This is a genomic window from Vibrio cyclitrophicus, from assembly GCF_024347435.1.
Classification (GTDB): Bacteria; Pseudomonadota; Gammaproteobacteria; order Enterobacterales; family Vibrionaceae; genus Vibrio; species Vibrio cyclitrophicus.
Genome location: NZ_AP025480.1, coordinates 2,186,681 through 2,244,351, shown reverse-complemented (window position 1 = coordinate 2,244,351; position 57,671 = coordinate 2,186,681). Strand labels below are relative to the sequence as shown.

The window sequence follows — 57,671 nt, the reverse complement described above, 5'->3', positions numbered from 1 at the left end:
TGACTGGCTAGTAGGAGCGAACTTCCCATCGTTCTATTACAACCTGCAAGCAAGGCAAAATAACGCGCCGTACTTCTCACAAGCGATGGTGAAAACAGAAAATTTTGATCAAGCCAATGCGCTAATTCCAGAACTTCAAAAGGTGCTAGATAAAGAAGTACCACAGGCGCAGATCTTGGTGAGAAAGCTCAACCAAGGGCCTCCATTTACCGCGCCCGTTGAACTGCGTGTGTATGGTGAAAACCTTGATACGTTGAAAGCGATTGGTGAGGATGTGCGCTTGATTCTGGCAGGTGTTCCTCATGTGACTCACACAAGGGAAACACTGCAACCGGGGACACCTAAGGTATGGTTGAAGGTTGATGAAGACACCGCAAAACTTAACGGGATTTCACTCAATCAGTTTGCGGGCATGTTGCAAACGACGCTGACTGGTCGTGAAAGCGGCTCTGTTATTGAGGGTAGTGAATCGGTGCCAATTCGTGTTCGTGTCGCGGATGACGCGCGTGAGGATCTTTCGCACCTGAGTAATATTCGTTTGCCGATCAGTTCAGATGTCTATTCCACGGGGATTAATGTTTCGACTCTGGCGGAGCTGGAATTGACGACCAGTCGTGGTGCGATTACTCGTCGTAACGGGCAGCGTGTGAATACCATCGAGGGTTACATTGAAGCGGGTGTCTTACCTCAAACCGTACTTAATGAATTCCAAAAACGCCTAGCAAGCTATGAGATGCCATCGGGTTACACGATTGGTTTTGGTGGCGAATCCGCTGAACGAGACAATTCAGTCAATAGCCTGATCTCGAATGTCGCCGTTGTGGTGGTATTGATGGTGTTGGTGGTGGTGATGTCGTTCAACTCGTTCCGAATGAGTAGCATTATCTTCATGGTAGCAGGACTGGCTGGTGGGTTAGGGCTGTTGTCGGTGTGGATCTTCGGTTATCCGTTTGGCTTTACCGTGATCATCGCCATGCTTGGGATTGCGGGCTTAGCGATTAACGCCGCCATCGTGATTTTGACGGAATTGAAACTCGATAAGCAAGCCTCATCAGGCAATGTGGATGCGGTCGTTGAGGCAGTGATGTCGTGTACTCGCCATATCAGCTCGACCACGATCACAACCGTTGGTGGCTTTATGCCATTGATTATTGCTGGTGGCGGTTTCTGGCCTCCTTTTGCGGTCGCGATTGTCGGCGGTACAGTATTAACCACCCTTATCTCGTTCTACTTTGTGCCTGTGGTTTATCATTTGATGACTAAAAATCAGCGCAAGAAAGTCGTCACAGCAACAGCATAATCCTCTCTTAATGACTCTTACTCCTCTCTTTTTGGGGGGAGTAATACCCACTTAAAACAGATCAAAATACTCATCAAATCGGCTTTTTAGGTCGATCTTTGCCATTAATTCTCGACACATAACTGGCATTATTATCAATGAAAAGCAGTGTGTTATTCGATTGGGTAATGAGTTGTTGGTCAGAGTAATATCTTTTCTAAATACCATTAAAATTCTATGTGAATTGATAAATTTGATAATCGTCACACTTTGTTTAATTCACTATTTCTAATGTACTCAAACATCACTTCGCTTCGTCATTGTTGGTCGCTAGTTTCTAAAATTCTTACTCATCCCTTATCAGCGTTGGTTTTACACGTGTAGCACGCCTATGTCGTGCGGCTAATTTCCTATCTGTTTTCCACATCTCACTTTCATAACTGGAAGGTTAGTTTCCAAGTTTGTTTGGTGAGCTTTCAATTTCAACTCCTCATAATGCGCCAAATGTAACAATGTATTTCAAAGTGTAACAATTAAGTCATATTTTTTGTGTGGTTTTAACCGTGCGGCAATGTTTCGGCTATGCAGCACTGTCGTTTTAACTTGGCAGTTCAACTGTCGACTGTTCAAGATAGTGGCTAATTCCGTTTCGCTTTGAGATGCGTCGTTTCACATGCTCAACAAATAAATATTCTAATGACCATGACAACCAGTACTCGGGCGTTCGTTCTGAGGCTGGATAACCATCGAGAAAGTTAATGGAAGCTTCAAGATATAAACGCATTTTATCGAGAGCAAATCTGTCGAGGATTGGTTTGGTGGGAACCGTCCTGATGCTCGAAGGATGTAACTCCGCATTGCTCGACCCAAAAGGTAGCGTTGGCGTTCAGGAAAAGGAGCTGATTATTACTGCTCTGTTGCTGATGCTGATTGTCGTCATCCCCGTGATCCTGATGACCATCTACTTTGCTTATAGATACCGTGAAAGCAACACCACAGAAGAGTACGCACCTGACTGGGCGCACTCAACCAAGATTGAAATAGTGGTATGGACGATTCCAATCATCATTATTGCGATTCTGGCCACCATCACTTGGCGAACAACACACGAACTAGAGCCTTCCAAGCCTCTGGTGAGTGACGTTAAGCCGATGGTGATCGAAGTGGTCTCTCTGGACTGGAAGTGGCTGTTCATCTATCCGGAGCAAAACATTGCGACGGTTAACTATGTTGCGTTCCCGAAAGATGTACCGGTGACGTTTAAGCTAACTTCAGACAACATCATGAACGCGTTCTTTATCCCGCGTCTTGGTTCGCAGATCTACGCGATGCCGGGAATGGTGACCAAGCTGAATTTGATCGCGAACCACGAAGGTGACTTCAAAGGTTTTGCATCGAACTACAGTGGTAAAGGGTTCTCTCAAATGAAATTCACCGCATCAGCCATGCCTGATCAAGTGGCGTTTCTAAACTGGGTGGAAAAAGTGAAAGCAAGCCCGGACCGTATTGAAGATTGGGAGCAATTCCGTTCTTTGGCTGCGCCGAGTGTGGCTGAACCTGTGACTCTGTTCTCCAGTATCCCACCATTTTTATTCACTGATGTTGTGACCCAGCACCCTGGTTCAATGAACTGTTTGCCGGAAACCCAAGGATAATCGTCATGTTTGGAAGATTAACTCTAGACTCAATTCCCTACCACGAACCCATTATTTTGTTCACGTTAACCATGATCGCTTTAGTGGGTGGTTTAGTGGTGTATGCGGTAACAAAAGCCGGTAAGTGGCAATACCTTTGGAATGAATGGTTTACTTCTGTAGACCACAAAAAATTGGGCTTCATGTACATTGCGGTCGCGATGGTGATGTTAGTTCGTGGCTTTGCCGATGCCGTCATGATGCGTAGTCAGCAATTGCTTTCTGCAGCGGGTGAGACAGGCTATTTACCGCCACATCACTATGACCAGATCTTCACGGCTCACGGCGTGATCATGATTTTCTTCGTCGCGATGCCTTTGGTTATCGGTTTGATGAACATCATTGTGCCGCTGCAAATTGGTGCTCGTGATGTTGCGTTCCCTTATCTGAATAACTTGAGCTTCTGGCTGTTTGTAGTGGGTATCATCCTAACCAACATGTCACTGGGCTTAGGTGAATTTGGCCGTACGGGTTGGTTGGCGTATCCGCCGCTTTCCGGTATTGAGGCAAGTCCGGGAGTCGGGGTCGATTATTGGATATGGGCGCTGCAAATATCCGGTGTGGGTACCACGTTAACGGGTGTGAACTTCTTCGCGACTATTTTGCGCATGCGTACTCCGTCTATGCCAATGATGAAGATGCCAGTATTCACGTGGGCGTCTCTGTGTGCCAACATCCTGATCATCATCTCTTTCCCAATCCTAACGGTAACCATCGCGTTACTGACTTTGGATAGATACATCGGCGCGCACTTTTTCACCAATGACCTTGGTGGCAACGTGATGATGTATGTGAACCTGATTTGGGCATGGGGACACCCTGAGGTGTACATCCTAATTTTGCCTATCTTCGGTGTGTTCTCTGAAGTGACTGCAACCTTCTCTCGCAAAAAACTGTTTGGTTATACCTCGCTGGTATGGGCGACGGTGGCTATCACTATTTTAGCGTTTGTGGTTTGGCTGCATCACTTCTTCACTATGGGTTCTGGCGCCAATGTGAATGCCTTCTTCGGCATCGCGACCATGATTATCTCTATCCCAACCGGGGTTAAGATCTTCAACTGGCTATTCACCATGTACAAAGGTCGTATCCGCTTCACCACGCCAATGATGTGGACAGTGGGCTTCCTAATCACCTTTACCGTGGGTGGTATGACGGGCGTATTGATGGCAGTACCGGGCGCAGATTTCATTCTGCATAACTCAGTATTCCTGATTGCGCACTTCCACAACGTAATCATCGGTGGCGTTGTCTTCGGTTGTTTTGCAGCGATTGGTTACTGGTTCCCAAAAGCGACTGGTTTCACTCTGAACGAGCTTTGGGGTAAACGCGCATTTTACTGCTGGATCATTGGTTTCTTGATGGCGTTCTTGCCGCTTTACGCTCTGGGCTTTATGGGCATGACGCGTCGTTTGAGCCAAGACATCAACCCTGAATTCTTCCCTCTACTGGCGGTTGCGGCTGCAGGTACGGGCGTAATTGCGATGGGTGTGGTGTGTCAGTTCGTTCAGATTTACGTGAGTGTTCGTGACCGCGACCAAAACCGAGATCTAACCGGTGACCCATGGGGTGGACGTACATTCGAATGGGCAACGTCTTCACCACCGCCGTTCTACAACTTTGCAAAATTGCCTAAGGGCGATGAGATCGATTCGTTCTGGTATCAAAAGCAAAGTGGTGAGTTTGACCCAACTCAGGAAGAAGAATACGAACGTATTCACATGCCGAAGAACACACCGACAGGTATCTATGTTTCTGCATGGGCGTTGGCATTTGGCTTCGCAATGATCTGGTACATCTGGTGGCTAGCGGCTGCAAGCTTAGTAGGCATCGTGGTGACATGTATTCAACACAGCTACAACGACGATGTGGATTACTACGTGGAAGTTGAAGAGATCAAAGCGATTGAGGCGGCTCGACGTGCACAGCTTGAAGAAGCGAAGAAACAGTCAGTGAAAGGCGACAATTCTGGTCGTGGTAACAGTGCTGACGGTGACAGTGATAACAACGAAAATAAAGATGATTTGGAGACGACGTATGCAAGCTAATACTCCGTCACACACTTATGATCTTGCACACTCGCATGATCACCACCACGAAGCTGCGGGCAACAAGTTGTTCGGCTTTTGGGTTTACTTGATGAGTGACTGTGTCCTGTTTGCCACGCTTTTCGCGACTTATGCCGTGCTTGAGAGTGGTTCAATCGCAGGGCCGACAGGCAAAGACATCTTTGAACTGCCGTTCGTGTTTGTCGAAACTATGATGCTGCTGTTCAGTAGTATCACCTTTGGCTTTGGCATGATCGCAATGAAGCGCAAAGATGTTTTAGGACTGAAGCGATGGATCAAAGTTACTTTCGTATTGGGCTTGGCCTTTATCTGTATGGAAGTGTATGAGTTCCATCACTTGATTGCAGAAGGCTATGGCCCTCAAGAGAGTGCGTTCCTTTCTGCGTTCTTTACCTTGGTTGGTACACACGGTTTGCACGTAACGTTCGGTCTTATCTGGATGGCGGTGGCGTATCACCAGCTTTCAACCAAAGGCTTGAACGACAACATGTCGATGCGTTTCCAGTGCTTGAGCTTGTTCTGGCACTTCCTTGATATTGTTTGGGTTTGTGTATTTACCATCGTGTACTTAATGGGGGTGATGTAATGGAACAGCATCTAGACAGCGGTGCAACGGATTACGTGAAAGGCTTTATTGCGTCACTAATTCTGACCATTATTCCGTTCTACATTGTGTGGGCACATGCGTTGCCAAGCACTGAAACTTACGTGATCTTGTTCGGTTGTGCGCTGGTGCAAATCTTTGTGCACTTTAAGTACTTCTTGCATATGGAAGCGAAATCTTCCGATGGGCGTTGGAACTTAGTGTCACTGATGTTTACTGCCATTGTTGTATTGATTCTTATCGCTGGCTCGGTATGGATCATCTACAACATGAACGTCAACATGAAGTTGTAGGCCAAGGTATGCTGAAAAAATATTTGTCTATTACCAAACCGGGCATCATTTTCGGCAACCTGATTTCTGTTGCGGCGGGGTTCTTTCTCGCCGCAAAAACAGAACCAGCCAGTGTGATGTTGTTACTGACAACGTTAGCGGGTGTAGGGCTTGTGATTGCATCAGGTTGTGTTGTGAACAACATCTTTGACCGAGACATCGACCAGAAAATGAAACGTACCCAGAACCGCGAATTGGTTCAGGGCAACATCAACACAGACGTGGCATTTATCTATTCGTTAGTCATGTTGTTGGCAGGCACGGCGTTGCTGTTTCAATTCGTTAATCCGATGTCTGCGGTTGTGGTGTTGCTTGGCTATGTGTTCTACGTTTTTTTCTACACCATGTGGTACAAGCGTAATTCCGTTTACGGCACCTTAGTGGGCAGTATTTCTGGCGCGGTTCCTCCATTGGTTGGCTACCTTGGCGTGACGAACTACCTGAGCTTAGAAGCTGTTCTGTTGTTCATCATGTTCTGTTTATGGCAGATGCCACATTCGTATGCGATCGCGATGTTCCGCATTCAAGACTACCGCGATGCAGGTATTCCTGTGTTACCGGTAAAAGAGGGGGTCGACAAAGCACATCAGCACATGAAAGCTTATGTAGTCGCGTTTGGCGCGGTTGCACTGGGGCTGTTCTTGCTCGGTGAAGCGGGCTATGAATACTTAGCGGTGTCGGCGGCAGTTTGCTTTATGTGGACTAAAGTGACGTTCCGTAAAGTTGATTGCCTCAACTACATTCAGTGGTCAAAGACCGTCTTCAAGGTCTCTCTGCTGGTGGTGATGAGCATCAGTGGGGTGCTAGGGCTGGAGTTGATTCCGTTGCCTGCAATTTTTTGATTTAAGTTTGTCGTTGAACTCTCAATGTTTGAAGTCCGAGGGTTTGACGACTTTTTATTGTTTGTTTTTGTCATCTGTCTTATTTTTCTTTGTTGCTCCCCCCTTTAACTATTCAGCCTTAAATTACTTAGATTTTAGCTATTACCCTTCAAAAATGTCATTAAACCAAGCTTCCAATTGCTCACGTTTATCTTGGGGGCCGTTGATGACGATTAAACGTTGCAAGCTTGCTTGATCCCAAGAAATGGTTCCTGTTGCTAGCGCATCGAACACGTCTAACTCTGTGATCAGAAGTAAATCTTCCTCGGTTGGTAATGTATCTCTTCCTGAAACTTTGACACCTTTAGCAAAGCTGATTTCGCTGTAGTGGCCTTTGATTGCTTCAAATAGATTGAACTCAATTTTGTTTGGATGTGCTTTGCCAAGTGCTGCTTGTATCGCAAAAAGGCGGAAATGATCAGGCTTATTTAAATTGCCAAATTCGTCATCTTGTCTTGCATTGATTATGTTGCCAAAGACTTCGAGAGAGCCCGGTTCAGTGATCAAGCTAAGTCCAGTATCTTGATGCAGGCCGCAAGCAAAAACCAAAGATGAACTGAGTGAAAGTAGCAGAGCGAAACGTTTTAGCATCTAGAAACCTTGAGTCGAACGTATATATTTCACATCACGCCATCAGTAAAGTTGATGTGAGCGGAGGAGTTTGAATTATATAATAAGCAAAAGATAAAGGGACCGCGAAGGGTCCCTATGTTTATCCGTTTGCTATCCTAGCGAGCCCTTAACTAACGTGTGTCAGTTAACGAACGATAAGCATCAGCTCTTCAGGGGAAAGAGGCTTATCGAAGTAGCTCATGAATAGACCAAAGGCTTGAATGTCGCCATTCGAGAACTTAAACGCACCAGACTGCATGTTGGTACCAATCACTTGTTGAGCGTTTGGACCAGCCATCAAGATTTGGTTCAATACTTGACGAGAAGTGTTGATTTGAACATCAGCGCCTTCTAGTGCCGTTTCATGAAGCTGAGCAATACCGTTACGCACTTCGATAGTAAATGACTCGTTGGTATCAGAGAAGTTGTAAGTTAGCGCAGTGTTCACATCTAGCGTGTTCTCTGCGATTAACGTCGATGTCATCATATCGAAGATTTGTTTACTTGGTAGGGCAGTTAGAACGTCTACAGAAGCAAAACTGATCATGTTAGAGAAGTCACGAGTACCTTCTAGTTCAGCTGCAGCATTCAACGCCCAGTTACGCCAGTTGATGTTCACTTGATCGGCAGACCATGCTTTGTAAGCTTGTGCCTTTAGTAAGCGCGCTTCCATGTCATCTTTGTTTACCGTGATAGGGTAAGAAAGAATCTCCGCTGCAAAAGTGTAGTTCTCTGCTTTCATCGCTGCTTTTGCTGTGTCGATGATGTTATCACGGCCGCCCATGATTTCTACGAAAGCTTTAGCACGCTGCTCATAAGCCATTGGCTCTAGTTGCCACGGATCGGCTTCGAAGAAACCGTTGTAGCCTACGTAAATTTGGCGAACAGCGTGTGCAACAGTACCATAATGCTCACCCAACCAAGGGTGTTCAGCTAGGTGTTTAGGCAGTTTAACTACTTCAACTAGCTCGTCAGGTGTTAAGCCTTTGTTCATGTGGCGAATGGTTTGGTCATGCGTGTATTGAATCGCATCGCGATAAGCGGTTAGTACATCTGCTACTGCTTCTTTACCTTCAACAGGGCGACCATGAGAGTTGATCATGACCTCTGTATCGAATTGACGCATTACGTCGATGCCTTTGAACCACATGCTCGGATCGCGGAACTTAGTACCACGAATGGTGTGTAGGTTCGGGAAGTTTTCACCTTGTAAAACCTCTGCGGCGTGCAGAATTTTCTGTTCAGGCAGATAAACCACGACTTCATCTTTAGTTTCAGACGGTACGTTTACGATTTGCATACGTACGCCAGAGATAGTGATGTCTAGCGTACCATTAGCTTCAATAAGTGTGTTTGGTTCAATGAAAGAGATATCGCCTTGCATGAAACGCGGACCGAGGCCATCGTTTACAGTGCCGTGTTCACCTTCTTCAACGTGTTTTGCTCCGGTGTAAGAGGTGCGATGGCCAAATAGCGTACCTAGGTTTGAAGACCAGTTTGCCACAGCTTCAGTTAGGCCCTCTTGAGCAATGATCTTAACTTCACCAGAAGCTACTTTCTCATCAGTTGTCCATGCACGAACACCAGAGATGTGGTCAATGTGGTTATGAGAGTAAATAATTGCAGTGACTGGTTTATCGGTAATCTGGCGGAACTGCGCTTTTGCTGCTTCTGCCATTTGAACAGATTCGCCAGGATCGACAATGATGATACCGTCATCGCCTTCAATCATGACTGGAGTATCTAGGCCAAAACCGTAAGCTAAGTAAACATTGTCATCGACTTGTATAACCGCTTGGTCCATTTTACGACTGTGTTTTGTTAGCGTTGGGTGCACGTGTTCAGACTCTTCTGTGTACGCCAATGTTTCACCGGTTTTAGAAAGAACCTTAATACGATCGCCTTTACCCCAAAATAGGTTTGATTCATGTTCGAACAAAACATCGTTTTTGTAGCGTGCGTTTAGATCAATATTTTGGTATTGAGCCGCTGAACTTGTTTGCAGTTCTTGACCTACTTTTGACGTTGCTTCTACCACTGGGGTCGCTGATGTAAAACCAGACACCAATAAAGCGCTCGCAATAGCAACAGGAAGTGCCATTTTTTTGAATGTATTAGTCATGAAGTGACCTTATATTTGGATACAGGAATTGGATTTCTTGGTTTGAATGATAGAGGTGAGAGAGGGGGCTATCTACGAGGTAATGATATTTTAAATTATCGTTTTTACGATGATTGGTTCTTTGAATGATTACATAAACGATTTATTTTGATTTGAATCAATTAGGGCTATGGGTTCATCTCAGATACAAAAATGCCCCGAAAATCGGGGCATTGGGTATTCTATGAATGAAAAGAAATCACACCTGATTTTGAAGCTCATGCGAGCGTTCAGCAGGTGATGATACCATCCAGTGCCAGCGTGTTTACCAAGCGCCTAAGTAAGACTTGTATGATTGTAGGCGAACGGTTGCTGCGCCAATAACATCAATGAAGCCCCAGAAAGGATGTGGTTTTTCTGCTGAAATCCAAGCCGCGCCAGTTGAACCAATAGGGATGTTGTAACCTTCTGGTTCGATGATCTCAAGTACGATAGTACGACCTAAACCATTACCGTTTCTGACCACGTGTTGACCGACGCTTTGTGGCCCCTGAAGTGGAGAAATACTCGACTCTCCCGTACCTGCGTTGAAACTGTGTACTTTTGCTCTGAACACGTGCCCTGGGTATGCATCAACGAAGAACTCTGCAAAATCGCCTACTTGAACATATCCGTAAGTTTGGTCTGAAATACGCATCTCAAGGAACTTTTTGCTGGTGTTGTAAAGGTGCATGTTCCCCATTACAGACCCCTCAGCAATATTCACTATCGATACCTGACCGTCAAATTCAGCTCTAATCGTTTTCTTCTCTTGCGCCCAATTTACTTTTTGTAGATCGGCTTTTAACGACACAAGTTGAGCGTGCAGCACTCGAAGGTCTGAGTCGTACTTTTCTACGTCACGCAGATTGAAAATTTCAGGTGAAGTTTCAGCGCGCTCTAAGTCGCGAGTCATTTGCTTAATCTGTTCTTCTTTCTGAACAATTGAAGATTCGATCTTTGCTTTGTCTGCGGCAGAATCTATGTCGACAAGGGTGTAGATTATATCGCCTTCTTTAACCATTTGGTTGTGCTTAACAAGCACTTTGTCGATCTGCTGACCAAAGATAGGTGACATTACCGCGTGTGGTGCTTTCACAGTGGTTGAGTTTGTTAGATCAACAGGGGCCCACAAGCGAGAAATTACCGCTAACACTGCTAGAATTACCACGCCACCAATGGCAGCCCATGTATAGTTTTTGATGCTCTTTTTAAGTGCACCTGTCGCAAATAGTGACCATACGATTAGGATGTATGGGATCATCATCTCTTTCATTATGCGACCTCTTTTTCTGTAGGGGATGGTTTTGTTGGAGTCTTTTCATCGGCAGACTTTTTTTCTGAAGATTGTTCTACTGGAGACTGTTTTGTTTGAGACGGTTTTTCGGATGATACGCGGACTACAGCAGTTTCTGTATTGGTAGTGTCTTGTTTAGGCTGTACGCCACGGCGAATAACATCACTCAGTGATTGACCAATATGCTTCCAGTTCGCCAACGCGATAACTAATGCAATAACCCAGAATGTTTTGCTAATGAATAGACCACAAAGTGACAGTGCAAACACGATTTGTACGTGAGCACTTTTGTGTTCTTTCGCTTTATGCACGCCCAATTCATGTATTTGCCACATGCCATAAATGACAGCTAAGACGACCGCTATCGTGACCGAGAATAGGTAACCAGAGAAGTATTCTGTCTGGAAGAAGTTCATCATCATTTCGTTGGGATGATTATTGAATTGAGACATGTCGATGTCTTTAGAGTGGATTGTGCCTAACGGAGCAAGAGCCCATGCACCAGCTAACATCACTGCCATAAACAGGCAGAACTTAATCAAGACCAAAGCAATGGCCCAGACTTTCTGGAAAACGATTTTAATAAAATTCATATCTCAACCTACACAAATAAGGAGAGAGAATTTGTAGCCTAGAAGTCTAACTTTTGATGACATCTTGAAAAATAGGTGCTTATTATCTTGAATATGGGTGCGCATAATAAACAAGAGTATTAGATGGCCTTTAAAGTGAGACTACTTAGTCTAGACAACGGATTCTCGGTATCAAGAAGCGAATGCTTCCCTATAAATCAACACTTGTTGTCAGCCAGCAGACCGAAACTGAATGGCTAATGAGCAATTATCTTATTACGTGTAGTTCCTCAGCTATCGAGGGGGTCTTCCATGATCATTGACGCATTGCAGTTAGATATTTGTCAGCGTTCTGTTTTGGCTAAGAATTGATTTGTTGGCAGGATAATAGGAAGAGTTTTGAACAGTATCCACCCAGAATTACGATTTGATAATATCGTAATTACGATAAGTTACTTTAATTTTAAATCGGTTAGTTGATTTATTTGCTAGCGCTCAAATTCGGCTTGAAAACATCGTTGCTTAAGTTGGCTTGGATCAATGAAATGATTAATAAAAGCATCAATAAGTAATTGAGTGAAATTTATTTTTTTCATGATTATTTACAATAAGAGAGAAATGAAAATCAGTGACGAATGAGGCATCACTATGAGGTGTTAAAAATACATGCTTTCAATAATGAGTAAACGCGACTTTCAATCGTTGAATTCGAAGCATTGTAGCTAATAATAGTCAAATGTATACCAAATCCAATCAGAACACAGTGTCACATTTAATGAGACAATATCATGTTTTTTTCAACGTATTGAAACTAGAATCTAAACCAATCAGTTGCCATTTGAGTTTAAGATACTTGGTGAACAGTAGATTAAGTAAAAGTTAGTGAGTTGGCTCTTGCGGTACTCACTTATAAATAAGTAAGCTCAGGAAGAAGGAGTGCTGCTGTCCTTATTGGGTTTGAAAGCATCACGCTGCTCGTCATCATCTCGCTAGGAATAGCAAGTTAATGTTTTTGCTGCTAAACCTATTGAGATACTTATTACGTGGGATGTTAGTGTCTCAATTTACCGCTCTAATGACGGATTCCTATTTCATTCTATCGTTTTTACGATAGCATGGTGTTTATGGTCGCCTAATGAGTAATTACATATGAGCAACGACATTCCAAACTTTAATTTACTTGCGGTGTTTTCTGCTGTAATGGAGCAAGGCAGTTTAAGTAAGGCCGCTGATCAACTCAGTACTAATCAGTCGACCATCAGTACCGCACTAATACGCCTAAAAAAAGAGATTGGCCAAGAGCTTTTTGTCCGTAAAGGACGAGGTGTGGTTCCTACATCGTATGCACAAAGCTTGTATGAACAGATCAAAACGCCAATTAATGAATTGAACGGTGTATTTCAATCTATGGCGAGCTTTGATGAGCAAGCCTCTGAACGTAAGTTTGTTATCTCTTCACCAGAGCATCTTCAATGGGTTTTACTCAATAGCTTTGCCGCGCTTCCTAACCAAAATTTGTCGCTTGAAGTGTTTGACCAACCAGACAATGATGATCGTATTTATGAAGATCTTCTGACCCAAGAATTCGATGCTATGATTGAAATTTTGGTTCCTGAGCATCCAAGTATAGCCAGTGAAGTCCTTTATCAAGGTGACTTTGCTATTGTGTGTCGTGAGGGTCACCCTCGAATTCAAGGTGAGATCAGCGAGGCTCAGTTTATGACTGAAAAGCATGCGGTACTAGACCGAACTCGCCGTAAAGTTCGTAGCTTGAGCCATTACACTTCTTTGGATTTATCTAAGCGCAAAATAGCGTTTCACGGACGATCACTGTTTAGTAATATCCTCTTATGTAGCCAGTCGGATTATATAACGGTTGTCCCACTTTCTATGGCTCTCCAGTTTCAAGAGAGGCTTGGTCTGCAGTTGTTTAAGCCTCCGTTTGTTTATGAGCAGATGTCTCATTACTTAATTTGGCTTAAGAAGCAGAATAACGATCCCGCACATAAATGGTTTAGAGAGCAAGTCATCCGCACATCTGATGCGATGTCGAAAACGCTTAAAGATAGACGCTTGAGGTTCTAAGTGCGTATCTGACAGAAAGTATCAATTCAAGGGGGGAGCGCTAGCTTCCCCTTTTAATTTCATCGATCCACGCCTGTGTCACTTAATAACAAATAATTATCAAAATAAGAATATTTAATAACTTCACTGATTTTGAAGACTTCAGTAGTATGAATAACAACAGAGATAGGTAGCCTTTATGGCAAACCTAAACGAACATTTATTCGCTTCGTATTACGAGGCTTAGGTTCAAGTACGAAGGGCGAAATATGAAATTCCTACACACAATGATTCGAGTTGCTGATCTAGATAAGTCTATTGAGTTCTACACCAAAGTATTGGGGATGAAAGAACTAGAACGCCATGACAATACCGAATACCGTTACACATTGGTTTTTGTTGGCTATCAGCAAGGCGGTACGACTATCGAATTGACGCACAACTGGGATACTAATGAATATGAAATGGGTAACGCTTTTGGCCATTTAGCATTGGGTGTGGAAGATATTTACGCGGCATGCGACAAGATCAAATCGCTGGGTGGCAACGTGACTCGCGAAGCGGGCCCAGTGAAAGGCGGTTCAACGCACATCGCTTTTATCACTGACCCAGATGGCTACCAAATCGAACTGATTCAACTAGGTTAATCGAGGAAATGACAATGACAAACGCACTATTTCAACCCATTCAACTGGGTAACATCGAACTAAAAAACCGTATTGTTATGCCTCCGATGACTCGTTCTCGTGCAACGCAACCTGGTAATTCAGCAAACGAAATGATGGCGGCTTACTATGCTCAACGCGCCTCTGCAGGTTTGATTGTGGCAGAAGGTACACAAATTTCACCTATGGGCCAAGGTTACGCTTGGACACCGGGTATCTACTCTGACGAGCAGATCGTTGGTTGGAAAAAAGTAACCGATGCAGTACATGAAAAAGGCGGTGTTATCTTCGCACAGCTTTGGCATGTTGGCCGTGTTACGCACCCAGACAACATTGGCGGTGAGCAACCCATTTCATCTTCTGCACTAAAAAGCAGAAAATGTAAAAGTATTTATCGATAACGGTACAGATGAACCGGGCTTTGTTGATGTGGTTGAACCTCGTGAGATGACGAAAGAAGACATCAAAGAAGTGGTTGAACAGTATCGCCAAGCTGCACTTAATGCGATCGAAGCTGGCTTTGATGGCATTGAACTTCACGCGGCAAATGGCTACCTGATTAACCAATTTATTGATTCTGAAGCAAACAACCGTACCGATGAATACGGTGGTTCAATTGAAAACCGCCTACGTTTCTTAGGTGAGGTGGTTGAAGCTATGGTTGAAGCGATTGGTGCTGACCGTGTTGGTGTTCGTCTTGCTCCTTTTACTTCACTAAATGGTACGGTTGACGCGACGCCAGTTGAAACTTACACAGCGGCAGCTGCGTACTTAAACCTATACAAGATCGTTTACCTGCACATCGCAGAAGTAGACTGGGACGATGCGCCTGAAACGCCAAAAGCATTTAAGGCCGCCGTTCGTGCAGCTTATGACGGTGTACTGATCTATGCTGGTAAGTACGACAGTGAGCGCGGAGCAAAAGCGGTCGCGGAAGGCGTAACCGATATGGTTGGTTTTGGTCGTCCATTTGTTGCTAACCCTGATTTACCCGCTCGTATTCAAAATGGTCATCCGCTTGCTCTGCACGATCCAAATACCTTGTTTGGCGGTGCTGAAAAAGGCTTAACCGATTACCCAGAATACGCAGGCTAAAAACAGCTGTCTGAAGCAGAGTATTGAGATAGTATCTTGATCCTGTTGAATGTTTATAAAAAGCAACCTTGCAGAGTCGGGTTGCTTTTTTGTTATTGGATCGAATAAAAATGATGAACGTAAAAGCGATGCGCGGCGAGCTTTACCTGTTATGTGCAACTTTACTGGCTGGAGTTGGGTGGATTGCATCTAAGCTGGTGGTATTGGAAATGCCTGGGCCTGTGTTCATTGGTGTGCGATTCTTTGTCGCAAGCTTGATTTTATTACCGTTCTGTATCCATCATATCCGTAAGCTTTCTTTTAAGCAGATTCTCTCTCTCTGTGGTGTTGGATTGTTATTGTCTGCTTCATTGCAAGTGTGGGTGTTTGCGGTGTCGGTGACTGAAAGTTTATCTGAAGGGGCGTTTATCATGAGTTTGGCCATGATCATTGCACCGTTTGTTTCTTGGATAATATTTCGTGTTAAGCCTAATCGCGCCTTCTGGATGTCATTCCCAATTGCAATTATTGGTATGTTATTACTGACTTTAACGAACGGTTGGCACGTTGAACAAAGCCAGATCTACTTCCTATTGGCTTCAATGTTACTCTCTTTCCATTTTGTGATGAATAAGCGTGTTATCACTAACATCAAGCCAATTGCTTCGATTTGCGTACAGCTTTTTGTGGTGGGTATCAGTGGAATGGCGTTTGCGTCGATGACGGCTCAGCCGGAGTTTGAAATAACCAAAACGCTCATCTTCTGGTTTATTGTCTCTGCGGTTGTCGCAACATCGATCCGTTACTTATTGCAAACGGTGGGTCAACATTCAGTGAATATGGAAGTGGCAGCGCTGATTATGATTCTTGAGCCAGTTTGGACGTTGTTGTTGAGTGTGAGTATGTTGGAAGAAACAGTGGAGATGCAAAAATTAGTCGGAGGGGCAGTGATCATTGCCTCGCTTTTCTGTTATATCAAATGGTCGAGAAGAAAATAAAAACCCTCGCAGCTGAAGCAAGGGCTTTGTTTCTGCTTTTTTCATCGTAACTAATATAGATGCAATTAGCATCAACAACGTTTTTCTATTTAGGTAAAATGTCCACTGACTACCATTTACTTGGAGTGGTATTCTAATAATAATTTGACAATTATATCTTGGTTGCCCATTTCAGTTTCTTCGCCAAACATCATGGTTACGTAAATTCGTTTGGACAAAAATTATTTTAGTCGCCAGCTGAGAGTGTGATTTAACCGTTTATAGTGACCTTGGTGATCACAATATCTTCGCAAGGTACATCTTCGTGTCCCCAGCGGGTGGTCGTTGGCGCTGCAGCAATTTTGTTTACGATATCCATACCTGCCGATACTTTACCAAACACCGCGTAGCCCCAACCAGCATTGGTTGTTGAGGTATGATCTAAGAAGTCATTGTCATCAAGGTTGATAAAGAATTGCGCTGTCGCTGAATGCGGTGCGTCAGTACGAGCCATTGCTACCGAACCAATCACATTTTTCAATCCGCGATTAGCTTCGTTGACAATCGGTGCTCGTGTTGGTTTTTCTGTCATGTCGAGCGTGTGTCCGCCACCTTGGATCATGAAACCGTCGATAACACGGTGAAATGTAGTGCCTTCATAAAAGCCATCCTGGCAATACTTAAGGAAGTTTTTCGACGTTACTGGCGCTTTTTCAAGGTTCAGTTCAATCTCGATATCGCCAAAGTTGGTGGTGAAAGTAATCATAGTGCTACCTAAAGTTGAAGTTTTACTGAGTCGTAATGACGAAAGTGGGTTGAAGTATAGGGAAAATAAAAATGGATACCAGTGATGGTTTCATTGTGGTTGAATTCCAGATAATCGCCAAAATCACGCCTGATACTGTTTGAGGAACATCTCAACACTTGAATTAACAATTACTTGCTTTTGCTGCTCGTCTGGTGATGGTGCATGACCTATGATTTGTGGCCAAAAGGCAAACGACTTAAGCAGAGCAATGAACTGAGTGGATGCAAACAATGGATCTAATTCAATCAAACGACCGTCGGCCAAAGCCGCTTTTATCCAGAGCGTTAGGCCACTTTCCGCTTGCGAGTATTTTTCCATGGCTTGATGTGCAAGCTCTGCATTGTGAAAGTACTCAGAAAACAACACACGAGACAAGTCGATAAAGCCCTCTGACTCAAGGAGCTCAAGTTCTTGATTGGCGATAGCTTCTAGTTGATCGATTAGTGGTAGATTGGTCTGATATGGGAAATGGGTCGCCGAGAGTGTTTTAGCCCAAATGCTGTTGAGTATTTCGTCCAATAACATCTCTTTACTGGCAAAGTGATTGTAAACAGTGCGCTTAGACACTTCTGCACGGTTTGATATTTTGTCCATGCTTGTCGATTTATAGCCGTGCTCGGTAAATTCAGCGATAGCAGCAGCAACGATCGATTCACGTTTCTTTTGGCTCAGTGTTTTTTTTACAGTCATTCGGCACTACTCAATAGGTCACGTTTAGCTTTGTATTTATCAATTTTACACCAATAAGTTTACTTTTAAAATGCTGGTCAGTTGCCGGTTTGTTACTCCAGTAAGACATGGCTACCCCGGTTTGGATCAATTGCACTGTTGTTGATAGTGGTTGAATCGCTTTGCAATGAGCTATGGGTGTCATAGAATCGGAGACGTATTAAATTTTATTGATATCTACGGAAGAGAATTAATAGTCAATGAGTAGTATTTTAGAGTGTATTCGTACTGTTGGACGAGGGGAAAGAGGGCGCAAGCCTTTGTCGTTCGAACAAGCTTATCGCATCATGGATGAGTATTTAAGCGGTGAGGTCGGAGACGATCAAATGGCTATGCTACTGATGTTAATTCGTGTGCAGAATGAAACTAATGAAGAAATTGCAGGCTTTGTAAAAGCGTTTCAATCTCGAGTGCCGGATTTGGGCGCAGATATTGATTGGCCGTGTTATGCCGGAAAACGCAATGATACGGCGAGTGGTAAACCGTGGAACTTGCTTGCAGCAAAAATATTAGCAGACGACGGCTACAAAGTGTTGATGCATGGCTATATGGATAAGCCAAGTGGTCGCACGCACGCAGAGACTCATTTAGACCTTGTGGGTGTTCGCCGCGCTGTAGACCCTCAAGATGCGAAACAGATCCTTGAAGAAGACGGTATTGCCTATTTACCTTTGGCGAATTTTGCTCCAGAAGCTCAGACTATGATTGGCTGGAAGCATCGTTACGGTTTACGTACCCCGATTAATACTGTGGTTCGAGCATTAAACCCTGGTGGTGGACGCTTGGGCTTACGTGGTAGTTTCCACCCAGGTTTCCCACAATTGCATGCGGAAGTTGAGCATGTCATTGGTAACAAGTCCCACTCAGTGATTTCATTTAAAGGTATGAATGGTGAGTCGGAATACAACCCGAAAGTGAGCCAAACCGTGTGGATGAGTTCTCCTGAAAAAGTAGAGTCATTCTACTGGGAAGGAACCATGAACCCGGCACTTCCTCTTCCTAAGGAGTGTGTATTAGGCACGCCGGAAGATGAGATGGAGTTGATGGCGAATAGTGTCGTTGACAGCATGACGGCGATTTTATTTGCAGAAACGCACGACAAGGCTGAAGCTTATGCAAAGGCTCTGCGTTTATGGGAAGCGTATTGTGCTCGCTAGCCGATAGTGAAGAGCATGAAATGAGAGAAGGTCAGCGATTGCTGGCCTTTTTTCCCCCTGAACTTTATTAATGTTCGTTTCGACTGATGGTAAAATGATATAGATTGAGTAAATAATATAAAGGCTACTTCACTCGCATCAGTCGATGCATTTTATCTTCAAGTTGGATCTCGATAATTTGTGAGACTTTCATTTTTTCGACACGTTCTAACATTGCCGCTGTATATGCTTTCTTCTTCATCCACTCTAACGGTTCTTTAAAACCATCTTCATTAATTACAAACGATTGATCGGTAATTGAGTCTTCAAAGATGTGCACAACCCAGATACGCGATTGGAAATCCAATAGCTCGCTAAAGTAGCTTTTTAGCTCAGATAAATGGCCAGATAGGTAGGTTTGAGGTGAACGTAGCGAAATCATAGTTGACCGTATTTAGGCAATAAAAGCGATATGAGGTTTGTTCATCTAGGTCTATCGCTTATTGGAGACAATAGGCAAGCATTATTAGTGCGATTACCTACTCGAAAGGTTGTCACAAAATACGGTATTTGTGTGTCGTTAACAATGTTTGCGAGTGATAAGTTAGCTATTTCATGAATAAGCCGAAATCGATCTCTTGTTCTCTATGATATTTAACAAGCTTGACTTTCAGGTTGTGCTTGGCAGCCAGATTAATCGCTAGAGTCGACATGCGTTTGATTTCGTTCACACAGCTTGATATCAGAGGTTTCTCTTCGTTATCAACAATGGCGACGAGAGTGTTCTCTGTCCCGTCACTACCTGAATAAATGTACGCGTACATGTTGTTGTCGTGTTGCATAAGTTACCTGAATCTGACTCTTCATTTTTTGTATGGTGAAGATTACAGGGTTTATTTGCCCAAGCTAGCGCGGCTAAGTAAGCCTAAGAAAGGAAAAGTAAGGCTTTGTAAGAGCTCTATTTTTTATTTTTTTGACGGTGGGAAAATGCTCACAAGCCTTTTGTGACCTTGTTTTTTCGTCTTAGTAGGTTTTACCTATCAATAAAATTGTTGAAATCCATTTAGTAAAATCAAGATTTTAGACAACAATTAACTTAACAAGATAGAAAAAGACATAACGAAAAGTATTTAGGGAGAGCACAATGCATTCAATAAAAGTGAAAGATTACATGACGCCGCAGGTTGTGACATTCACTCCTGATATGCCGTTAAGTCTAGCGTTAGACAGAGTAATGCGTAGCCACCACATGGGCGGTCCAGTAATTGATGAGAATGAGCAAGTTATTGGCTTCCTTTCTGAACAAGATTTATTAGAGAAATTAGTTAAGGTGAGCTATTTCTGCCAAGACACACACATTGTCGGTGATTGTATGTACCAAGAGGTACTCTCGGTATCGCCAGACCTATCCATTATTGAATTGGCGGATATGATGCAAGTCGGGAAGCCAAAAGCTTACCCGGTACTCGATAACAAAAAGCTAGTAGGTATTATCACCAGAACCGATGTTTTAAGAGCAATTGGTAAGAACTTGGATGAATGCTTCAAACATCAGGTATAGTAGCGTGTTGAGAACGATTATTCTTCTTAATATCCTATAATTAGAAAAGGCGCTTTGGCGCCTTTTTCTTTGTCGAACGTTTTGCATGAAGCTTGTCTTTATAAGGTTTTAGTTTGTAGGAGCTCTCTTAGTCGATCGTTTAAAAGATCTAAAGTTTGTCGAGCTTTAGCTTGTGATATTTCAGTTTTTGGAGGTTTCATGTCAAATCAAACTGCAAAGTTTGTAGAAGGTTCAACGATGCGCCATATATTGGTGATGTCGGGAGCAGGCTCTGTAGGTTTGATGGCCTTATTTGTCGTCGATTTACTTGATATGTTGTTCATTAGTATGTTGGGACAAGTTGAACTAGCAGCTGCGGTGGGTTTTGCTGGGACATTGACGTTCTTTTCGACTTCTGTCTCGATAGGCACCTCCATTGCGATGGGCGCTCTGGTTTCAAAAGCAATTGGTTCCAAAGATAAGGAGCAAGCTCGAAACCTCAGTACCAGTATCATGTTAACCGCGTTTGTTATTAGCTCGACAATTACCGTGGTGATGTTTACTTATATTCCTGAATTACTGGCCGCGATTGGTGCGAAAGGGGTAGCGGCCGAACGTGCCCAAGCTTATCTACAAATTCTATTACCCAGTGGCCCATTTCTAGCGCTGGCAATGGCGGCAGGTGCAGGTTTAAGAGCAGCAGGTGATGCAAAGCGTTCAATGTGGGCAACGTTATCAGGCGGTATCGTTAATGCGATATTGGATCCACTCTTTATCTTTGGTTTTGGTTGGAACATTGAAGGGGCGGCTATCGCTTCTGTTTTTGCTCGCTTTTCGGTGTTGTTTTTCTCGCTTTATCCTTTAATACGTAGCCATCAACTTGTTGCTCCTCCTTCTTTGTTGCAATGGCGTATTAACCTTCGTCCTATTCTTGCTATTGCCATTCCCGCTATTATCACCAATACGGCAACGCCGATTGGCAATGCGATAGTGACCACAGGTATCGCCCAATATGGTGAGGATTTCGTTGCTGGCTTTGCTGTTATTGGTCGTTTGACGCCGGTGTGTTTCGCTGTGATCTTCGCGTTATCTGGTGCTGTGGGGCCAATCATTGGTCAGAACTTTGGCGCTGAACGTATGGATAGAGTTAAAGAAACCTTGAACAATTCTCTGCTGGTTACCACGGCTTACACCATCGCAGTCTGTATTTTGCTGTATTTCTTACAAGATCTCGTGATTCAAGGCTTTAGCCTCCAAGGTGATGCTGCCATAATTGTTGCGGCTTTTTGTACTTATGTTGCTTTGACTTTTACTTTTAACGGTGCGTTATTTGTCGCAAATACGTCTTTTAATAACCTCGGGAAACCTTTGTATTCTACGGCTCTCAACCTGGGTAAAGCGACTTTGGGCACTTTGCCGTTCGTATACTTGGGTTCGCAGTGGTATGGCGCGTTGGGTGTGTTGTATGGACAAGCTTTAGGTAATGTCTTGTTTGGACTGTTGGGGATTTTGGTGCTTCGTTATCATATCGCTGAGTTGATGCAAGGCTCTGAAGTTGATCATGGCGAAGAAGACGTATCTATCGTGAGTTTGAATACGCAGCCTTTTTGTTCTCATGATGCCGTTCTGATTGATGATGTGTCTGCGAATAGAGAGGAGTGCGTAGAATTTAAGCAACGCTGATAATCCTGTCGTATTCGAATAAGGTTTTTCGAAAAAATTGAATTGCCTGATAACTTCTTCTTGACCTTGGAGTTAGCTCCAAGGTTTATAATTCTAAAGAACTTAAGGTTTTGTTACCGTCATTGGTTAGCTAAAACCTCAAGGCTTTTGAGTATTAAGGAGATAGATTATGTGCGCAAAACATGCAGCGTGCCGCTCAACAAAAGTGGACGTTCAATCGCAAGCGACTGGGGCGACCTGTTCTAGTCCGAAAATTACCAGCATTACAGCCTCAAGCTCTTCATCAACATGCTGTAGTTCTGCGACGGCTTCTGCCCCAGCAGATGGTTGTTGTGGTTCAGACAGTGGAGAAGAAGACCGGCTGCCCTTAACTGAGTCTCTCAACGCCCAATTTTCAAAAAGTTGGCTAGTCTCGGGAATGGACTGTCCAGCTTGTGCTCGAAAAATAGAAAAAGCGGTCAGTAACATCAAAGGTGTTATTGAAGCTAAAGTGCTATTCGCTACCGAAAAACTGGTGGTTAAATTCGACGATGAAAGTCTTGCTGATACCATTGAACAGGTCTCTATCAAAACGGGTTTCCCTCTTACGGAAGTCGGTTCTAAGAAAGAAAAACAACAACCTGAGACTTTTTGGCAAGCCCATATCCAACCTAATTTACAGATTATAGCGATTGCGGCTGCAATGTTGTTCGCTGCACTTCTGAAAAGTACTTCTCCTCAACTAAGTGAAGGTTTGTTTACCGTAACTTGCTTACTCGGGTTATATCCGGTGGCTAAAAAAGCCGTTCAATTGGCACGTTCCGGAACACCTTTTGCGATTGAGACCCTAATGAGTGTCGCGGCTCTGGGCGCTTTGTACCTTGGTGAAACCGCGGAAGCGGCGATGGTTCTCTTGTTGTTTTTGATTGGTGAGCGCTTGGAAGCTTTCGCTTCATCGCGAGCAAGAAGTGGTGTTCAAGCCCTTATGGCATTGGTGCCAGAGAATGCGACCAAGATTATTAACGGTGAACGTGTTGAAGTGGCGGTGAGCGAGCTTGTTCCTGGCGATGTGATTGAAGTAGCAGCTGGCTCTCGTTTGCCTGCTGATGGTCAACTGATTACCGACGCGGCGAGTTTTGATGAAAGTGCGTTAACCGGTGAGTCTGTTCCTGTTGAACATATCGAAGGTAACAGCATCATGGCGGGCGCCGTGGTTGTCGATAAAGTTGTGCGCATTACGATAACGTCTAAACAGGGTGAAAATGCGATTGACCGAATCCTCCATCTTATTGAAGAGGCGGAATCCCGTAAAGCACCTCTAGAACGCTTCCTCGATAAATTCAGCCGTTGGTACACACCGTTAATGATGTTGGTTGCATTGTTAGTGATTATTACGCCACCGTTGTTGTTTTCCCAACCTTGGGAAACATGGGTATATCGTGGTTTGGCCTTACTATTGATTGCGTGTCCTTGTGCTTTGGTTATCTCAACGCCAGCAGCGATTACCTCTGGTTTAGCAGCAGCAGCAAAGCGTGGTGCTTTAATCAAAGGTGGCGCTGCGCTAGAACAGCTTGGAAAAATCCAAACCATTGCATTCGACAAGACGGGTACTTTGACGGAAGGTAAGCCTCAGGTTACGGATATTCAGGCTCTATCAGGTTGGCAGCAAGATGCAATGCTACGTGTAGTTGGTGCTATTGAAGTTGGCTCTACGCATCCATTGGCGCAATCGCTAGTGGCGAAAGTAAAAGAACTGAATGTTGAGATCCCAGAATCGCATAATAAGAAAGCATTGATCGGCAGTGGCGTCGAAGGTGATGTCGATGGAATTAAGTATCAGGTTTTATCGCCTTCTAAGGTGACGTTCGATCTTGGTGCCGATGTTGTTTCTCAGGTTGAGGCATTAGAAGGCGAGGGCAAGACGGTTGTGGTTGCTCTTGAGCTTAAAGATCAAGAAGAATCAATCGAGCAAGCTGCGACAGTGATTGGATTGATAGCGTGGCAAGATACCTTACGTAGTGATGCTAAGCTGGCGATCGAACGACTTAACAACTTGGGTATTCAATCTATCATGCTTACTGGTGATAACCCGCGCAGTGCAGCAGCGATCAGCAGCAAGATTGGTATGCAATATAAGGCAAGTCTACTTCCAAGCGATAAAGTGACTTACGTTGAAGAGTTATCTCAACAGTCGCATGTCGCAATGGTTGGAGATGGTATCAATGATGCACCAGCGATGAAAACCGCTAACGTAGGTATTGCAATGGGTGGTGGTACGGATGTGGCGTTGGAAACGGCTGACTCTGCACTGACTCACAATCGCTTAACGGAACTCCCTGCGATGATTGAACTGTCGCAAGCGACCATGAATAATATCCGTCAAAACGTAGCACTTGCACTCGGTTTGAAAGGTGTTTTCTTGGTGACGAGTTTACTCGGTATTACCGGTTTGTGGGTTGCGGTGTTAGCCGATAGTGGTGCGACGGCACTGGTGACATTGAATGCTTTGCGTCTTCTTCGATTCAAATCTAAAGCAGATTAGGTTCAGCTCCCAGACATAGCTCGCTCTACAAATAACAAGCAGCTACTATAAAAAGCGTCTTTAGCGGTAATACGTTAAAGGCGCTTTTTGTCTCATTAGTATGCAACATAGGCGTATGGATTGCTTATTTTTGTGATGCCAATCGGTTTTTCGTGAAACTTGAAATCTTGTTGCGATCATTGATGTGACCTATGTCACTTCATTTTGTTATAGGCTTGGTTAGAGTGTGTGTGTACCCCACGAATTTACTATGAGCTTAAATAAGGGTTAACAAAGCCCAATAAGCCAAAAGGAGCAAACTATGTCTCAAGCTGTTTTCCATTTAGGTGTTACTGAAGCAGATCTTAACGGTGCTACTCTTGCGATCATCCCTGGTGATCCTGCTCGTGTACAAAAAATCGCAGAAGAGATGGAGAATCCAGTATTTCTTGCTAGCCATCGTGAATATACGCTTTATCGCGCAGAGCTAGACGGTAAGCCAGTTGTTGTATGTTCAACAGGTATCGGCGGCCCATCTACTTCTATTGCTGTTGAAGAGCTTGCTCAACTTGGTGTTCGTACTTTCCTTCGTGTTGGTACTACTGGTGCTATCCAGCCACATGTAAACGTGGGTGACATGATCGTTTCTACAGGTTCTGTTCGTTTAGACGGTGCTAGCCTGCACTTTGCGCCAATGGAGTTCCCAGCGGTAGCTGACTTCGAAGTAGCAACAGCAATGAAAGCGGCAGTTGACGAATCAGGTGCAACAGTTCACATGGGTGTAACGGCATCAAGCGATACGTTCTATCCTGGTCAAGAGCGTTACGACACGTTCTCTGGTCGCGTTGTTAAGCGTTTCCAAGGTTCTATGCAAGAATGGCAAGATATGGGCGTTTTAAACTTCGAAATGGAATCTGCAACGCTATTAACTATGTGTGCAAGTTCTGGTCTGAAAGCAGGTTGTGTTGCTGGTGTAATCATCAACCGTACTCAAAAAGAGACGCCTGATCACGAAACGCTAAAAGTAACAGAAGCTCGTTCAATCAAAGTGGTTGTAGAAGCTGCACGTAAAATGCTTTAAGTTGTAAAAATACTTTTAGTCTTAAAGTGCTTTAAGTCTGTTTCCAAGATTTAAAAATGGCCGCATCGAATGATGCGGCCATTTTTTATGAGGCAAAGAAATTAAAGGCATAGATAGTTGAAAGATGAAAATAGAGCAAAACAGACGAATAGCTGGAGAAAAAAAGGCGAGTGACTCAATAGTCATTCGCCTTTTTAGATTTACTTAAGAGCGTTCAGCTCTCAAGAGTCTATTTATTTTTAGCACTCTAAATCTTCATCACCACCGGCGGCGGTAAACCATGCCGCTAGGTGTGTTTTAAGATCTTTTAATTCGTCAGGGCCAATCAATGCAAGGCCAAGATCTTCTGCTCGTGTGATGTCGTTATGACGAAGAGGGCGGAAGCTCACCAGCATAGCACGTGCTTGTAGGCCGCCTAATAGGTCTCTTAGCGATTCCAGCTTGTACAAAGTGTCATCACCATCATCACGCATGCCTTTGGTCTTACATTCGATGATGTGGAGCTTATTATTCACTACTGATGCCACGTCGAGTTCGTTACGAACCTCGCGTTCACCTAATTGGCGGTATACCTGAACATTTAAAGAGCGATCTTGAATGGTTGGCATGTCATCTTGGATTTGCTTAACGGTACTGTGAACCAAAGTCTCTAGCCATTCGCCATTAGAGAAGCGTCGTGCATCTTCATTGGCGAACGTCAAAATACCATTATCATAAGTGGCAATTTTAGCTTCCACCAAATCACTTAACAGCATGTTTAGCTCGCGATAACCTTGTTGCTTCTCAGACAACCCCACATCAAGCCTCTGTTCTTTACGGCAAGTCGTTGCAAGGTAGTTCAATGTAGCAAGGCCAGGGCCGAGTTCTAGTGCATTACTTGCCCAGCGTTCGCCCAGTTCATAAAGCTTCTGATCAAGTTGAGGAGACAGCTGTACATCGCTGAACTCACCACGAGCACCGAACACCGTTAGGTAGTCGTCGATGGTAATACGGTCTTGTACTTGTGCATCTTCTTTGCCATTCGGATAAAGCCAGCACAGCTTGTCACTGTTTGGTTCAACAACAAAGATTGGCCAGTGGTAAGTACGAAATACTTCGTAGACAGAAAGTAGGCGGTGACGAAGACCACAACTTGCGTTGAGTTTCACTTCTTCTCCACGAGCTTTGAGGTCTTCAGCAAGGTTTTGGATAGACTCTTTAATTGCGGATGTATTTACGAGGGTAGGAATTTCGAAAAACTCACTGGTAATGTCGCGTTTTTGTAAAACGCTTTCTAAACGTTTGTACATACTGACTTGATTCTTGTCTCCGATAAACACGATGTGAGTACTGATCGTTCGGTTATCAAGTAGTGGGGTGAGCAAGCGAATGGGGTCTTGATCGATAATGCCAACATGAACAGCCATATAAATTCCTTATTAGCGGCTCGCTCATAAAGGTGAAAGATAAACGGAAAACAGCAAGCCTTAATAATCATATAATGACAAAGCTCATAAAAAACAAGGGCAACCCTTGATAAAAGTTGCCCTTGTTCAATTAGTTATCACTATTGGGTTAGATATCCCAACATTTTAGGTTCATATCTATAGATTCTTTGGTTACCTATAGTTTGAACTGATGAACTAAATCGCCTTGCTGATTCGCAAGTACTGTTAGGTTTTGGCTGGCTTCTGCAATCGACGACATTGCTTGGTAACTTGCATCAGCGATATGGTTGATGTCTTCGATGTTACGTGCGATATCGCCAGATGTTTCACTTTGCTCAGCGGCTGCTTGAGATATGTGTGTACTCATGTGGCTAATCTCTAGAATCAATGCTTGGATCTCTTCCATCGCACTGTTGGCACTTGAAGCTTGTTCAACCGACATGTCCATATCACTCATGCAGCTTTCAATCACATTGCTTGCTGTTTTCGAGCTTGATTGCAGATTGCTGATCATCGTCTCGATTTCCGAGGTCGATTGTGTGGTCTTTTGCGCCAGCACTCGAACTTCATCGGCAACGACTGCAAAGCCTCGACCTTGTTCGCCGGCGCGTGCTGCTTCAATCGCTGCATTCAATGCAAGTAGATTGGTTTGTTCAGCAATGCCGCGGATGACATCAAGAATCGATCCAATTTGGCTACTCATTTGTTGAAGTTCGCCCACCGCGCTGACCGATTCAGTAAGACGTGATTCAAGTTGATTGATAGTGCTGATATTGGTGTTCATGATCTGGCGACCAGACTCAGAAGCCGATTCCACTTGTTGAACCATAGTCAATGAACTTTGCGCGCTGTTCGCTACCTCTTGTACCGAGTGAGACATTTCTGTCATTGCCGTCGCGACTGTCGCTGTTTGCTCGCGCTGGCTGTTCAATTGAGCCTGAGTCTCTGATGAGGTTTTTTGGTTCACGCTTGCCGTTTTAGTTAGGTCATCTGAAGCATCATTCAACTTAACTAAGATATTGTGAAGGTTGTCGGCTAGGGTGTTTATGTGGCCACTTACACGACTGAACTCGTTGTTATAACGGATATCGATGCGTTGCGTCATATCACCTTCAGTTAAGCCTTCAAGTGTTTTCAGAATGCGTGTTAATGGCTCTCTTACACTGTTGGCAATATGGTATCCAATCGCTGCAGCAAACAGCGTCACCACAACGCCGATTGCGATGGCATTGAACAAACCCTTGTCGTAAATGCTGCTTGCGTCTGCCAATGAAGAGTTAAGTTGTTCTTCTGCGGTTACATTGAATGAATCAAGTACGGCCATGGCTTGGTCTACTTCAACGGCTAAGTTGGCAATGTTGACGTATAACGCTTGTTTCGCCTGTAAGTAGTTGTTGTGCTTGTCTAAGACACCGCCTTTTTGACCAACGTCTTTTGTGAATTTTTGAACTGACTCATCGAAGACATTTTTAAGTGCAGGTAATTGCGTTGATAGCCCGCGATAAGCGTAGTTAAGGTGAGTAACGGCCTTTTTGTTTTGGTTAACGGCTTTTTGCACAAATGCCACATCAGAACTAGCTAGCGCATCTGAAGTAATCACCTCAGCGTCTTGCAGTTTAATGAAGTAGCTTTTCGCCATTACTTTTACAGAAATGCTTTTTTGGTCAGCAACGTACTCTTTCATACCTACAGTCAATTCGGAGTGTAGACGTTGAAAATCACGTGATGCTTTTTGTACTTGTTCTTGTGCTTCGAACATTGCCACGTAGTTGTTCATCGCTTCATCGGCTTCGGCGAAGTAACGCTGTTCCATCGCTCTTAACTGGGCAATACGTTCAACAAGTGTAGCGTTGTTTTGACTCGCGGTTTCCAAGCTTCCAAGCACTTCAGAAAAAGAGTTTTGTGATGAGGCAAACTCTGTACGCATTGCAGACATACGCTCAGCGTTTTGTGTGGTTAGGAAGTCCTTGAATGACTTATCAGCAGAAAGTAGTTGAACACTTGTTTGATTTGAAAGCGCAACAAGTGGTAGTGAGGTTTCTGAGACACTCTCAAAATTGCTATGTATCTGATTCATGCTGTTCATCATGATGGTTATCGTGACTGCGAACATGATGATGATCAGTGCGAAACCAGCGTACATACGCTTGATCACAGATCCCTTCATGGCTTTCTCCCTAAATAAAATGCAGACCTAATGTCAGGTCAAAGTAAAACTAACAAAATTATCAGCATTCTATTGAGCTCGACTTACGCATTTTATGACGCACACGTCAAAAATAACCCTTACTTATAACCAACATGCCATTCTTGAGAGGTAAGGCTCGTTTTCTTTGATTTGAACGGTGTTTTTTATTATGCTTTAAAGAGGATTTATTGTGGTTTGTTGCGGCATAGCGCATACTCAAAACATTAAAAACTCAATGTTTTATCGGAGAAAAACATGGCTGAAGAAACCATCTTTAGTAAGATCATTAATAAAGAAATCCCTGCAGATCTACTATATCAAGACGACTTAGTAACGGCGTTTCGCGATATTAACCCTCGCGCGCCAAGTCATATTCTAATTATCCCTAACAAGCTGATTCCGACAACGAATGATGTTGAAGTGGAAGATGAAGCCATGATGGGGCGCATGTTTACCGTGGCTCGTAAGTTAGCAAAAGAAGAAGGCATCGCAGAAGATGGCTATCGTCTTATCGTAAACTGTAACTCTCACGGTGGCCAAGAGGTATACCATATCCACATGCACTTGGTTGGTGGTCGCCCGCTTGGACCGCTATTGATTAGCTAGTTGAACAATTAGTTGGTTAAGTGATCAGTTGGTTTAGTAAACATGTCGCTGAATGCTTAGCCAGTTAAATGATTGGCTTGTTGGATAAATTGTAGGTTATATGCCAACTTTAAACTTCATCTGTTGTCTGAATAACGGCATCAATTAGGCGAGGCGATACTTTTCAACGTATTTATTTTGAGAGTATTGATTCGCCATTAATCGTATAGAAGTTGGCATTTTAAACATGCACGGAGACGTTAAGTGAAGCAACAGTTTAGATTCGCTTCCATTGCCCTGCTATCGGCGTTGACTGCGGGATGCGCGAGTATGTCGGCAGGAAGTCTGTTCAGCCATTATAGCGCTCAAAACAAAGAGATATACCAAGCAGTGAAGTCTGGAGATTATTCAGAGGCTCAACAAGAGTTACCAGATTACGCAGCAGGAGACATTCTTGATAATTTTGAAAGGGGCAGAATTAACCTGCTTGATCAAAAGTATCCGGAGAGTAAGTCTTCGTTTGAGTTGGCCGACCAGGCAGTAAGAGATCAACAAAGCAAAGCCGTGATCTCAATCTCAGACAGTGCGACCAGCGTTGGTGCATTGGCTGTGAATGACAATATTACCGAGTATGTCCCGCCAGATTATGAATTGGGTTTTCTTCATCTTTATCTCGGCTTAAATTACTTGAAGAAAAACGATTTAGAAGGTGCGGTGATCGAAATGCGTCGCGCCAACCAAGTACAAGAACAAGCAAAGAAACAACGTGAAGCTGAGTTAGAAAGAGCAGCGAGTGATGCCAAGTCTCAAGGTTTATCAGCCAATGTAGGCAGCATTCTTGCGAATTACCCTGATGCGGGTAAAAAGCTGCAATCGGTACAAAATGCCTATTTGATGTTTTTGTCTGGGCTGCTTTATGAAGCATCAAATGATTTAAACAGTGCCTACGTTGACTATCGACGTGCTCTGGCCGTGATGCCAGAAAACCAAGAAATTATCGATAGAACAATGTCGACAGCCGCTCGTTTAGGAATGCGACAAGATTTAGCAACGCTAGAAAAGCGCTATAAGCAATCGTCGAAGCTTGGTAACGGACAAGGGCGAGTGATTGTGCTTCAAGAGCAAAGCGCAGTGCAAGCGATGGATAGTTGGCGACTAGATTTACCTATTTATGACAGTCGTGATCAGGGAGCAATATACTCTTTGGCGCTGCCATACTATCCAAACCAAAACGTCGAACGTTTTTCTGCTTTAAGAATCAATGGGCAGCCTTTGTCTGAAAGCTTAATTACTGACGTGAACGCGATGGCTCAGAATGATTTGTCTGAACGAATGACGAGTATCGTTATTCGCCAAGCGCTGCGTGTTGTGGCAAAAGATCGCATCCGTAAAGAAACCACTCAAGGTAACGATGTAGGTAACATTCTGTTTAATGTGTGGAACACCTTTACTGAGCAACCAGACACGCGCAGTTGGCAATCATTACCTGCCGAGATTAAGAGCAGCACGTTTGTAGCAAATAGTGGTCAATATACGTTAGAAGCAGGCGCTAAAACGTATGATTTCGATATACGAGAAGGGCAGACCACCTTGGTTTGGATTTCTCGACAAGGGAACAACGCAACAATGTGGCATAAACAGCTAGGGAGGCTGTAATGAAAAAGTGGTTAGTGAGCTTCGCAGCGGTTATGGCTCTGGCTGGGTGTGCTGATAATACAGCTGGCGTAAGAGTTGATAGCCTGACTCAGAACGTTTTCTTTGGTGACAAGGTATTGGGTAGCCGTTTATTGGTTGAAGATATCCGTACTGATCAAATCGATGGTCATACTAGAGGAATTGTTCGTTTGAACAGTAACTATAAAGGCGATCAAAATATCCTTTATCGTTTCTACTGGTACGACGATGCTGGTCTTGAGGTCAATTTAAAACAAGGTCCTTGGAAGCAAGCAATTGTTCGTGGTTTTGAAAGTATTTCGTTGTCGGAAGTGTCGGTAAACCCGAGCGCAACTCAGTTCCGAGTACAGTTCCGAGAGCAGTAAATCAGATTTAAGAAGCGGATCGATTGATTTGCCTATGTAAGTATTTAAGAGTGAGGGTGATGCCCCATTCAGTGATAAATTGAGGAAAGAAAATGAAAAAGAGTGTCATTGCGCTACTAGGTTTAGCGGTTATTTTAGGCGGTTGTTCGAACAAGGTAAGCTACGGTGATGCACAAGCTGTAGAAACCACGACAATCGATTTCGGTTCAACTGATCTTCAAACGATTGCTGGTGAGATGGTTGATAGCATGATGGCTTCAGGTTCAGTGTCTTACATTACTAGTGAGCAGCGTCCAATCGTGTTCGTAGAGCGTATTAAGAACAAAACAAGTGAGCACATCGATACTGAGTCAATCACTGACACTATCAGTACTAAGATGCTGAACTCTGGTAAGTTCCGTTTTGTTGATATGGACCGCGTAGAATCGGTTCGAGATCAACTGAACTTCCAAAACAATGATGAGCTTGTAAATCAAAGCTCAGCGATCCAGTTCGGTAAAATGGTAGGTGCTCAATACATGTTGTATGGCAATCTATCAAGTATCGTTAAGAAAGCAGGTAGCGATGAAGACGTATACTACAAAATGACAATGCGTCTAATGGATCTTGAGTCTGGCCTGATTGAATGGGCTGACGAGACTGAAATCCGTAAGCAACAATCTAAGAGCCTATTGGGTCTTTAATTTCGCTTACTCGCCAACCAAACGCAGCCAGTATTGATAGCGTCTAATCTTGGCTGCGCCTAGCTTGGTCACATGCCAATTCAATGTGTTATACGCTGTTAGTAAAAAGACACTGGCTTTTGGTTAGTGTCTTTTTTTATATGGAAATTAATACGTTATAGGGATGAGCAATGGCAATTTTTTCTTGGTCTGAAGCTAAACTTCTTGATACCAGTTTGAGTTCGCTTGATAGCCACTTCTCTGAACCACCCATTAGAGCACAGACTTTGACTGGCGGTTTGACTAATCGTTGTTGGAAATTGGTTTCAGCAGGGGGTACTGAGTATGTATGGCGTCCAATCACACCGATCACCAAAGCGTTTTTCATTTCTCGTCATGAAGAGTATCAAGTGCTCTCAACTATTGAACGCCTTGGTATAGGGCCAAGCCCTATCGTCATTAATGAGAGTGGGTTATTGGTCGAGTGGATTGCTGGCGATACGCTCTACGAAGGTTTAGATCTTGATGAATTATTGAAAACGTTGCTCTCAGTACATTTAGTTAACACCAAGCGATTACCCCTCCAACCATTTAGTTTTACTTCGCGAGTCGATCATTATTGGCTCCAGCTAGATGCTATTCACAATACTGAGGTTTACACTCAAATTTATCAACAATGGCGTATTGCTCCGAGTATTCCACATGTCGACTTATCTTTGTGTCATTTTGATTTAGGTGGATACAACCTAGTACGAAACAGTGACGGGATTAAGATCATTGATTGGGAATATGCCTCGTTAGCTGACCCAAGGCTTGATCTTACGTTAACCATTGCGGTTGCGGATGTCCCGGTGATTGAAGCCGTTAACAAGTACTGTCAACTAAGAGGGATCCATGATGTTCAACCATGGCTAGACGGTGTAGAAGCATGGTTACCAAGAAGTAGAATGATGGCGATGTTATGGTACTTACTGGCTCACCAACTGTGGGGCGATGAAAGTTACTTGCGCGAAGCAGAGGCACTCAGCTGCACTTTCTGCAGTTAGGATCACGTTTAGGAAGTGAAATATATAATTTCGGGGCTCTTCCCTTTAAAACCTTATTTTTCATGTTAGATTTATCTAAGCGTACCAGCATTCAACGGAGGAGGTACAAATGATTATTTACCTGCACGGCTTCGATTCTACAAGCCCTGGCAATCACGAAAAAATACTGCAGTTGCAATTCATTGATGATGACGTTCGTTTCATTAACTACAGTACTTTGCACCCCAAACACGATATGCAACATCTTCTCAAAGAAGTGCATAAAGTGATTGAACAATCAGATGATCCGCATCCTATTATCTGTGGCGTCGGTTTAGGTGGTTTTTGGTCTGAACGAATTGGTTTTTTGTGCGGCATTAAGCAGGTGGTGTTTAACCCTAACCTGCAACCTGAGAACAATATGGTTGGTCGAATTGACCGTCCAGAAGAGTATGAAGACATCGCAACTAAGTGCGTCGCGCAATATCGTATGAAAAATAAAGGACGCTGTTTAGTGGTGCTATCTCGTGAAGATGAAATTCACGATAATACTAAAACCGAAGCGGCGCTCGAAGATTACTACGACATTATCTGGGATGAGAAAGAGAACCATAAGTTCAAAAAAATCTCTCAACACCTTCAAGCAATGAAAGCCTTCAAAAACGCCTAATTACTTCGTTTTATTTTATAAAAGCAGCACCCATGAGTGCTGCTTTTTTACATCTGAAACTGTTGGGGTGATATTGATAAATCTGTTGTATATGGTTTATCGACGAGTTTGCGCAATCGTTAACTAATTCGTGCCGAATCCTCATTAAGGATAAGGATTTTTGTTGCGGTCATCTTTTTGCTATATATAATGTTCTGAAGCAAAATATTTTGATAAATATCAAGAAAAATTGAGAGCGAGTGATAAAACTTGCCCATTATTTGTGTTCTACCTCTCAGGCAGTCACCTTTTATCCATGTAAACAGGACTTCAAACCTGAGTTTGTTGTTCGTATCCCTCTAACTACTCGTGAGTTGCTGTTATTCGTTTTCGCAATTATTAGATAAGCCATAGCCTTTGAGCGCAGGCGAGTAGATACATAGAATTTATCGGTTGGAGTAATCGAGCCGAACCCCATTTATTCATTTTGTAGAGGATTGTCATTGTGACAAAAATTATCGTAGTAGGCGGCGGTGCTGGTGGTTTAGAACTAGCAACCAAGCTAGGCCGCACTTTAGGTCGTAAAAAACGTGCCCAGATTACTCTGGTAGACCGTAAAGCGAGTCACCTATGGAAACCATTACTTCATGAAGTAGCAACGGGTTCATTGGATGAAGGTGTTGATGCATTGAGCTATCGTGCGCATGCAAAAAACCATTACTTCGATTTTCAAATGGGCAGCTTGAACAACATCGATCGTGAGCGCAAAGTGATTGCACTGAGCGAGCTAACAGATGATCACGGTGAACTGCTTATGCCAAGCCGCGAACTTGAATACGATATTCTAGTGATGGCTTTGGGTTCAACGTCAAACGATTTCAACACTCCTGGCGTTCGTGATAACTGTATTTTCCTTGATAGCCCAGAACAAGCGCACCGTTTCCGTACCGAAATGAATAACCAGTTTTTAAAGCTGCACGCTAAGAACGGTCAAGGCACGGTAGATATCGCGATTGTTGGTGCTGGTGCAACGGGTGTTGAGCTTTCTGCAGAGCTACATAATGCAGTGAAAGAACTTCGTACTTACGGCTTTGGTGACCTAGATTCAAGCAAGCTGAACGTAAATCTTGTTGAAGCGGGAGAGCGTATCCTTCCAGCTCTACCTCCTCGTATTTCGAGTGCAGCACACTCTGAGCTAACTAAGCTTGGTGTAAACGTGCGTACCAACACCATGGTGACGCAAGCGGATTCTGAAGGCTTAACTACCAAAGACGGCGATAAGATTCCGGCACAAATCATGGTATGGGCCGCAGGTATCAAAGCACCAGATTTCATGAAAGATATTGGCGGTCTTGAGACTAACCGAATTAATCAACTGGTTGTTAAAAACACGCTGCAAACCACGCTTGATGACAACATCTTTGCTATCGGCGATTTGGCGCAATGTACGCAGGCGGATGGTTCATTTGTTCCACCTCGTGCACAAGCCGCTCACCAAATGGCAAGCTGCGCATTCACTAACATCATTGCTAAGATGAATGGTCGTGACCTGAAAGATTACGTATACAAAGATAAAGGCTCATTGGTTTCATTAAGCCGTTTCTCAACAGTCGGTAGCCTGATGGGTAACCTTACTAAAGGCTCTATGATGGTTGAAGGCCGTATCGCTCGTATCGTCTACATCTCTTTGTACCGAATGCACCAAATGGCACTGCATGGACTAATAAAAACATCGCTAATGATGTTGGTTGGTCGTATTAACCGTGTGCTTCGTCCAAATCTGAAACTTCACTAATCAGGTAAGCTTGTTAAAGGCATTACGTTGATAATAAAAAAGAGCTCTTCGGAGCTCTTTTTTAATTGTGTGTACCGTCATATCTGAAAATTGAACGGCTTATCATCTTTTAAAGCAGTAAAGCAGTAAAGCAGTAAAGCAGTAAAGCCGCAGTTAAGCAGTTGGCGGTAATACTGAGTAAACCACACCATCTTTTGGTTTGCCGTTAAAGACAAATCGATTCTTGGCAATCGTTTCTCGCTCAGCACCGCATTTCTCGATCAGTTTTTGACTTGGTAGGTTTTCTGTATCACATACAATCTCTAATCGTGTTAATTTCAGTTGAGCAAAGCAAAACTCAAATAATGCCTGCATCGCTTCTTTGGCGAACCCTTTTCTTTGAAATTGATCGCCAACCCAGTAACCCAAACTCGCCATATTAAAGGTATGGTAGAGCTCGTTGATGGCCACCATACCGACCAGTTTTCCGCTGCTGCGTTCGAAAATACCAAAGCCAAACGCATCGGCTTTAACCCAGTTTAAACGAGTCGCCAAAATAAATTTTTCGGCTTCTACGATAGAAAACGTGTCATGACACCAATCAACCCAAGGAAACAAGCTTGGAGATGATTGAACCAATTGAGCAAACTCTGGAGCATCACAAGCTTCAATTATCTTGAGATTGAGATGTTGTGTGTTGATTTGAAAATCAGGGCTCATAAGAAGTACCAAATAAAGAGAGTACTTATAAAGTAAAGTACTTAACAAGACGCCCTCGCAATGGAGGGCGTCTTGAATTGTTATTTATGTATAGTTGGAGCGTTATTTGATAGCTATTTAGCTAGGCCCAAGAACTCAAGCTAAAGCGCTAAGAATCAAATAGCCCTCTAGGCAAAGCCAATTAGCTTACTGCGCTACGCGGCGAACTTGGATCACCATACCTAAAAGCGGATGGTCTAGGTAGTGAGTTTCTGTACTGCGCATACGACGTTTTTGGTCCATACGGTAGCTTTTGAGGAATTCTTCTACTTCAACGGTAGGTGAAACCTCCGTAAGGTTACCGACTTGAACATTGCTTTCTGCGCCGCTTACTGGTGAGTCTAGTTCGATTTGTTGTTCTTGTAGAGTCACTTCACGAACACTTGGTGCTTTTAAATCCAATGTCGTTTCAGCGTATAGGTAATGCTGAACGTAGATTTGTAGCTTGCCGTCTAATTCGTATAGTGGCTTATCAATAGTCTCTTCTTGGAAGCCATCAGCACCTGTCGTGGTAGCTGTGGTGGTTGTAACCGCACCTTTTTCAGAACCATCGACATTAAATTCTTTAGAAAAATCTTTACCTGCTTGAATGTGGAAAACAGGTGCAGAGCTCTTACCTTGGTCACCTTGACGCCAAGCCGTATGCATTAGAACTTCAAACCCCGCGTGTTTACGCAGTTTGTCTTTCTGAGGCGTTAGTTTATATTCCGAGTAAGGAAGCATTTGTACACCTTTCTTTGCTCGATACTGGGTGTCTTGAAATGAACCAACGCGCTCAAGTGAAATTTTAGGCTGTGTGTTTGGCCAAGATTCGTTCACTTTCTCTGCATCAACTGCGCGCTTAAAAATGATCACTTCTATATCAAATTGTCTCTGAGCCAAACTTGGCAATGAGACGAACAATAGTAGCAGTGGGATCAGTCTTTTCATTTTTACTCCGTCTTCCAACCGATCTGTCGGTTGGATAATTTATATGTGCAAGTGTATTGGGTCTTATGCTGATGGCAGTAAGTTCTGTCTGAATTCGCCCAATAGATCACTAACAAATTGAATTCGTTTCCGTCTGTCGACCAATGGTACCGTAAACTTGAACTTAGTTGGTCCTTCCATTGAAAACTTTTGCGGTTGAGATTGCAACAGTTTAACAAGGTAGGTTGGGTTTATGTCAGCGTCTGGGTAGAATTCTAAGAATCCACCCTTTTCGTGAGCCTCAATTTTCTTCACCTTGATAGACGCTGCGGATAATTTAAGCTCTGAAACCGATAACAAGTTCTTGGTTGCATCAGGTAGAAGACCGAAGCGATCAATTAACTCGACTTTCAACTCGGCTAACTCATCGGTATCACTTACGCTCGCGATACGTTTGTACGTAGACAAGCGGGTATTGATGTCCGGGATATAATCGTCTGGCAATAGTGCAGGTAGACGCATCTCAATTTCTGTTTGTTCACGCAATAAGTCATCAAGTGATGGTTCTCGACCCTCTTTCAATGCTTCAACGGCTTGTTCGAGCATTTCCATGTAAAGCGTAAAGCCGACCGACTGAATCTGACCGCTCTGTTCATCACCTAACAGCTCACCTGCACCACGAATCTCTAAGTCATGGGTTGCGAGGGTGAAGCCTGCGCCTAGGTCTTCTAAAGAAGCAATCGCATCTAATCGCTTGATTGCATCTTTCGTCATTGCTTTTGGATGTGGCGTTAGCAAGTAAGCATAAGCTTGATGGTGAGAACGACCCACACGTCCACGCAGTTGGTGCAATTGTGCTAAACCAAGGTTATCGGCTCTGTCCATCAAAATGGTGTTTGCCGTAGGTACATCGATACCGGTTTCAATAATCGTGGTACAAACCAACAAGTTAAAGCGTTGATGGTAGAAGTCATTCATGATGCGCTCTAGCTCTCGCTCTCGCATCTGACCATGAGCAACAGTGACACGTGCTTCTGGGATCAGTTTTTGCAGTGACTCAGCCGTCTTTTCAATGGTGTCTACTTGATTGTGTAAGAAGTAAACTTGACCACCACGCATGATTTCACGCAGCACCGCTTCTCTGACGATGGCATCATCATTTTCGCGAACGAAGGTTTTTATCGCCAAGCGTCGAGCTGGTGGTGTTGCGATGATTGATAAGTCACGCATGCCGCTCATCGCCATGTTTAATGTACGAGGAATAGGTGTGGCGGTTAGCGTTAGGATATCGACATCCGCACGCATGGCTTTCACTTTCTCTTTCTGACGCACACCGAAGCGGTGTTCTTCATCGACGACTAACAAGCCAAGATCTTTAAACTTGAGGTCACTAGAAAGTAACTTGTGAGTACCCACTAAGATGTCGACTTTACCGTCGGCGACATCTTGCATGATCAATTTCTGTTCTTTAGCCGACTTAAATCGCGATAGCACTTCGACACGTATCGGTTGGTTCGCGAAACGGTCGCGGAAGTTTTCAAAGTGTTGCTGAGCAAGTAGCGTCGTTGGTACTAACACAGCCACTTGTTTGCTGTTGTCGGTACATACGAATGCCGCGCGCATCGCGACTTCGGTTTTACCAAAGCCAACGTCACCACACACTAAGCGATCCATTGCTTTTGCTTGGCACATGTCAGACATAACGGCATTGATCGCCATTGCTTGGTCATCGGTCTCTTCAAATGGGAAACCCGACTTGAAGGTCGCGTATTGGCCACGGTCGAGTACAAACTTGTAGCCAGGTTTTAGCTCGCGCTTGGCGTAAACATCAAGCAGTTCGGCTGCAACGTCACGGACTTTCTCTGCCGCTCGTTTACGAGCCTTCTGCCAGGCTTCACCACCGAGTTTATGTAGCGGTGCAGAATCTTCAGCGCCACCAGAGTAGCGGCCGATTAAGTTCAGAGAAGCAACAGGTACGTAGAGCTTGGCATCATTTTGATACTCAAGCGTTACGTATTCGGTTTTCATTCCACCGGCTTCTAATGTTTGCAGGCCAATATAGCGACCAATACCGTGGTCAATGTGAACAACGGGCTGACCCGGTTTAAGTTCGGCCAAATGACGGATGACGGTGTCGCTGTTAACGCTTTTTTTGTCTTTTTTGCGGCGCTGAACAACACGATCACCCAACAGGTCGCTTTCACAGATCAGGGCGATATTTTGCTCTTCGTGGATAAAGCCATGCTCAGCAGAACCGAGGATCAGGCTGAACTTGTCTTTGCCTTTAATTGCCGCGTCGAGGTTTTCAACTTCGCTTGGACGAATTTTGATGCCTCGAAGCAATTCACTTAGGGCTTCACGGCGGCCTTCAGACTCAACCGAAAAGACCACTTTGCCGTCGAAGGCTTCAGTGAACTTTCTTAGGTTTGCGAGTGGCTCTTTGTTCTGATGTTGAACACTGAGATCCGGTAGAGGCGCAATAGGTAAATTGACACGTCCGGCTTTCTCTTCAATCGTGTCTAAGCTCAGACTGACCTGTGGCTTCTGTTTGAAATGCGCGAATAGTTCGTCTTTTTTCAGCCAAAGTTGCTCAGGTGTCAGCAGTGGTCGTAATGGATCGACACCGCGCTGTTCGTATCGGTGAGCCACGTCGGTTAGGAAAGCATCAACTGCAGTTTCGACATCACCGAGAATTAAGATTTGCGCTTCGTCGGCAACATAGTCGAATAAGGTTTCGGTATGCTCGAAAAACAGGGGCTGCCAATATTCAATACCAGCAGGCCAAGTGCCTTTAGAAACTTGCATGTAGACAGATTCTGGTTCGCGGCGGGCATCGAACTGTTGACGCCAGCGAATGCGGAAATCTTCAATGGCACTTTCTGAGGTTGGGAACTCGTGAGCAGGCAGCAGTCGGATCTCGGAAATGTCTTCGATCGATCGTTGGTTCTCAGGATCGAAAGTACGAATTGTGTCGATTTCGTCATCGAAAAAGTCGATACGATAAGGATCTTTACTGCCCATCGGGAACAGGTCAAGAATCGAACCACGGCTTGCGTATTCACCAGGGCCAAATACCTGATCAACGTAGCGATAGCCCGACTTTTCAAGTTGAAGACGCAGTTTCTCTAACGAGTACAGATCGCCTGTTTTTACCATTAGAGTGTGTTGTAACAAAAAGTCACGCGGCGACTGACGCTGCAGTAGCGTGCTGATCGGAACGATCGTGATGCCATCTTTTAGTGTCGGTAGTGCATAAAGGCGCGCGATACGGTCAGAAATGATCTCTTGGTGTGGCGAGAAGCTGTCGTATGGTAGTGTTTCCCAATCAGGAAATAGAGCAACTTCTGCCGCTGTAAATTGTTCAATTTCAGATTGAAGTTTAAGCGCAATTTGTGGGTCCGGAACAGCCAATAAAGTATGGCTATTGTGTTGCTCTGCGAGTTTGGCAATGGCAAGAGCGAGAGACGAACCAACGAGGTTACCGATGTGCTTTTTGTCACCGGCTCCTTTGAGTGTAGGTAATGTAAAAATAGATTGTTTAGTCATGTTTATTTACTTGTTATCTCGTTCTAAAGAGCGTTGACGCAAGAGCTTTTGCTGTTGATGAAGCGCCGCTTTGATGAGCAGATCTTGGTCTGTATCGCGAAGGTGAGCATATTTAAATTTGATTTCGAAACCTGAATCTTTAGCTTCGCTAGCAAACACTTCCGCATAACAATAAATGGCAGCCGCTGGGTGTTCTAAAAAAAGCTTGGCTTTTACCAAACGACCCGGTTCTATGTCTGCTTTTGAAAAACAGGAAAACTGACTCGCACCGAATGAGTAGGTGTGAGTTCGAAACTTCTCATCATCTTGTTGCGATAACATGAAGCTCAACAAGAGGTTTAACTTAGAGTTTTGCGCGTCTAATAAGCTGGTGATATTCTTCAAGTCGCTATTTTTCAGTTCAGCACGAGCACTGTCGGCTAACAGGTCCAACTGGCTAAATTCACTTGCCACAACAAAGGGAGCAGGGATCTCGGATTCGAACTGAATTTGAGAGGGTAAAGTGAAGTTACTTTCCATTGGCTCTATATTAGCAGTAAGGCTGTGGTGAACGGTGAAAAACTCTTGTTCTGTCATGCGTTAGTTCCTTGAAGTGATCTATTGATTATCGCTATGTGGCCGCAGTAATCAAGGTCAGTTAATTGAAAGTCCTAAATAGTTGTTTGAAATTTGTCGATTTGACAAGGTTCTGTTTTTCAAGCCTAACTAATTGAGTTAATTCACTCTATATTTTCAATTACCCCCTACACAGTAACAGCAATACCCGTTACATTAACCCGCATCCCTTTTTGATGGTTCAAAGTATGTTTCATCCTATTTCAGTGTTTGTTGGCCTGCGTTATTTGAAAGGCCGTTCAGGTGATCGCTTTAGCCGTTTTGTTTCTTATATGTCGACAGCAGGTATCACCATTGGTGTGCTGTCTCTGATTACTGTTTTATCGGTAATGAATGGATTCGAAGCGCAGTTAAAAGACCGAATTCTTGGCGTTCTTCCTCAAGCTGTGGTTTATGAGCAAGGAGGGACGACCTCTTTTTCTGAACAAGCGCCAAGCTTTGCAGAGCAGATTTCTCTCAATGGTCATGTTGAGCCGATTGTACGCAGTGAGGCGGTAATTCAAAGTCCGGCTCAACTGTCTGCAGGCCTTTTGATTGGCATCGAACCTAATTCAGATGACCCTCTTCAGAACCACTTGATTGCGGGTAGATTGTCTTCACTGAAAGCGGGTCAGTATCAGTTGTTCCTTGGCCATACTTTGGCGAGAAACTTGAAAGTATCTATGGGTGACAAAGTTCGCCTAATGGTGACCAGTGCTAGCCAATATACGCCTCTAGGACGAATCCCAAGTCAAAGAAACTTCACAGTAGCGGGTATTTTCAATACGGGATCTGATATCGATGCTCAATTGATGGTGACAGATATCCAAGATGCCGGGCGTTTGATGCGTTACAAGTCTGACACGATTTCAGGTTGGCGACTGTTTTTTGATGACCCGTTTGAAGTAGCAAAATTATCAAACCAGCCTCTGCCTGAAGGTTGGGTATGGAGCGACTGGCGTGATCAACGCGGTGAACTATTCCAAGCCGTTCGCATGGAAAAAAACATGATGGGTTTGATGCTTGGGCTGATCATTGGTGTTGCTGCATTCAATATTATCTCCGCACTTATCATGGTGGTGATGGAGAAACAGTCTGAAGTGGCTATTCTTAAAACCCAAGGCATGACCGATGGTCAAGTGATGGGGATTTTCATGGTTCAAGGTGCCAGCAGTGGCGTTATTGGCGCGTTATCTGGTGGTGTATTAGGTATTATCTTAGCCATGAACCTAAATACTATTTTAGAAGCGATGGGCGTGGCTCTGTTCTCGTTTGGTGGGCAACTGCCAATCATGATCAACCCAGTTCAAATCGCCGTTGTTGTGGTGTTGGCTATTGCACTTAGCCTGATTGCCACTGTGTTCCCTTCTTATCGTGCATCATCTGTGAAACCTGCTGAGGCCCTTCGTTATGAGTAATTTTCTTCAATGTAATGATATCCGTAAAACGTACCGTGAAGGCTCGTTGGATACAGAGGTTCTTAAGGGAGTCAGCTTTGAAATCGAAAAAGGTGAATTGGTTGCTATCATTGGTACCTCTGGTTCCGGTAAAAGTACCTTACTGCATATCCTTGGTGCGTTAGATGATGCTTCGGCGGGCAGTGTGAGCTTTCTCGGGCAAGACTTAGCATCTTTGAGTTCGAATAAGCAGGCGAAGCTTCGCAACCAACATCTCGGCTTTGTTTATCAATTCCATCACCTTCTTTCGGACTTTTCAGCGTTGGAAAATGTGGCAATGCCTCTGCTTATTGGAGGCGAGAAACCAGCTAAAGCAAAAGAAGAAGCACAACGTTTACTAGATAAAGTGGGGCTAAGTCATCGTGTCGACCACCGACCTTCAGAGCTTTCTGGTGGTGAAAGACAACGAGTGGCGATTGCACGAGCTTTAGTTAACAAACCCGCGTTAGTGTTAGCGGATGAGCCGACAGGTAACCTCGACCACAACACCGCACTCTCTATCTATGACTTAATGCGCGAATTGAACCACGAATACGATACTGCTTTCTTGGTTGTAACGCATGATGGTGAGCTTGCGGGTAAGATGGACCGCCAACTGCACATGCAAGACGGTTTATTGGTTAACGTAGAAAAAGAGGAGAGCTAAGTGTTTTCTTCTTTATCTCTGTTGATAGGCGGCCGATTTAGTCGAGCAAAGCAACGAGACAAGATGGTCTCGTTCATCTCTTTGTCTTCGACGATCGGTATTGCTGTCGGCGTCGCGGTGATCATCATTGGTTTATCTGCGATGAATGGCTTTGAGCGTGAACTGCAGTCCCGAGTACTTTCTGTTATCCCGCATGGAGAATTTGAGGGAGTCAATGAACCTGTGACACGTTGGGAGCATGTGATCGAGCAAGCGACCCAACATGATGATGTGGTAGCGGCTGCGCCTTATGTGAAAATTACTGCGCTTGCCGAAAAAGGCAAAGAGCTCAAAGCAATTGAAGTTCGCGGTGTTGATCCACAACTTGAACAACAGGTATCAAGCCTATCGAGTTTTATCGATAAACAAGCTTGGAGCGAGTTTAAGGCAGGACAACAACAGATCATTCTGGGCTCTGGTGTAGCGAATGTGTTGGGTGCGAAAGTGGGTGATTACCTGACTTTGATGATTCCAACGGTAAACGGTTCTGTGAAGGTTCAGGCGCCAAAGCGTGTTCGCGTTAAAGTGGTAGGCTTGCTGACTCTAAATGGCCAAATAGACCACAGCTTGGCTCTAATCCCTATTGGCGATGCTCAAGTTTACGCTAACTTAGGGGAGGCAGTGACTGGGGTTTCTTTAAAAGTGATCGATGTTCTGAATGCAAACTCGATTGTGCGTGAAGTTGGCAATCAGCTTGACGTGTATGTGTATCTTCGCAGCTGGCAACAGAAGTTTGGTTTCTTATACCGCGATATTCAGTTGGTTCGCACCATCATGTATCTAGTAATGGTACTGGTTATCGGTGTGGCTTGTTTCAATATTGTCTCGACTCTAATGATGGCAGTAAAAGACAGAGCATCAGAAATTGCCATTTTAAGAACCATGGGCGCATCGGATGGACTTGTGAAACGCATTTTTGTTTGGCAGGGCGTGTTTTCGGGCGTATTAGGTAGCTTAATTGGCAGTGCGATAGGTGTCTTAGTCGCGCTTAATCTAACGACTATTATCAAAGGGCTTGAGAAGCTTATTGATCACCAATTTTTGTCCGGTGATATCTATTTTGTCGACTTCTTGCCTTCGCAGCTCGATATGACAGATGTTGTTGTCGTTTCTGGTACTGCTATTGTTCTGAGCCTACTGGCTACGTGGTACCCAGCATCACGAGCGGCTAAGTTGAACCCAGCAGCGGTGCTTAGTTCAAAATAACATGTCTTATTAATAGCCTTGGTTCTTAATAAGGAATAAGCCGCACTTCGACAGATATAAAAAAGGATCCCTAGCGGGATCCTTTTTTATTGAATTCAAACTGTAATATTTACAACTCTGATTACATAGCAATCTTGTAGAGATCCGTGACTCATCTGATTTTTACTGTTGTCCGTTTAAAATAACGAGTAAATGAGTATAGGTTCAATACCTTGCTTGTCGCTTCTTCCAACTTCTTACTACTGAGTAACGCCATAAACCTCGAATACCAAAGTAGCCAATCATTGCTGAAACCACACCACAAATCAGACAACCCAGTAAGAATGGTGGCCCGATTGTGCTCATTTGCGCCAAGATGAAATCCCAAGACAGTTCGAAATGAAAAGCTTGAGGCGGAACATGCATCACAAACGCTCCGACTTTATAAGCAAAGTAGAAGAGTACTGGCATGGTGACCGGGTTGCTGATCCAAACGAGTGCGACGGCCAAAGGTAGGTTCACGCCACATGCGACAGCAAGACCAGCAGACATAATCATTTGACTTGGAAGAGGGACAAACGCCATGAATAACCCAACAGCAAACGCACCAGCCGCAGAGCGACGATTAAGGCACCATAAGTTGGGGTTGTACAAAACATTGCCAAAAACTTTCAATGCTTTCTGACGCTTGATTAGCTCATGGTCAGGCATAAATCGTTTAATAAACTTTCTTGGCATAGGAGGAAGCTACTCTCTTGTTTAACTCTTGGTTCTTGATTTCATTCGCTGTGACAGTTGTGTCAGCTAGCTTTTGGCCTGTGATGCCACATTGGGTTTGGGCACCATTGATGCTGTTGTTACTTTTAGCATCAACAAAGTATAGCGTTTTCCGGAGAGCAAGAGGTTCAGTAACAGCCTTGATACTAGTTATCTGTCTAGGGAATGTGATTGAAATGCAGACAAGTCGATTATTTCAATCAGGGCAGAATACTACCATAAATGCGTCAGTTGTTAGCCTTTTTAGTGAAAATAGCCATGGTTTTGAAAGCGTAATAGTAGCTAGATCAATTGGCGGCGAAAAATTAATCTTCCCTCAATTGATAAAACTGAGATTATTTACTCCATTCAAGTTAACGCTTGGAGACCGTGTCTATTTATCGATGTCAATAAAGCCCGTATGGGGCAAACTCAATGAAGCGGGCTTTGATCTCGAAAAGCATCTGTTTAGTGCTGGAGTGGTGGCCAACGCAAGTTACCGAGCAGAGACTAAATATCGAATTCACTCAAGCACCAACTTACGTTCTCAGTGGTTTGAAAGCAGTTTAGAAAGATTGAGCCAACTAGCGAATGCCGACCTCATTATGGCGTTGAGTTTTGGTTATCGAGACCTTATTCCGCCCCAGCGATGGGATTTGCTTAAAAGCAGTGGGTTGATTCACTTGATGGCTATTTCTGGATTGCATATCAGTATAGCCTTCGGCATTGGTTATCAGTTGGGGAAGTTAGTTAGATTATTATCCCCTCAGCTTCTTTGGCTACCTACACTGTTCGGGTTAGGGTTGGCGTACTTTTACAGTTGGTTTGCTGGCTTTACATTACCGACGTTAAGGGCGCTTGTGATGTGTGTTATCGCAAGCTATTTCTTGTGGCGTGGTCAAAATATCAGCTTGGTCCGTTATGTGGCTTTAAGTCTGTGCGTGGTCTTATTGATTTGGCCATTCTCAGCATTGTCGAGTAGCTTTTGGTTGTCCTTTGGTGCCTTGGGCGCTGTTCTCTATATTGCTTCAAACAATGCCCCATCTTCTTTAGATGTCACGCTTACGAGCCGAGTATTACAACTCATCAAAATACAGCTAATGCTGACAATACTTATCGCTCCCTTTTCTATGTTGTTCTTTGAAGGGGTTAGCCTGATCTCGGTTTTCTATAACTTACTACTTCTGCCTTGGGTATCGTTGGTAACGATTCCATTATTGTTTTTGGCAATGTTTATCAGTTTCTTATCTGAGTCGGTATTCGGTGCAAGTGGATCAGTGTTGTTAGCAAGCGAGTGGGAGTTGTTAGGCAAGGGCTTTGCTGGTCATTTGTGGGAGCTGGTTGATTTGTCGCTTGAGCCCCTTGTCTTTAGCCTGCCATTTTCGGAAAGGTTTTGGATTCAAGTTGATAACCACACCATTGAGCTATCTGTATTACTCATCTTGTTTTTCGGTTTTTGTAGCCGATACCTCCAACGAACGTTATCGATATTTGTCGTTATAGTCTTTGTATTGTGGTGGGAGTTTGGCAAGTTCAAGCATGACACATTAAGAATTGATATTTTGGATGTTGGACATGGACTGTCTTTGGTTTTGGAAAAGAACACTCAAGTTGTAGTCTATGACCTTGGTAACGTGTGGCCTGGGGGCTCAATTGTAGAGTCTTTACTGATCCCTACTTTAAATCAGAGGGGAATTCATGAATTGGACGGTGTTATTGTTAGCCATTTTGATTCCGACCATGCTGGTGGCTATCCGGCGTTACTTGAAAACTACACGCCAAAGTGGGTAAGGGTCAGTCAGAGTTTCAATGAACAAACTCATCTTAATACTCAAGCCCAGCTTAATCTTCAAGCATGTATTCTCGGAGAAAGTTGGAACTGGCAAGGTGTCGATTTTAAGGTTTTATGGCCACCTCAAAGAGCGAAGAGGGCGTACAACCCACATTCGTGTGTCGTAAGGCTTTCTGCTCCCGCTTCAGAGTTCTCAATGTTGCTCACTGGTGATATTGAATTGGTCAGTGAGTGGTTACTTTCTCGTGAAGGTGACCAACTTCGAAGTGATGTCATGTTGGTTCCACATCACGGTAGTGACTCATCGTCGATCAAGTCCTTTATTAAAGCCGTATCTCCTCAACTAGCGATAGCTTCTCTGGCCAAAGGTAATCAATGGGGAATGCCGAACGAATCAGTTGTCGGACGGTATAAAGAGGCGGGGAGTGTTTGGCTTGATACTGGAGAGAGTGGGCAAATAACCATCACTCTTAGTGAAGAAGGTTGGCAATATCATGCGATTAGAGAACAACAAGGCGGGCAGTGGTATAGGCAGATGCTTCGTAAGGGAGTAGAATAGATAGATTATTGTGAGAAAATTAAGCGATTCTATGTCAACACAAACAGATGAAACTACCTGGGTCACATTTAAAAGACTTTGGACTTATATTCGACTATATAAGGCAGGCCTAGGTGTTGCGGTTATTGCGCTTATTATAAATGCCGTCTCTGATACCTATATGATTTCCTTACTAAAGCCGTTACTTGATGAAGGCTTTGGTAATGCTGAATCTGACTTTTTACGCACGCTTCCAATTATCATCTTTGTCATGATGTTCGTTCGTGGCGTCAGTGGTTTTGTGTCAACCTATTGCTTGAGCTGGGTCTCTGGCAATGTGGTGATGGAAATTCGTCGAAAAATCTTTAGCCATTTCATGCATATGCCGGTTTCTTTCTTTGATAAAGAACAGACAGGCGCATTGTTATCTCGAATTACGTACGATTCAGAACAAGTGTCTGCTGCCACCAGTAAAGCGTTAGTCAGTATTGTTCGTGAAGGTGCAAGTATTATTGGCTTACTGACGCTGATGTTCTGGAATAGTTGGCAGTTGTCTTTGGTGTTATTCGCTGTAGCGCCTCTTGTCGCGTGGGCGATCAGTATCGTATCGAAGCGATTCAGAAAGATCTCCAAGAATATGCAAACCAGTATGGGTCATGTTGCTTCTTCAGCTGAACAAATGCTGAAAGGGCATAAAGTGGTTCTAACTTACGGTGGTCAAGACCTAGAAAAACATCGCTTTGATAAAGTTAGTAATCAAATGCGCCAACAAAGCATGAAACTAATCACTGCTCAAGCGGCTGCTAACCCAATCATTCAGATGATCGCGTCAGTGGCGATTGTTGTTGTTCTATTCCTTGCTAGTGTTGACTCTATTAAAGCTGAGCTTACCCCTGGTACGTTTACCGTTGTCTTCTCTGCAATGTTTGGTTTACTGCGTCCGCTAAAAGCATTAACCAACGTAACGTCTGAATTCCAACGTGGTATGGCAGCAAGTACCACTCTATTTGGTTTGATGGATCTAGATACAGAGCAAAATAAAGGTACGTTGAAGCCTGAAACGGTAACGGGTGAAGTTGCGGTTAAAGATGTGACTTTTACCTATGACGGAGCAGAGAAACCAGCACTCGACAAGGTGAGTTTCAAAATTCCCAAAGGTAAAACGGTTGCACTTGTTGGGCGTTCAGGTTCGGGCAAGAGTACCATTGCCAACCTGTTTACTCGTTTTTATGACGTAGATTCAGGCTCTATCGAACTTGATGGACATGATATTCGTGATTACGAATTGAGGAATCTACGTGAGCACTTTGCCCTTGTTTCTCAGAATGTGCACTTGTTTAACGACTCGGTAGCGAACAACATCGCGTATGCAGCTGAAGAAAAATATTCTCGCGAACAGATTGAACACGCGGCTAAACTTGCTCATGCGAGTGAGTTTATTGAGGGCATGGAAAATGGCATTGATACGGTTGTAGGTGAGAATGGTGCGAGTCTTTCTGGTGGACAAAGACAGCGGATTGCGATTGCACGAGCTTTATTGAGAGATGCCCCTGTGTTGATTCTTGATGAAGCAACGTCTGCACTGGATACAGAATCAGAAAGAGCCATTCAATCTGCCCTAGAAGAGCTACAAAAAGACAAAACAGTACTGGTGATCGCTCACCGACTATCGACCATCGAGCAAGCTGATGAGATTTTAGTGGTTGATGACGGTCACATTGTCGAAAGAGGTGCACACGCTGAGCTAATTGCACATGATGGCGCTTATGCTCAACTGCACCGAATTCAGTTTAGCGGATAAGATTAGGTCTTGTTGTGATCGAAAAGATTTGGTTTAACAATCACCCGTTAAAATACATTCTCTGGCCGTTATTATGGCCATTGAGTTTGCTGTTCAAAATGATCAGTAGCCGACGTCGTGACGCTTATCTATCGAGGAAAAAAGAGACCTACCGTCCACCATTGCCTGTGATTGTTGTTGGTAATATTACTGCTGGTGGCAATGGTAAAACACCGGTTGTGATTTGGTTGGTCGAGATGCTGCAGGCTAACGGCTTTAAACCCGGAGTCGTTTCCCGAGGCTATGGGGCAAAAGCACCAAGCTACCCGTTAGTGTTGGATGAGAGCACGCCGGCTGAACATTCTGGTGATGAACCTCGTTTAATCAGAAAGCGAACGGGTGCGCCTGTAGCGGTTGACCCTGTGCGTGCAAACGCGGTGAAAGCTTTATTGAATGAAGGTGTTAATGTCATTATCACTGATGATGGCCTTCAGCATTATGCACTTGAACGCGATATTGAGTTTGCGGTTATCGATGGTGCGAGACGCTTTGGTAGTGAATGCCTCATTCCTTTGGGTCCGTTAAGAGAGCCAGTATCTCGTTTAGATGACGTAGACTTTTTGGTTAACAATGGCGGTGAAGTGCAGGGACGGGAGTTCTCTATGTCTTTGCTACCAAGCCAAGCTGTTAACCTTAAGACGGGTCAGAAAGTACCAGTAGAAAAATTGCAAAAGCTGGTGGCTTTTGCTGGTATTGGTCATCCACCGCGCTTTTTTAAAACATTAGAAGATCTTGATGGTGATGTGGTTTTCACACAGGGTTTCGCCGACCATCAAGATTTCGATAAAGATGAACTTTATGCCTTAGCAAAGAAAGGTATGAATATGATTATGACAGAAAAAGACGCTGTAAAATGCGAAGAATATGCGCAAGAGAACTGGTGGTATCTTCCGGTATCTGCGCAGTTCGATGAAGATTCGCAACAGCAAATTTTAAAAAGAATAAAAGAGGTTATGGAATACTATGGATCACCGTCTGCTTGAGATCGTTGCTTGCCCTGTATGTAAAGGTAAACTAACTTTTGACAAGGATAAGCAAGAGCTTGTTTGTAAAATTGATCGCCTTGCTTACCCAATTAAAGAGGGTATTCCTGTTCTTTTAGAACCTGAAGCTCGCACCGTTTCAATGGATGAGGGTAAATAATGTCGTTTACGGTTGTCATTCCGGCAAGATATCAATCGAGCCGTTTGCCAGGAAAACCATTGGCTGATATTGGTGGAAAGCCGATGATACAATGGGTTTACGAGCAGTCAATGAAGGCGGGTGCTGATAACGTTATTATCGCTACCGATGACGCTCGAGTTGAGAAAGCGGTTAAAGCATTTGGTGCGACCGTTTGTATGACATCTCCGAATCACGAATCAGGTACAGAGCGTTTAGCTGAAGTGATTGAAGTGATGAACATTCCTGATGACCATATTATCGTGAATGTTCAGGGGGATGAGCCACTAATCCCACCTGCGATTATTAATCAGGTTGCGAATAACCTCGCGAACAGCACAGCACCAATGGCAACACTCGGTGTGGAAATTACTCATGCTGATGAAGTGTTTAATCCAAATGCTGTTAAAGTTGTGACCGACAAAGACGGTTACGCTCTGTATTTTAGCCGAGCAACCATCCCTTGGGATCGCGATGCTTACGCTAACAATGGCACCGCTGCGAAGTCTCCTTTACTACGACACATTGGTATCTATGCTTACCGAGCTGGGTTTATCAATACGTACATTAATTGGGAGCCTAGTACGCTAGAACGTATAGAGTGCTTGGAGCAATTGAGAGTGCTTTGGTACGGCGAGAAAATTCACGTAGACGTAGCAATGGAAGCTCCTGCAGCTGGCGTGGATACTCCAGAAGATTTGGAAGCGGTTCGTGCCATTATTGGTTAAGCTTCTTTGAGTCTCCATACAAGATCTCTAAGCCTCGTCAATGACGGGGCTTTTTTATATCAAGACAAAGCCGGTGCGAGTCTTATTGACCTAAGGTGATTGATATTGAGTCGGTTGCATTCGTTGATGCATCATCAAGTTTGAATTATCTGAGATTTACCTCGCTCGACTTTCAATTTTTCTCTATAATATGCCGCCTACAAAGTAGTGGCTAATTGCTAGTACATAATAAAACTTACGACAAAACGTGGAGTAAAAGATGCCTTCTCAAAGCCCAGTGATTACGGTTGATGGACCAAGTGGTGCAGGTAAAGGTACCCTGTGTATGTTACTAGCAGATAAGCTAGGCTTTCATCTTCTAGACTCAGGTGCTATCTATCGCGTATTGGCTTTAGCAGCAATTCACCATGGTGTGGGTACTGAATCAGAAGATGTTTTGGTGCCGCTTGCGACCCATCTAGATGTTCAGTTTATTGCTGAAGGCGATTTGGTTAAGGTTATCCTTGAAGGTGAAGATGTGTCTGGTGAGCTTCGTAAGGAAGAGACTGGTATGGCGGCTTCAAAAGTGGCTGCCTTACCTCGCGTTCGTGAAGCACTGCTTCGTCGTCAACGCGCATTCAATGCTGCTCCAGGTTTAGTTGCTGATGGCCGTGATATGGGAACTGTTGTGTTTCCTGAAGCTGAAGCCAAAATATTTTTAGATGCAAGTGCTGAAGAGCGTGCGAGTCGCCGCCTTAAACAGTTGCAACAGAAGGGGTTAGATGTTAAATTTGACGACCTTTTGAGCGAGATCCAAGAGCGAGACGATAGAGATCGTAATCGCCCAGTGGCGCCACTTCGCCCTGCAGAGGATGCTCTAGTGCTTGATTCCACCTCAATGAATATTGAGCAGGTAGTAGAAAAAGCACTACACTATATTGAATCGAAACTGGCTGGGTAATTTCGCCGAGCTAGTACGAACGTTGGTCGCAAGGATGATGACCGGCGAATTTATCAACCCCATGCGGTAGGATACCCATGGACGTTTAATTATTGAAGATTAAATAATGACTGAATCTTTTGCTCAACTCTTTGAAGAGTTTCTATCTGAAACTGAATTCCAACAAGGCAGCATCGTTAAAGGTACTGTAGTAGCTATCGAGAACGGTTTCGTTCTTGTAGATGCTGGTCTTAAGTCTGAATCTGCTATCCCTGCTGAACAATTCAAGAACGCTGCTGGCGAACTTGAAGTTGAAGTTGGTGCTGAAGTAGACGTAGCTCTAGACGCTGTTGAAGATGGTTTCGGTGAGACTCAACTTTCTCGTGAGAAAGCTAAGCGCCACGAAGCTTGGATCGTACTTGAGAAAGCTTGTGAAGAAGCTGAAACTGTTGTTGGTATCATCAACGGTAAAGTTAAAGGCGGTTTCACTGTTGAACTTAACGGTATCCGTGCTTTCCTTCCAGGTTCTCTAGTAGACGTACGTCCTATCCGTGACACTGCTCACCTAGAAAACAAAGAGCTAGAGTTCAAAGTAATCAAGCTAGACCAGAAGCGTAACAACGTTGTTGTTTCTCGTCGTGCTGTTATCGAATCTGAAAACAGTGTTGAGCGTGACGAACTTCTTGAAACTCTACAAGAAGGTACTGAAGTTAAAGGTATCGTTAAGAACCTTACTGACTACGGTGCATTCGTTGACCTTGGCGGTGTTGACGGTCTTCTACATATCACAGATATGGCTTGGAAGCGCGTTAAGCACCCATCAGAGATCGTTAACGTTGGTGACGAAATCCTAGTTAAAGTTCTTAAGTTCGATCGTGAGCGCACTCGTGTTTCACTAGGTCTTAAGCAACTAGGCGAAGATCCATGGGTAGCAATCGCTAAGCGTTACCCAGAAGGTCACAAGCTTTCTGGTCGTGTTACAAACCTAACTGACTACGGCTGCTTCGTTGAAATCGAAGAAGGCGTTGAAGGTCTAGTACACGTTTCTGAAATGGATTGGACTAACAAGAACATCCACCCTTCTAAAGTTGTTAATGTTGGCGACGAAGTTGAGGTTATGGTTCTTGATATCGACGAAGAGCGTCGTCGTATCTCTCTAGGTCTGAAACAGTGTAAAGCTAACCCATGGCAGTCATTTGCAGAGATGCAAGCTAAGGGCGACAAAGTTACTGGTAAGATCAAGTCTATCACTGACTTTGGTATCTTCATCGGTCTAGAAGGCGGTATCGACGGTCTAGTACACCTATCTGACATTTCTTGGAACGCTGCAGGCGAAGAAGCTGTACGTGAATACAAGAAAGGCGACGAAATCTCTGCTGTTGTTCTAGCAGTAGATGCAGAGCGTGAGCGTATTTCTCTTGGCGTTAAGCAAATGGAAAACGACCCGTTCAACGCATACGTTGCTGACAACAAGAAAGGTGTTCTTGTAAACGGTACTGTTACTGCAGTTGACGCGAAAGGCGCTACTATCGAGCTAATCGAAGGCGTTGAAGGTTACATCCGCGCTTCTGAAGTTTCTCGCGACCGTATCGAAGATGCATCTCTAATCCTAAGCGTTGGCGACAGCGTTGAAGCGAAGTTCACTGGTGTAGACCGTAAGAACCGCGTAATCAACCTATCTATCAAAGCTAAAGATGAAGCTGATGAGCAAGAAGCAATGGCTTCACTGAACAAGTCTGAAGAAGGCGCGTTCGGTAACGCAATGGCAGACGCATTCAAAGCTGCTAAAGGCGAATAATAGCTTCTCATTAAGAGAATTATAGCTATCTAGCCAAGAAAGGAGCCGTAAGGCTCCTTTTTTTTTGCTTATTTTTCCGATAGGTCTATAATTTCTAAAAAGAAAACCAACGAGGGTAACTATGACTAAGTCTGAATTGATTGAAAGACTATGCGCTGAGCAAACGCATCTTTCTGCAAAAGAAATTGAAGACGCTGTAAAAGACATTTTAGAGCACATGGCTTCAACACTAGAAAGTGGTGATCGAATCGAAATTCGCGGCTTTGGCAGTTTTTCTCTGCATTACCGTGAACCTCGTGTTGGACGTAATCCTAAAACTGGTGACAAGGTTGAGTTGGAAGGTAAATACGTTCCTCACTTTAAACCAGGTAAAGAGCTACGTGAGCGAGTAAACTCAGGACTGTAGCCTACTTATCGGAATTAAGAAAAGCGGCATACTATAATGTATGCCGCTTTTTTATGACCATAATATGGTGGTCTGATTAGTAATTTTCCTGCATAATCGTACAGCTAACTAACCAATGAGTGATGAACTATGAAAATTATAAAAATAGTCGCCGTTATCGCACTTTTCCTAATTGCACTGGCTTTAGGCTCTCAAAACCAAACGACGGTGAACTTTAACTATCTGCTAGCGCAAGGTGACTTCCACCTATCAAGCTTACTAGGTGTGGTCTTCGTTTCAGGTTTTGGTCTTGCTTGGTTAGTCTTCGGCAATATGCATATGCGATCTCAACTGAAAATTCATCGTTTGAAGAAACAACTCAATAAGCAATCAAAGCAGGTAGCTGCTGATACCAAAGCTTAAAGGTCTTATTTGATGTTAGAGTTACTGTTCTTACTTTTACCTATTGCTGCCGCTTACGGTTGGTATATGGGTAATCGTAATGCTCAGCAAGAAAAACAGAAACAATCACACCAGATATCCCGTCAATATGTGACGGGTTTGAACCTATTACTGTCGGATCAATCTGATAAAGCCGTTGACCACTTTATTGAACTACTTCAGGTAGATAATGAGACCATTGATACTCATTTGGCCTTGGGTAATCTGTTCCGTTCAAGAGGTGAAGTTGACCGCGCTATTCGTATCCACCAAAATCTTATCTCACGTTCGGGGCTTACTCTCGATCAGAAAAACCTCGCCTTACAACAGTTAGCTAAAGACTATATGGTCTCTGGCTTTCTTGATCGCGCCGAAAAAATCTTTGAACAACTTGTAGAAGAACCCGATCATAAAGAGGGTGCTTTACAGCAATTGGTTGCTATCTACCAACAAACTCGCGAGTGGAACAAGGCTATCCATTATGGAAATATTCTAGTTAAGCTCGGTAAGAAAAAGATGAAGATGCGTGCGACTGTTGCGCACTTCTGGTGTGAACTTGCGATGCAAGAACAAGCTGATGGCAATCGCTCTAAAGCGCTTCAGCATTTTAAAAAGGCACTTTCCGAAGACCCCAAATGTGTCCGTGCTAGTATTGCTTTAGGCAAATTCCATTTAGCTAACGAAGACTACCAAAAGACAATAGACTGTCTGGAATCGGTACTCGAGCAAGATATCGATTTCATTAGTGAGGTGTTGCCAACCCTTGCTGAGTGTTACCACAAGCTTGGACAAGAAGCTCAACTGGTCGAATTCCTTAAAGCGTGTATCCAAAAGAAAGCCGGCGTATCTGCGGAATTGATGCTTGCTCAATTAGTTGCTCACCATGAAGATGTTGGCTCTGCTCAAGAGCTACTCACCAAGCAGCTTGTTAAAAACCCAACCATGAAAGGCTTCTATCGATTAATTGATTATCACCTAGCAGAAGCAGAAGAAGGTCGAGCGAAAGATAGCTTAACCACGCTTCAATCAATGGTTGGTGAGCAGCTTAAAGTTAAGCCTCATTACCGTTGCCGCCAATGTGGTTTCTCAACACACTCAATGTATTGGCACTGTCCTTCATGTAAAGGGTGGGGGACGATCAAGCCTATTCGTGGGCTTGATGGTGAATAGATTTGTGGTCATTTTAAGACCAAATTTTTAATTGCAGCTTTCGGGCTGCATTTTTATGACTGTTATTTATCACCCGCTATGTGTAGGTGAGTAAATATTTTGTAGAAAGTTAACTGCGTTAGGAGATGAAATGAACGACCAAAAAATCATTGTAGCCTTGGATTATGACAACCAAGCGGATGCGTTAGCCTTTGTTGATCGTATTGACCCAGCATCTTGCCGCTTAAAAGTCGGCAAAGAGATGTTTACCTTGTTTGGCCCTGAATTTGTTCGTGAATTGCATAAACGTGGTTTTTCAGTCTTCTTAGACCTAAAGTTCCACGATATCCCGAACACATGCTCAAAAGCCGTTCGTGCCGCCGCTGAATTAGGCGTATGGATGGTTAATGTACACGCCAGTGGCGGCGAACGTATGATGACCGCTTCGCGTGAGATCTTAGAACCATATGGTAAAGAACGTCCATTGCTAATCGGGGTGACGGTACTAACCAGCATGGAGCAATCTGATTTGGCGGGTATTGGTTTGGATCTTGAACCACAACAACAAGTTATGCGTTTGGCTTCTCTGACGAAAAACTCAGGTTTAGACGGTGTTGTATGTTCTGCACAAGAGGCTTCTTTGTTGAAAGGCACTCTTGGTCAGGAGTTCAAGTTAGTGACTCCAGGTATTCGTCCTGTAGGCGCTGATGTTGGTGACCAGAAGCGTATTATGACGCCTTCTAAAGCGATTGAGTCAGGGTCTGACTATCTTGTTATCGGTCGTCCAATTACTCAAGCTCCAGACCCTGCAGCGGTTCTTGCTGAGATTAACGGTACTCTAGCTTAAGTTTCTCTTATAGTTAGCGATACGAATAAAGAAGGCCAGCAAATTGCTGGCCTTCTTGTTTGTTTTTGAGAAACAGAATTTGTTTGGGCTAGATTG

General features: G+C 44.0%; 50 protein-coding genes and 1 pseudogene (1 of these 51 cut by a window edge). 36 read left to right on the top strand and 15 right to left on the bottom strand.

What is annotated here, in order from left to right:
* The 6 genes from OCW38_RS09805 to cyoE all read left to right on the top strand — a co-directional run.
* A protein-coding gene (locus OCW38_RS09805; protein WP_261893871.1) for an efflux RND transporter permease subunit crosses the window boundary here: on the top strand, positions 1-1,300 show its 3' portion. It extends 1,799 nt beyond the left edge of the window; only the last 1,300 of its 3,099 coding nucleotides appear in the window; its start codon lies beyond the left edge, outside the window; it ends in the stop codon at positions 1,298-1,300.
* A 737-nt stretch (positions 1,301-2,037) separates the two neighbouring features.
* Positions 2,038-2,934: a ubiquinol oxidase subunit II gene (cyoA, locus tag OCW38_RS09800; RefSeq protein WP_080572717.1), complete on the top strand. Its 897-nt coding sequence runs from the start codon at positions 2,038-2,040 to the stop codon at positions 2,932-2,934.
* A 5-nt stretch (positions 2,935-2,939) separates the two neighbouring features.
* Positions 2,940-5,021 (top strand): cytochrome o ubiquinol oxidase subunit I, encoded by a 2,082-nt coding sequence (gene cyoB / locus OCW38_RS09795; RefSeq protein WP_261893868.1) that lies wholly within the window; start codon positions 2,940-2,942, stop codon positions 5,019-5,021.
* A complete protein-coding gene (cyoC, locus tag OCW38_RS09790; protein ID WP_261893866.1) occupies positions 5,011-5,628 on the top strand; it encodes a cytochrome o ubiquinol oxidase subunit III in 618 nt (205 codons plus the stop codon). The genes cyoB and cyoC overlap by 11 nt, the downstream gene beginning before the upstream one ends.
* Entirely contained in the window at positions 5,628-5,939 is a 312-nt protein-coding gene (gene cyoD / locus OCW38_RS09785) for a cytochrome o ubiquinol oxidase subunit IV (protein WP_016786088.1), read from the top strand. The genes cyoC and cyoD overlap by 1 nt, the downstream gene beginning before the upstream one ends.
* 8 nt (positions 5,940-5,947) lie before the next feature.
* Entirely contained in the window at positions 5,948-6,820 is an 873-nt protein-coding gene (gene cyoE, locus OCW38_RS09780) for a heme o synthase (protein WP_196769283.1), read from the top strand.
* A gap of 141 nt (positions 6,821-6,961) precedes the next feature.
* Here the strand turns inward: cyoE and OCW38_RS09775 are convergent, their stop codons facing one another.
* The 4 genes from OCW38_RS09775 to OCW38_RS09760 form a co-directional block, all read right to left on the bottom strand.
* Entirely contained in the window at positions 6,962-7,450 is a 489-nt protein-coding gene (locus OCW38_RS09775) for a hypothetical protein (protein ID WP_017065279.1), read from the bottom strand.
* A 166-nt stretch (positions 7,451-7,616) separates the two neighbouring features.
* The gene (locus OCW38_RS09770; RefSeq protein WP_065099468.1) at positions 7,617-9,593 is read right to left on the bottom strand and encodes an alkyl sulfatase dimerization domain-containing protein; all 1,977 of its coding nucleotides are present in this window, start codon (positions 9,591-9,593) and stop codon (positions 7,617-7,619) included.
* 304 nt (positions 9,594-9,897) lie between these two features.
* Positions 9,898-10,887 (bottom strand): efflux RND transporter periplasmic adaptor subunit, encoded by a 990-nt coding sequence (locus OCW38_RS09765; RefSeq protein WP_010439830.1) that lies wholly within the window; start codon positions 10,885-10,887, stop codon positions 9,898-9,900.
* Positions 10,887-11,501, bottom strand: a complete 615-nt coding sequence (locus OCW38_RS09760) for a magnesium transporter (protein WP_010439832.1) — start codon at positions 11,499-11,501, stop codon at positions 10,887-10,889. The genes OCW38_RS09765 and OCW38_RS09760 overlap by 1 nt, the downstream gene beginning before the upstream one ends.
* A 1,128-nt stretch (positions 11,502-12,629) precedes the next feature.
* Here OCW38_RS09760 and OCW38_RS09755 point away from each other — a divergent pair.
* The 4 genes and pseudogenes from OCW38_RS09755 (at position 12,630) to OCW38_RS09740 (ending at position 16,281) form a co-directional block, all read left to right on the top strand.
* Positions 12,630-13,565 carry a LysR family transcriptional regulator gene (locus OCW38_RS09755; protein ID WP_010439834.1) on the top strand — a complete coding sequence of 312 codons (936 nt, stop codon included), beginning with the start codon at positions 12,630-12,632 and terminating at the stop codon, positions 13,563-13,565.
* Between the two features lie 248 nt (positions 13,566-13,813).
* On the top strand, positions 13,814-14,191 hold the full coding sequence (gloA, locus tag OCW38_RS09750) for a lactoylglutathione lyase (RefSeq protein WP_016790819.1): 378 nt from the start codon (positions 13,814-13,816) through the stop codon (positions 14,189-14,191).
* Between the two features lie 14 nt (positions 14,192-14,205).
* Positions 14,206-15,304 (top strand): annotated as a pseudogene (locus OCW38_RS09745) (alkene reductase).
* A 110-nt stretch (positions 15,305-15,414) separates the two neighbouring features.
* Positions 15,415-16,281 (top strand): DMT family transporter, encoded by an 867-nt coding sequence (locus OCW38_RS09740; RefSeq protein WP_016788961.1) that lies wholly within the window; start codon positions 15,415-15,417, stop codon positions 16,279-16,281.
* Positions 16,282-16,531: 250 nt separating this feature from the next.
* On the opposite strand, the gene OCW38_RS09735 is transcribed toward OCW38_RS09740, so the two are convergent.
* Both OCW38_RS09735 and OCW38_RS09730 read right to left on the bottom strand, forming a co-directional pair.
* Positions 16,532-17,026, bottom strand: a complete 495-nt coding sequence (locus OCW38_RS09735; RefSeq protein WP_010439843.1) for a peptidylprolyl isomerase — start codon at positions 17,024-17,026, stop codon at positions 16,532-16,534.
* A 123-nt stretch (positions 17,027-17,149) separates the two neighbouring features.
* The gene (locus OCW38_RS09730; RefSeq protein ID WP_016768545.1) at positions 17,150-17,758 is read right to left on the bottom strand and encodes a TetR/AcrR family transcriptional regulator; all 609 of its coding nucleotides are present in this window, start codon (positions 17,756-17,758) and stop codon (positions 17,150-17,152) included.
* Positions 17,759-17,997: 239 nt separating this feature from the next.
* On the opposite strand from OCW38_RS09730, the gene OCW38_RS09725 reads away from it, so the two are divergent.
* The gene (locus OCW38_RS09725) at positions 17,998-18,954 is read left to right on the top strand and encodes a glycosyl transferase family protein (protein ID WP_022570806.1); all 957 of its coding nucleotides are present in this window, start codon (positions 17,998-18,000) and stop codon (positions 18,952-18,954) included.
* A 124-nt stretch (positions 18,955-19,078) separates the two neighbouring features.
* Here OCW38_RS09725 and OCW38_RS09720 read toward each other — a convergent pair whose 3' ends face one another.
* Together OCW38_RS09720 and OCW38_RS09715 are read right to left on the bottom strand one after the other, a co-directional pair.
* Entirely contained in the window at positions 19,079-19,375 is a 297-nt protein-coding gene (locus OCW38_RS09720) for a hypothetical protein (RefSeq protein ID WP_102387954.1), read from the bottom strand.
* A gap of 166 nt (positions 19,376-19,541) precedes the next feature.
* The gene (locus tag OCW38_RS09715) at positions 19,542-19,775 is read right to left on the bottom strand and encodes a hypothetical protein (protein WP_010439851.1); all 234 of its coding nucleotides are present in this window, start codon (positions 19,773-19,775) and stop codon (positions 19,542-19,544) included.
* 302 nt (positions 19,776-20,077) lie between these two features.
* On the opposite strand from OCW38_RS09715, the gene OCW38_RS09710 reads away from it, so the two are divergent.
* The 4 genes from OCW38_RS09710 (at position 20,078) to udp (ending at position 25,737) form a co-directional block, all read left to right on the top strand.
* Complete coding sequence (locus OCW38_RS09710; RefSeq protein WP_010439854.1) at positions 20,078-20,494, top strand: CBS domain-containing protein; 417 nt, start codon at positions 20,078-20,080, stop codon at positions 20,492-20,494.
* 198 nt (positions 20,495-20,692) lie between these two features.
* Positions 20,693-22,156 carry an MATE family efflux transporter gene (locus OCW38_RS09705; RefSeq protein ID WP_261893857.1) on the top strand — a complete coding sequence of 488 codons (1,464 nt, stop codon included), beginning with the start codon at positions 20,693-20,695 and terminating at the stop codon, positions 22,154-22,156.
* 169 nt (positions 22,157-22,325) lie between these two features.
* Positions 22,326-24,677 (top strand): zinc/cadmium/mercury/lead-transporting ATPase, encoded by a 2,352-nt coding sequence (locus OCW38_RS09700; protein WP_261893855.1) that lies wholly within the window; start codon positions 22,326-22,328, stop codon positions 24,675-24,677.
* A gap of 301 nt (positions 24,678-24,978) precedes the next feature.
* Positions 24,979-25,737, top strand: coding sequence for a uridine phosphorylase (udp, locus tag OCW38_RS09695; protein WP_004736272.1), 759 nt, complete (start codon positions 24,979-24,981; stop codon positions 25,735-25,737).
* A gap of 239 nt (positions 25,738-25,976) precedes the next feature.
* Here the strand turns inward: udp and OCW38_RS09690 are convergent, their stop codons facing one another.
* A complete protein-coding gene (locus tag OCW38_RS09690; protein WP_010439869.1) occupies positions 25,977-27,143 on the bottom strand; it encodes a DUF1887 family protein in 1,167 nt (388 codons plus the stop codon).
* Between the two features lie 196 nt (positions 27,144-27,339).
* Positions 27,340-29,331, bottom strand: a complete 1,992-nt coding sequence (locus tag OCW38_RS09685) for a methyl-accepting chemotaxis protein (protein WP_010439872.1) — start codon at positions 29,329-29,331, stop codon at positions 27,340-27,342.
* A 276-nt stretch (positions 29,332-29,607) separates the two neighbouring features.
* Between OCW38_RS09685 and hinT the strand changes: the two genes are divergently transcribed.
* From hinT to OCW38_RS09650, 7 genes are all read left to right on the top strand, one after another.
* Complete coding sequence (gene hinT / locus OCW38_RS09680) at positions 29,608-29,958, top strand: purine nucleoside phosphoramidase (protein ID WP_010439874.1); 351 nt, start codon at positions 29,608-29,610, stop codon at positions 29,956-29,958.
* 243 nt (positions 29,959-30,201) lie between these two features.
* Positions 30,202-31,593 carry a COG3014 family protein gene (locus tag OCW38_RS09675; RefSeq protein WP_022570804.1) on the top strand — a complete coding sequence of 464 codons (1,392 nt, stop codon included), beginning with the start codon at positions 30,202-30,204 and terminating at the stop codon, positions 31,591-31,593.
* On the top strand, positions 31,593-31,976 hold the full coding sequence (locus tag OCW38_RS09670) for a YcfL family protein (protein WP_010439879.1): 384 nt from the start codon (positions 31,593-31,595) through the stop codon (positions 31,974-31,976). Before OCW38_RS09675 ends, OCW38_RS09670 begins: the two co-directional genes overlap by 1 nt.
* Before the next feature lie 92 nt (positions 31,977-32,068).
* On the top strand, positions 32,069-32,659 hold the full coding sequence (lpoB, locus tag OCW38_RS09665) for a penicillin-binding protein activator LpoB (protein ID WP_010439883.1): 591 nt from the start codon (positions 32,069-32,071) through the stop codon (positions 32,657-32,659).
* Between the two features lie 170 nt (positions 32,660-32,829).
* Positions 32,830-33,684 carry a phosphotransferase gene (locus OCW38_RS09660; protein WP_046208845.1) on the top strand — a complete coding sequence of 285 codons (855 nt, stop codon included), beginning with the start codon at positions 32,830-32,832 and terminating at the stop codon, positions 33,682-33,684.
* 109 nt (positions 33,685-33,793) lie between these two features.
* Positions 33,794-34,333 carry an alpha/beta hydrolase YcfP gene (gene ycfP, locus OCW38_RS09655; RefSeq protein ID WP_010439888.1) on the top strand — a complete coding sequence of 180 codons (540 nt, stop codon included), beginning with the start codon at positions 33,794-33,796 and terminating at the stop codon, positions 34,331-34,333.
* Between the two features lie 484 nt (positions 34,334-34,817).
* Complete coding sequence (locus OCW38_RS09650) at positions 34,818-36,107, top strand: NAD(P)/FAD-dependent oxidoreductase (protein ID WP_010439890.1); 1,290 nt, start codon at positions 34,818-34,820, stop codon at positions 36,105-36,107.
* Positions 36,108-36,260: 153 nt separating this feature from the next.
* Here the strand turns inward: OCW38_RS09650 and OCW38_RS09645 are convergent, their stop codons facing one another.
* From OCW38_RS09645 to OCW38_RS09630, 4 genes are all read right to left on the bottom strand, one after another.
* Positions 36,261-36,806: a GNAT family N-acetyltransferase gene (locus OCW38_RS09645; protein ID WP_016784647.1), complete on the bottom strand. Its 546-nt coding sequence runs from the start codon at positions 36,804-36,806 to the stop codon at positions 36,261-36,263.
* A gap of 186 nt (positions 36,807-36,992) precedes the next feature.
* Entirely contained in the window at positions 36,993-37,775 is a 783-nt protein-coding gene (locus tag OCW38_RS09640) for a peptidoglycan binding protein CsiV (protein WP_016768551.1), read from the bottom strand.
* Positions 37,776-37,838: 63 nt separating this feature from the next.
* Entirely contained in the window at positions 37,839-41,300 is a 3,462-nt protein-coding gene (mfd, locus tag OCW38_RS09635; RefSeq protein WP_010439896.1) for a transcription-repair coupling factor, read from the bottom strand.
* Between the two features lie 6 nt (positions 41,301-41,306).
* Positions 41,307-41,876, bottom strand: a complete 570-nt coding sequence (locus OCW38_RS09630) for a hypothetical protein (RefSeq protein WP_016786288.1) — start codon at positions 41,874-41,876, stop codon at positions 41,307-41,309.
* Between the two features lie 227 nt (positions 41,877-42,103).
* On the opposite strand from OCW38_RS09630, the gene lolC reads away from it, so the two are divergent.
* From lolC to lolE, 3 genes are read left to right on the top strand one after another with little or no spacing between them, the layout of a single operon-like run.
* On the top strand, positions 42,104-43,312 hold the full coding sequence (lolC, locus tag OCW38_RS09625) for a lipoprotein-releasing ABC transporter permease subunit LolC (RefSeq protein ID WP_016793332.1): 1,209 nt from the start codon (positions 42,104-42,106) through the stop codon (positions 43,310-43,312).
* The gene (gene lolD, locus OCW38_RS09620; protein WP_010439900.1) at positions 43,305-43,997 is read left to right on the top strand and encodes a lipoprotein-releasing ABC transporter ATP-binding protein LolD; all 693 of its coding nucleotides are present in this window, start codon (positions 43,305-43,307) and stop codon (positions 43,995-43,997) included. Before lolC ends, lolD begins: the two co-directional genes overlap by 8 nt.
* Complete coding sequence (gene lolE, locus OCW38_RS09615) at positions 43,998-45,242, top strand: lipoprotein-releasing ABC transporter permease subunit LolE (RefSeq protein ID WP_010439903.1); 1,245 nt, start codon at positions 43,998-44,000, stop codon at positions 45,240-45,242.
* A 204-nt stretch (positions 45,243-45,446) separates the two neighbouring features.
* Here lolE and OCW38_RS09610 read toward each other — a convergent pair whose 3' ends face one another.
* Complete coding sequence (locus tag OCW38_RS09610; RefSeq protein ID WP_010439904.1) at positions 45,447-45,959, bottom strand: DUF2062 domain-containing protein; 513 nt, start codon at positions 45,957-45,959, stop codon at positions 45,447-45,449.
* A 215-nt stretch (positions 45,960-46,174) separates the two neighbouring features.
* Here OCW38_RS09610 and OCW38_RS09605 point away from each other — a divergent pair, with 215 nt between their 5' ends.
* The 11 genes from OCW38_RS09605 to pyrF all read left to right on the top strand — a co-directional run bounded on the left by OCW38_RS09605 (position 46,175) and on the right by pyrF (position 57,575).
* The gene (locus OCW38_RS09605; RefSeq protein WP_261893846.1) at positions 46,175-48,328 is read left to right on the top strand and encodes a DNA internalization-related competence protein ComEC/Rec2; all 2,154 of its coding nucleotides are present in this window, start codon (positions 46,175-46,177) and stop codon (positions 48,326-48,328) included.
* Between the two features lie 31 nt (positions 48,329-48,359).
* Positions 48,360-50,108, top strand: a complete 1,749-nt coding sequence (msbA, locus tag OCW38_RS09600) for a lipid A ABC transporter ATP-binding protein/permease MsbA (protein WP_010439908.1) — start codon at positions 48,360-48,362, stop codon at positions 50,106-50,108.
* Between the two features lie 14 nt (positions 50,109-50,122).
* Entirely contained in the window at positions 50,123-51,130 is a 1,008-nt protein-coding gene (lpxK, locus tag OCW38_RS09595) for a tetraacyldisaccharide 4'-kinase (protein WP_016788014.1), read from the top strand.
* A complete protein-coding gene (locus tag OCW38_RS09590) occupies positions 51,111-51,290 on the top strand; it encodes a Trm112 family protein (RefSeq protein ID WP_004736429.1) in 180 nt (59 codons plus the stop codon). The genes lpxK and OCW38_RS09590 overlap by 20 nt, the downstream gene beginning before the upstream one ends.
* Positions 51,290-52,036, top strand: coding sequence for a 3-deoxy-manno-octulosonate cytidylyltransferase (gene kdsB, locus OCW38_RS09585; RefSeq protein ID WP_010439916.1), 747 nt, complete (start codon positions 51,290-51,292; stop codon positions 52,034-52,036). Before OCW38_RS09590 ends, kdsB begins: the two co-directional genes overlap by 1 nt.
* 259 nt (positions 52,037-52,295) lie before the next feature.
* Positions 52,296-52,976, top strand: a complete 681-nt coding sequence (cmk, locus tag OCW38_RS09580; RefSeq protein ID WP_261893842.1) for a (d)CMP kinase — start codon at positions 52,296-52,298, stop codon at positions 52,974-52,976.
* Positions 52,977-53,082: 106 nt separating this feature from the next.
* Positions 53,083-54,753, top strand: coding sequence for a 30S ribosomal protein S1 (gene rpsA, locus OCW38_RS09575; protein WP_010439921.1), 1,671 nt, complete (start codon positions 53,083-53,085; stop codon positions 54,751-54,753).
* Between the two features lie 121 nt (positions 54,754-54,874).
* Complete coding sequence (gene ihfB / locus OCW38_RS09570) at positions 54,875-55,159, top strand: integration host factor subunit beta (RefSeq protein WP_010439923.1); 285 nt, start codon at positions 54,875-54,877, stop codon at positions 55,157-55,159.
* 129 nt (positions 55,160-55,288) lie between these two features.
* Positions 55,289-55,561 carry a LapA family protein gene (locus OCW38_RS09565; RefSeq protein ID WP_010439925.1) on the top strand — a complete coding sequence of 91 codons (273 nt, stop codon included), beginning with the start codon at positions 55,289-55,291 and terminating at the stop codon, positions 55,559-55,561.
* Between the two features lie 12 nt (positions 55,562-55,573).
* A complete protein-coding gene (lapB, locus tag OCW38_RS09560) occupies positions 55,574-56,749 on the top strand; it encodes a lipopolysaccharide assembly protein LapB (protein WP_016769333.1) in 1,176 nt (391 codons plus the stop codon).
* A 130-nt stretch (positions 56,750-56,879) separates the two neighbouring features.
* Entirely contained in the window at positions 56,880-57,575 is a 696-nt protein-coding gene (gene pyrF / locus OCW38_RS09555; protein WP_016769334.1) for an orotidine-5'-phosphate decarboxylase, read from the top strand.
* Positions 57,576-57,671: the final 96 nt, after the last annotated feature.

Excerpts from the sequence above, each read along its gene's own strand:
- cyoA (WP_080572717.1), top strand. The coding sequence starts at position 2,038 with ATGGAAGCTTCAAGATATAAACGCATTTTATCGAGAGCAAATCTGTCG.
- cyoB (WP_261893868.1), top strand. The coding sequence starts at position 2,940 with ATGTTTGGAAGATTAACTCTAGACTCAATTCCCTACCACGAACCCATT.
- cyoC (WP_261893866.1), top strand. The coding sequence starts at position 5,011 with ATGCAAGCTAATACTCCGTCACACACTTATGATCTTGCACACTCGCAT.
- cyoD (WP_016786088.1), top strand. The coding sequence starts at position 5,628 with ATGGAACAGCATCTAGACAGCGGTGCAACGGATTACGTGAAAGGCTTT.
- cyoE (WP_196769283.1), top strand. The coding sequence starts at position 5,948 with ATGCTGAAAAAATATTTGTCTATTACCAAACCGGGCATCATTTTCGGC.
- OCW38_RS09775 (WP_017065279.1), bottom strand. The coding sequence starts at position 7,450 with ATGCTAAAACGTTTCGCTCTGCTACTTTCACTCAGTTCATCTTTGGTT.
- OCW38_RS09770 (WP_065099468.1), bottom strand. The coding sequence starts at position 9,593 with ATGACTAATACATTCAAAAAAATGGCACTTCCTGTTGCTATTGCGAGC.
- OCW38_RS09765 (WP_010439830.1), bottom strand. The coding sequence starts at position 10,887 with ATGAAAGAGATGATGATCCCATACATCCTAATCGTATGGTCACTATTT.
- OCW38_RS09760 (WP_010439832.1), bottom strand. The coding sequence starts at position 11,501 with ATGAATTTTATTAAAATCGTTTTCCAGAAAGTCTGGGCCATTGCTTTG.
- OCW38_RS09755 (WP_010439834.1), top strand. The coding sequence starts at position 12,630 with ATGAGCAACGACATTCCAAACTTTAATTTACTTGCGGTGTTTTCTGCT.
- gloA (WP_016790819.1), top strand. The coding sequence starts at position 13,814 with ATGAAATTCCTACACACAATGATTCGAGTTGCTGATCTAGATAAGTCT.
- OCW38_RS09740 (WP_016788961.1), top strand. The coding sequence starts at position 15,415 with ATGATGAACGTAAAAGCGATGCGCGGCGAGCTTTACCTGTTATGTGCA.
- OCW38_RS09735 (WP_010439843.1), bottom strand. The coding sequence starts at position 17,026 with ATGATTACTTTCACCACCAACTTTGGCGATATCGAGATTGAACTGAAC.
- OCW38_RS09730 (WP_016768545.1), bottom strand. The coding sequence starts at position 17,758 with ATGACTGTAAAAAAAACACTGAGCCAAAAGAAACGTGAATCGATCGTT.
- OCW38_RS09725 (WP_022570806.1), top strand. The coding sequence starts at position 17,998 with ATGAGTAGTATTTTAGAGTGTATTCGTACTGTTGGACGAGGGGAAAGA.
- OCW38_RS09720 (WP_102387954.1), bottom strand. The coding sequence starts at position 19,375 with ATGATTTCGCTACGTTCACCTCAAACCTACCTATCTGGCCATTTATCT.
- OCW38_RS09715 (WP_010439851.1), bottom strand. The coding sequence starts at position 19,775 with ATGCAACACGACAACAACATGTACGCGTACATTTATTCAGGTAGTGAC.
- OCW38_RS09710 (WP_010439854.1), top strand. The coding sequence starts at position 20,078 with ATGCATTCAATAAAAGTGAAAGATTACATGACGCCGCAGGTTGTGACA.
- OCW38_RS09705 (WP_261893857.1), top strand. The coding sequence starts at position 20,693 with ATGTCAAATCAAACTGCAAAGTTTGTAGAAGGTTCAACGATGCGCCAT.
- OCW38_RS09700 (WP_261893855.1), top strand. The coding sequence starts at position 22,326 with ATGTGCGCAAAACATGCAGCGTGCCGCTCAACAAAAGTGGACGTTCAA.
- udp (WP_004736272.1), top strand. The coding sequence starts at position 24,979 with ATGTCTCAAGCTGTTTTCCATTTAGGTGTTACTGAAGCAGATCTTAAC.
- OCW38_RS09690 (WP_010439869.1), bottom strand. The coding sequence starts at position 27,143 with ATGGCTGTTCATGTTGGCATTATCGATCAAGACCCCATTCGCTTGCTC.
- OCW38_RS09685 (WP_010439872.1), bottom strand. The coding sequence starts at position 29,331 with ATGAAGGGATCTGTGATCAAGCGTATGTACGCTGGTTTCGCACTGATC.
- hinT (WP_010439874.1), top strand. The coding sequence starts at position 29,608 with ATGGCTGAAGAAACCATCTTTAGTAAGATCATTAATAAAGAAATCCCT.
- OCW38_RS09670 (WP_010439879.1), top strand. The coding sequence starts at position 31,593 with ATGAAAAAGTGGTTAGTGAGCTTCGCAGCGGTTATGGCTCTGGCTGGG.
- lpoB (WP_010439883.1), top strand. The coding sequence starts at position 32,069 with ATGAAAAAGAGTGTCATTGCGCTACTAGGTTTAGCGGTTATTTTAGGC.
- OCW38_RS09660 (WP_046208845.1), top strand. The coding sequence starts at position 32,830 with ATGGCAATTTTTTCTTGGTCTGAAGCTAAACTTCTTGATACCAGTTTG.
- ycfP (WP_010439888.1), top strand. The coding sequence starts at position 33,794 with ATGATTATTTACCTGCACGGCTTCGATTCTACAAGCCCTGGCAATCAC.
- OCW38_RS09645 (WP_016784647.1), bottom strand. The coding sequence starts at position 36,806 with ATGAGCCCTGATTTTCAAATCAACACACAACATCTCAATCTCAAGATA.
- OCW38_RS09640 (WP_016768551.1), bottom strand. The coding sequence starts at position 37,775 with ATGAAAAGACTGATCCCACTGCTACTATTGTTCGTCTCATTGCCAAGT.
- mfd (WP_010439896.1), bottom strand. The coding sequence starts at position 41,300 with ATGACTAAACAATCTATTTTTACATTACCTACACTCAAAGGAGCCGGT.
- OCW38_RS09630 (WP_016786288.1), bottom strand. The coding sequence starts at position 41,876 with ATGACAGAACAAGAGTTTTTCACCGTTCACCACAGCCTTACTGCTAAT.
- lolC (WP_016793332.1), top strand. The coding sequence starts at position 42,104 with ATGTTTCATCCTATTTCAGTGTTTGTTGGCCTGCGTTATTTGAAAGGC.
- lolD (WP_010439900.1), top strand. The coding sequence starts at position 43,305 with ATGAGTAATTTTCTTCAATGTAATGATATCCGTAAAACGTACCGTGAA.
- OCW38_RS09610 (WP_010439904.1), bottom strand. The coding sequence starts at position 45,959 with ATGCCAAGAAAGTTTATTAAACGATTTATGCCTGACCATGAGCTAATC.
- OCW38_RS09605 (WP_261893846.1), top strand. The coding sequence starts at position 46,175 with ATGCAGACAAGTCGATTATTTCAATCAGGGCAGAATACTACCATAAAT.
- msbA (WP_010439908.1), top strand. The coding sequence starts at position 48,360 with ATGTCAACACAAACAGATGAAACTACCTGGGTCACATTTAAAAGACTT.
- OCW38_RS09590 (WP_004736429.1), top strand. The coding sequence starts at position 51,111 with ATGGATCACCGTCTGCTTGAGATCGTTGCTTGCCCTGTATGTAAAGGT.
- kdsB (WP_010439916.1), top strand. The coding sequence starts at position 51,290 with ATGTCGTTTACGGTTGTCATTCCGGCAAGATATCAATCGAGCCGTTTG.
- cmk (WP_261893842.1), top strand. The coding sequence starts at position 52,296 with ATGCCTTCTCAAAGCCCAGTGATTACGGTTGATGGACCAAGTGGTGCA.
- rpsA (WP_010439921.1), top strand. The coding sequence starts at position 53,083 with ATGACTGAATCTTTTGCTCAACTCTTTGAAGAGTTTCTATCTGAAACT.
- ihfB (WP_010439923.1), top strand. The coding sequence starts at position 54,875 with ATGACTAAGTCTGAATTGATTGAAAGACTATGCGCTGAGCAAACGCAT.
- OCW38_RS09565 (WP_010439925.1), top strand. The coding sequence starts at position 55,289 with ATGAAAATTATAAAAATAGTCGCCGTTATCGCACTTTTCCTAATTGCA.
- lapB (WP_016769333.1), top strand. The coding sequence starts at position 55,574 with ATGTTAGAGTTACTGTTCTTACTTTTACCTATTGCTGCCGCTTACGGT.
- pyrF (WP_016769334.1), top strand. The coding sequence starts at position 56,880 with ATGAACGACCAAAAAATCATTGTAGCCTTGGATTATGACAACCAAGCG.